This window comes from Lactonifactor sp. BIOML-A5 (assembly GCF_009677585.1).
GTDB lineage: Bacteria > Bacillota > Clostridia > Lachnospirales > Lachnospiraceae > Lactonifactor.
On record NZ_WKYV01000028.1, the window covers coordinates 1 to 56,639 of the forward strand.

At 45.0% G+C, this 56,639-nt stretch carries 40 protein-coding genes, 1 tRNA gene and 1 riboswitch; of the genes, 12 read left to right on the plus strand and 29 right to left on the minus strand.

Annotated features, from left to right (window positions below; all coding sequences use genetic code 11):
* Window positions 1–223 precede the first annotated feature (223 nt).
* The 7 genes from GKG41_RS23795 to GKG41_RS18495 all read right to left on the minus strand — a co-directional run bounded on the left by GKG41_RS23795 (window position 224) and on the right by GKG41_RS18495 (window position 12,339).
* On the minus strand, window positions 224–5,431 hold the full coding sequence (locus GKG41_RS23795) for a beta-L-arabinofuranosidase domain-containing protein (RefSeq protein ID WP_154261326.1): 5,208 nt from the start codon (window positions 5,429–5,431) through the stop codon (window positions 224–226).
* Entirely contained in the window at window positions 5,424–5,552 is a 129-nt protein-coding gene (locus tag GKG41_RS23800) for a hypothetical protein (protein WP_279233641.1), read from the minus strand. Before GKG41_RS23800 ends, GKG41_RS23795 begins: the two co-directional genes overlap by 8 nt.
* Window positions 5,553–5,681: 129 nt before the next feature.
* Window positions 5,682–6,881 carry a sugar ABC transporter substrate-binding protein gene (locus tag GKG41_RS18470; RefSeq protein ID WP_154261328.1) on the minus strand — a complete coding sequence of 400 codons (1,200 nt, stop codon included), beginning with the start codon at window positions 6,879–6,881 and terminating at the stop codon, window positions 5,682–5,684.
* 13 nt (window positions 6,882–6,894) lie between these two features.
* Window positions 6,895–8,406 (minus strand): response regulator, encoded by a 1,512-nt coding sequence (locus GKG41_RS18475; protein ID WP_154261329.1) that lies wholly within the window; start codon window positions 8,404–8,406, stop codon window positions 6,895–6,897.
* Complete coding sequence (locus tag GKG41_RS18480; RefSeq protein WP_154261330.1) at window positions 8,406–10,202, minus strand: histidine kinase; 1,797 nt, start codon at window positions 10,200–10,202, stop codon at window positions 8,406–8,408. The genes GKG41_RS18475 and GKG41_RS18480 overlap by 1 nt, the downstream gene beginning before the upstream one ends.
* A gap of 86 nt (window positions 10,203–10,288) precedes the next feature.
* Window positions 10,289–10,720 (minus strand): response regulator, encoded by a 432-nt coding sequence (locus tag GKG41_RS18485; protein WP_154261331.1) that lies wholly within the window; start codon window positions 10,718–10,720, stop codon window positions 10,289–10,291.
* A 716-nt stretch (window positions 10,721–11,436) separates the two neighbouring features.
* Window positions 11,437–12,339: a DUF1002 domain-containing protein gene (locus tag GKG41_RS18495; protein WP_154261332.1), complete on the minus strand. Its 903-nt coding sequence runs from the start codon at window positions 12,337–12,339 to the stop codon at window positions 11,437–11,439.
* A gap of 181 nt (window positions 12,340–12,520) precedes the next feature.
* Here GKG41_RS18495 and GKG41_RS18500 point away from each other — a divergent pair, with 181 nt between their 5' ends.
* A complete protein-coding gene (locus GKG41_RS18500) occupies window positions 12,521–13,684 on the plus strand; it encodes an ROK family transcriptional regulator (protein WP_154261333.1) in 1,164 nt (387 codons plus the stop codon).
* A gap of 219 nt (window positions 13,685–13,903) precedes the next feature.
* Here GKG41_RS18500 and rsmA read toward each other — a convergent pair whose 3' ends face one another.
* The 4 genes from rsmA to ileS form a co-directional block, all read right to left on the minus strand.
* Window positions 13,904–14,770: a 16S rRNA (adenine(1518)-N(6)/adenine(1519)-N(6))-dimethyltransferase RsmA gene (rsmA, locus tag GKG41_RS18505; protein WP_154261334.1), complete on the minus strand. Its 867-nt coding sequence runs from the start codon at window positions 14,768–14,770 to the stop codon at window positions 13,904–13,906.
* 12 nt (window positions 14,771–14,782) lie between these two features.
* On the minus strand, window positions 14,783–17,509 hold the full coding sequence (locus tag GKG41_RS18510; protein WP_154261335.1) for a hypothetical protein: 2,727 nt from the start codon (window positions 17,507–17,509) through the stop codon (window positions 14,783–14,785).
* Between the two features lie 298 nt (window positions 17,510–17,807).
* Window positions 17,808–20,267: a glycogen/starch/alpha-glucan phosphorylase gene (locus GKG41_RS18515; protein ID WP_347563349.1), complete on the minus strand. Its 2,460-nt coding sequence runs from the start codon at window positions 20,265–20,267 to the stop codon at window positions 17,808–17,810.
* Window positions 20,268–20,426: 159 nt separating this feature from the next.
* Window positions 20,427–23,537, minus strand: coding sequence for an isoleucine--tRNA ligase (gene ileS, locus GKG41_RS18520; protein ID WP_154261337.1), 3,111 nt, complete (start codon window positions 23,535–23,537; stop codon window positions 20,427–20,429).
* A 485-nt stretch (window positions 23,538–24,022) separates the two neighbouring features.
* On the opposite strand from ileS, the gene GKG41_RS18525 reads away from it, so the two are divergent.
* Window positions 24,023–25,465 carry a D-alanyl-D-alanine carboxypeptidase family protein gene (locus GKG41_RS18525; RefSeq protein WP_154261338.1) on the plus strand — a complete coding sequence of 481 codons (1,443 nt, stop codon included), beginning with the start codon at window positions 24,023–24,025 and terminating at the stop codon, window positions 25,463–25,465.
* 23 nt (window positions 25,466–25,488) lie between these two features.
* Here the strand turns inward: GKG41_RS18525 and GKG41_RS18530 are convergent, their stop codons facing one another.
* Window positions 25,489–26,442: a 3'-5' exonuclease gene (locus GKG41_RS18530; protein WP_154261339.1), complete on the minus strand. Its 954-nt coding sequence runs from the start codon at window positions 26,440–26,442 to the stop codon at window positions 25,489–25,491.
* A gap of 120 nt (window positions 26,443–26,562) precedes the next feature.
* The gene (locus tag GKG41_RS18535; RefSeq protein WP_154261340.1) at window positions 26,563–27,915 is read right to left on the minus strand and encodes a nucleobase:cation symporter-2 family protein; all 1,353 of its coding nucleotides are present in this window, start codon (window positions 27,913–27,915) and stop codon (window positions 26,563–26,565) included.
* A 334-nt stretch (window positions 27,916–28,249) separates the two neighbouring features.
* Here GKG41_RS18535 and GKG41_RS18540 point away from each other — a divergent pair, with 334 nt between their 5' ends.
* From GKG41_RS18540 to GKG41_RS18550, 3 genes are read left to right on the plus strand one after another with little or no spacing between them, the layout of a single operon-like run.
* Window positions 28,250–28,693, plus strand: a complete 444-nt coding sequence (locus GKG41_RS18540; RefSeq protein WP_154261341.1) for an Rrf2 family transcriptional regulator — start codon at window positions 28,250–28,252, stop codon at window positions 28,691–28,693.
* Window positions 28,694–28,709: 16 nt separating this feature from the next.
* A complete protein-coding gene (locus GKG41_RS18545) occupies window positions 28,710–30,077 on the plus strand; it encodes an FAD-dependent oxidoreductase (RefSeq protein ID WP_154261342.1) in 1,368 nt (455 codons plus the stop codon).
* A gap of 35 nt (window positions 30,078–30,112) precedes the next feature.
* The gene (locus GKG41_RS18550; RefSeq protein WP_154261343.1) at window positions 30,113–31,429 is read left to right on the plus strand and encodes a cytochrome c biogenesis protein/redoxin; all 1,317 of its coding nucleotides are present in this window, start codon (window positions 30,113–30,115) and stop codon (window positions 31,427–31,429) included.
* An 87-nt stretch (window positions 31,430–31,516) separates the two neighbouring features.
* Here the strand turns inward: GKG41_RS18550 and GKG41_RS18555 are convergent, their stop codons facing one another.
* The 7 genes from GKG41_RS18555 to GKG41_RS18585 all read right to left on the minus strand — a co-directional run bounded on the left by GKG41_RS18555 (window position 31,517) and on the right by GKG41_RS18585 (window position 37,864).
* On the minus strand, window positions 31,517–32,335 hold the full coding sequence (locus GKG41_RS18555) for an alpha/beta hydrolase (RefSeq protein ID WP_154261344.1): 819 nt from the start codon (window positions 32,333–32,335) through the stop codon (window positions 31,517–31,519).
* A gap of 24 nt (window positions 32,336–32,359) precedes the next feature.
* Window positions 32,360–32,956 carry an SOS response-associated peptidase family protein gene (locus tag GKG41_RS18560; RefSeq protein ID WP_154261345.1) on the minus strand — a complete coding sequence of 199 codons (597 nt, stop codon included), beginning with the start codon at window positions 32,954–32,956 and terminating at the stop codon, window positions 32,360–32,362.
* Between the two features lie 166 nt (window positions 32,957–33,122).
* Window positions 33,123–34,076: a hypothetical protein gene (locus GKG41_RS18565; protein WP_154261346.1), complete on the minus strand. Its 954-nt coding sequence runs from the start codon at window positions 34,074–34,076 to the stop codon at window positions 33,123–33,125.
* The gene (locus GKG41_RS18570; RefSeq protein ID WP_154261347.1) at window positions 34,061–34,906 is read right to left on the minus strand and encodes a nitrogenase iron protein NifH; all 846 of its coding nucleotides are present in this window, start codon (window positions 34,904–34,906) and stop codon (window positions 34,061–34,063) included. Before GKG41_RS18570 ends, GKG41_RS18565 begins: the two co-directional genes overlap by 16 nt.
* Window positions 34,903–35,703, minus strand: coding sequence for an ABC transporter ATP-binding protein (locus GKG41_RS18575; protein WP_154261348.1), 801 nt, complete (start codon window positions 35,701–35,703; stop codon window positions 34,903–34,905). Before GKG41_RS18575 ends, GKG41_RS18570 begins: the two co-directional genes overlap by 4 nt.
* Window positions 35,700–36,677, minus strand: a complete 978-nt coding sequence (locus GKG41_RS18580) for an iron ABC transporter permease (protein ID WP_226903136.1) — start codon at window positions 36,675–36,677, stop codon at window positions 35,700–35,702. The genes GKG41_RS18575 and GKG41_RS18580 overlap by 4 nt, the downstream gene beginning before the upstream one ends.
* A gap of 35 nt (window positions 36,678–36,712) precedes the next feature.
* Entirely contained in the window at window positions 36,713–37,864 is a 1,152-nt protein-coding gene (locus GKG41_RS18585; RefSeq protein ID WP_226903134.1) for an ABC transporter substrate-binding protein, read from the minus strand.
* A gap of 129 nt (window positions 37,865–37,993) precedes the next feature.
* Window positions 37,994–38,110, minus strand: a riboswitch (cobalamin riboswitch).
* 145 nt (window positions 38,111–38,255) lie between these two features.
* Between GKG41_RS18585 and GKG41_RS18590 the strand changes: the two genes are divergently transcribed.
* A complete protein-coding gene (locus GKG41_RS18590; RefSeq protein ID WP_226903132.1) occupies window positions 38,256–39,182 on the plus strand; it encodes a LysR family transcriptional regulator in 927 nt (308 codons plus the stop codon).
* 105 nt (window positions 39,183–39,287) lie between these two features.
* On the opposite strand, the gene GKG41_RS18595 is transcribed toward GKG41_RS18590, so the two are convergent.
* The 6 genes from GKG41_RS18595 to GKG41_RS18620 form a co-directional block, all read right to left on the minus strand.
* On the minus strand, window positions 39,288–40,109 hold the full coding sequence (locus GKG41_RS18595) for an N-acetylmuramoyl-L-alanine amidase family protein (RefSeq protein ID WP_173015652.1): 822 nt from the start codon (window positions 40,107–40,109) through the stop codon (window positions 39,288–39,290).
* 212 nt (window positions 40,110–40,321) lie between these two features.
* On the minus strand, window positions 40,322–41,707 hold the full coding sequence (locus GKG41_RS18600) for a sodium-dependent transporter (RefSeq protein ID WP_154261350.1): 1,386 nt from the start codon (window positions 41,705–41,707) through the stop codon (window positions 40,322–40,324).
* Between the two features lie 72 nt (window positions 41,708–41,779).
* A complete protein-coding gene (locus GKG41_RS18605) occupies window positions 41,780–42,913 on the minus strand; it encodes an MFS transporter (protein WP_173015653.1) in 1,134 nt (377 codons plus the stop codon).
* 17 nt (window positions 42,914–42,930) lie between these two features.
* Window positions 42,931–43,827 (minus strand): phosphate acyltransferase, encoded by an 897-nt coding sequence (locus GKG41_RS18610; RefSeq protein ID WP_154261352.1) that lies wholly within the window; start codon window positions 43,825–43,827, stop codon window positions 42,931–42,933.
* Window positions 43,828–43,848: 21 nt separating this feature from the next.
* On the minus strand, window positions 43,849–44,910 hold the full coding sequence (gene buk / locus GKG41_RS18615) for a butyrate kinase (RefSeq protein WP_154261353.1): 1,062 nt from the start codon (window positions 44,908–44,910) through the stop codon (window positions 43,849–43,851).
* 199 nt (window positions 44,911–45,109) lie between these two features.
* Complete coding sequence (locus tag GKG41_RS18620; RefSeq protein ID WP_154261354.1) at window positions 45,110–45,880, minus strand: IclR family transcriptional regulator; 771 nt, start codon at window positions 45,878–45,880, stop codon at window positions 45,110–45,112.
* Window positions 45,881–46,180: 300 nt separating this feature from the next.
* Here GKG41_RS18620 and GKG41_RS18625 point away from each other — a divergent pair, with 300 nt between their 5' ends.
* From GKG41_RS18625 to GKG41_RS18650, 6 genes are all read left to right on the plus strand, one after another.
* Complete coding sequence (locus GKG41_RS18625) at window positions 46,181–46,396, plus strand: 4Fe-4S binding protein (RefSeq protein WP_154261355.1); 216 nt, start codon at window positions 46,181–46,183, stop codon at window positions 46,394–46,396.
* Window positions 46,397–47,455 (plus strand): 3-methyl-2-oxobutanoate dehydrogenase subunit beta, encoded by a 1,059-nt coding sequence (locus GKG41_RS18630; RefSeq protein ID WP_154261356.1) that lies wholly within the window; start codon window positions 46,397–46,399, stop codon window positions 47,453–47,455.
* Window position 47,456: 1 nt separating this feature from the next.
* The gene (locus GKG41_RS18635) at window positions 47,457–48,203 is read left to right on the plus strand and encodes a thiamine pyrophosphate-dependent enzyme (protein WP_154261357.1); all 747 of its coding nucleotides are present in this window, start codon (window positions 47,457–47,459) and stop codon (window positions 48,201–48,203) included.
* Window positions 48,200–48,733 carry a 2-oxoacid:acceptor oxidoreductase family protein gene (locus GKG41_RS18640; RefSeq protein WP_154261358.1) on the plus strand — a complete coding sequence of 178 codons (534 nt, stop codon included), beginning with the start codon at window positions 48,200–48,202 and terminating at the stop codon, window positions 48,731–48,733. Before GKG41_RS18635 ends, GKG41_RS18640 begins: the two co-directional genes overlap by 4 nt.
* A gap of 372 nt (window positions 48,734–49,105) precedes the next feature.
* Window positions 49,106–50,458 (plus strand): Glu/Leu/Phe/Val dehydrogenase family protein, encoded by a 1,353-nt coding sequence (locus GKG41_RS18645; protein WP_154261359.1) that lies wholly within the window; start codon window positions 49,106–49,108, stop codon window positions 50,456–50,458.
* A gap of 189 nt (window positions 50,459–50,647) precedes the next feature.
* Window positions 50,648–51,529 carry a DMT family transporter gene (locus GKG41_RS18650; RefSeq protein WP_154261360.1) on the plus strand — a complete coding sequence of 294 codons (882 nt, stop codon included), beginning with the start codon at window positions 50,648–50,650 and terminating at the stop codon, window positions 51,527–51,529.
* 169 nt (window positions 51,530–51,698) lie between these two features.
* Here the strand turns inward: GKG41_RS18650 and GKG41_RS18655 are convergent.
* The 3 genes from GKG41_RS18655 to GKG41_RS18665 all read right to left on the minus strand — a co-directional run bounded on the left by GKG41_RS18655 (window position 51,699) and on the right by GKG41_RS18665 (window position 56,374).
* A tRNA-Arg gene (locus GKG41_RS18655) sits at window positions 51,699–51,772 on the minus strand.
* Window positions 51,773–51,910: 138 nt separating this feature from the next.
* On the minus strand, window positions 51,911–54,253 hold the full coding sequence (locus GKG41_RS18660; RefSeq protein ID WP_154261361.1) for a hypothetical protein: 2,343 nt from the start codon (window positions 54,251–54,253) through the stop codon (window positions 51,911–51,913).
* Window positions 54,254–54,268: 15 nt separating this feature from the next.
* Window positions 54,269–56,374 (minus strand): efflux RND transporter permease subunit, encoded by a 2,106-nt coding sequence (locus tag GKG41_RS18665; RefSeq protein WP_154261362.1) that lies wholly within the window; start codon window positions 56,372–56,374, stop codon window positions 54,269–54,271.
* Between the last annotated feature and the right edge of the window lie 265 nt (window positions 56,375–56,639).

A 56,639-nucleotide genomic window follows, 5' to 3' on the forward strand; every position in this document is an offset into this window, starting at 1 on the left:
CCGTCCCCCTGCCACCTACACCTGCCGTCCTGAATCACCTTGAGCCGAAGTCCAAGCGCTACACCCCTAAATCCCAAGTTACCATTACAAAAAGCCGCAGAAATGCCCTTCCTTTCTTCGGCATTCCCGCGGCTCTCTGCTTAAATCACCCCGATACTATATCAAGTTTAATCCATAACTCACTCTACTCCTGTCAACTCTCCCGGATGTATTCTATTTTGTATTACCTCCTTGTCTTCGTCCATACCCCAGATTTGTTTACATAATACTTACCAACCCACTGTTTTGCTGCCATAGCACCGCTGGCCTTCAGATAATACCACTTACCGCTGACCTTTACCCAACCGGTTGCCATGGAACCATTGCTCTTCAGGTAGTACCATGTTTTTCCGTCCAGCAGCCAGCCTGTGGCCATCGCTCCATTGCTCTTCAGATAATACCAGGTCTTTCCGTCCAGCAGCCAGCCAGTTGCCATCGCTCCGTTACTCTTCAGATAATACCAGGTCTTTCCGTCCAGCAGCCAGCCCGTTGCCATCGCTCCGTTACTCTTCAGATAATACCAGGTTCTTCCGTCCAGCAGCCAGCCTGTGGCCATCGCCCCATTGGCTTTCAGGTAGTACCAGGTATTTCCTAACTGCAGCCAGCCCGTTGCCATTGCTCCGCTGTTCCTCAGGTAGTACCAGGTATTTCCCAACTGCAGCCAGCCCGTCACCATTGCTCCGCTGGCTTTCAGATAGTACCAGGTATTTCCCAGCTGCAGCCAGCCCGTGGCCATCGCTCCGCTGTCCTTCAGATAATACCAAGTATTTCCTTCCTGCAGCCAGCCTGTCTGCATATAGCCATCCTTGTCAAAGTAGTACCACTTTCCTCCAATCTGCTGCCAGGTGTCCTTGGTGAATGTTCCGTCACTGTTCACATACTGCCAGCGGCCCTGTGCATCCTGATTCCATCCGTTCTTAACGATTTCCTTATAAAGAGCTTTGACCGTCATATCCCCTGTTACATTGGAAAAGTCCTTGTCCCAGCCGGTGAATTCCCAGCCCGGTACTTCCGGTACCTCCGGTGCTGTGGCTGCATCACCTTCTTTTACTTTATCTGTGAATATTGTTTTTCCGTCTTTGCCTACGAAGGTAACTGTATATTCCTTTATTTCCGGCTCTATCCTGTCGCCTTTTACCTTCCACTCAATGATGCCTACGCCTGCTGCCTTTTTCATCATAGTTACCCGGAAAGAAGTGGTCACTACCGGATCAAAGGTTGTTACATTAAACTTATCCATCTCTGTTGCCATACCATCAGGGTTGGATACCTCTGTCCACTCATTGTTGTCATTCAAGTATTCATATTTGTAAGAAGATGGCACCTGGACACCGCCGTCTCCCCCCACACTGTTGTCAAAAAAGTACATTTCTGCAGTGTGAATATTCACAGGCTTATCCCAGGTATAGCTTACCCACTCTTCTGCTGCATCGTGATTTCCCCAGGTTCCAAAGTGTTTTACTCCATTTCCCAGAGAGGTTTCTGAGACAACTCCGTCATTAACGGCATCCAATGTCTCCCAGGAAGAGCAATAGCTTGCCTCTGTGTTTGCTGTAGCTTCTAATTTATCAGGATCATTATCCGGCGGGTTAATCAGACGGAAGCTGACCTCAACCGTCATATCCTTTGTTACATTTTCTAAGGTATAGGTACTATTTTCTCCTACCTCCACTGCTTTGCCGTCAATCAGCAGCTGTTTTACCATATAACCCTCATTGGGAGTCATAGTCAGCACCACATTGCCGCCTTCCGGAATGTTAACCTTATCTGCGGTAATGCTTCCGAACTTAGGCGTTCTGTTGTTCAGTGTCAGTGTATACCAGTTCTCCACATCTCCGCCCTCGTCAGACATCACAGTCTTAAAGTACGTATGGTAAGCGAAATTATATGCGGAATACATTGGTACGAAGGTCATACCATTTGTTTTTAATGTAGGAAGTCCATCTTCCGTGTCTACTTTTTTAATTGACTGGGACAAATCCGGAGAAAGAATCAGGGAAAGCCACTGTGTCTTATTATTTTTTGCTACCATTACCAGCGGTCCGTACATAAGGCTGGATACTGTACTTCCCTCCAGCTTGTCGGGTGTTTTGTCAAGATGATAGTCAAAAGGCATCGTAATCTCTACCACGTCACCGTTTTTCCAGTTTCTGTCAAGTTCCAGGTATGAGGACAGAGCGGCTGTCTCCTTCACTTCCTCCCCATTTACTTTCACAGTAAATCCTTTGGTTGCCCAATAGGGCACACGAAGCTTCATCTTAAATGTTCCGTCACCGTTTACGGTAAGTTTTGTACTCTCCGACGGGAATTGGTTTTCCTGCGTAACAGATACTCCCTTTTCCTCCCATTGTACGGTAGATGGCATATATAAGTTTACATAAAGTGTGTCATTACTCTTATAATATGCTGCCTCCTGGTATTTCACATGGTTTTCCATACCTGTACCGTGACAGCAGGTAAAAGAGTCATAGTCACCTCCATATGATTTTCTGACGCCCGGTCCAATGGGAAGCATATAGGTGGTTCCGTTATGCATGCTGGAGGTCGTCTCCTGATACTGAGATGCAATTATCTGGTTGTACAGAGTCCTCTCATAATAATCCATATAAGATGCATCATCCGGGCTGTACTGATACAGCTGCTTTGTTAGTTTCAGCATATTGTATGCGGCACAGGTCTCACAGTTTCTGTCAGACTCTATGTCATTGGCCTGGTTATAAGGAGTCTTAAAGTTTTCTCCTCTGCCCACACCTCCGATGGAGTACGCATATCTGCTGGTAACCATATCCCAGAAGTTCTTGCCGATATTATAATAGTAGGGATCCTTGGTTGCTTTATATTCTTCCATAGCCCCAACAATCTGTGGTATGTGCTGGTTTGCATGGCGTCCCTGAATATCATCAACATTTGCCGCCAGATTGTCAAAGAACTGCTTATTGTCAAAGAATTTTGCACCCTCCAGGTATTTTTCATCTCCTGTAATGTTATACAGTTTTGCCATTGACTCATTAAATCCGCCGAATTCGCCGGCAATATACATGCCCCACATTTTCTCTCTCTGCTCCGGGGTGCACGCGTTCAGACGTTCGTAAACCCAGCTTCCCAGATCCATGGCTGCCTCAAGCGCCTCCTCATTTCCCGTGTACTGGTAGGTATCCAGGAAACCAGCCATTATCTTATGTAAGGTATAATACGGCGCCCAAATAGTTGCATACGGTGTATACTGCTCCAGAAGCGCAAACTGGTCCGGAGAGTATGCACTGATAAAGCCTTCCCCCCATTCCCCGGGATTTGTGCTCCAGATACTCTGGTCTGCATTCTGAGGAGTTCCCTTTGTTTTAAAGTCTGCGGCATTGCCCTTGGACATCAGCTGCAGGGTGCGCAGTTCATGAATCATTTCTTCGGATTTGGCCTTTAGCTCCTCATCCTTTGTGGATGCATATGCAAGAGCCAGAGCGGACATATAGTGTCCGGTAGAATGCCCGCGCAGGAGCCCCTTTGGTTCATCCCACCCGCCTAAAGGCTTGGCGCCTTTTGTATCTTGTCCGAAGGTTGCCCGGAAGTTGTAAAGCATTCTGTCATTATCCAAAAGTTTCAGGTACTCTACGGTTCTTTCCCTGTTCTGTGTCAGAATAGAATCCCCATCCAGAGTAATTTCACTGAGATCCATGGTCTCTGCCTGAATTTCCAGAGGCGTCTGGGCCTCATCTACAACATTTACCGTTGCCTCAATGGGCATAGCCTCATCCACAATCTTGCCGGATACCTTAAATGTTCCCTCTTTGCTGTAGTCTTCTTTCTCAATCTTTGCCGGCCATATAGTTTTTAGTTCTTTGGATGTTTTATCAGAATACTGAACCGTCACATAGGCGGGCAGAGAAGGAGAAACACCAACTCTGGTCTTTACGGTAATGGGGGAGTAGGACTCAATGGATGCTGTCTCAACCTTAGGAAGAACTGTAACCTCAAAGTCTCTGGTACTCTCCGCACCATCTTTTTTTGCCGTAGCTGTAAGTACCGCACCCCTGGCTTCCTCTCCTATCTCCGGTCTTGTAATTACACCCTCTTTGGTGATTACTTCAGGAGCAGATGTGTCCCAGGTAATAGCTGAGCCCCATTCTCCCTCTGACGGGAGTTTCAGGCTGCTGGTCAATGCGCTCAGATCCCCCAAATCCAGGACCTCCAGATCGTGGGCTACAATTTTATCTCCGTCAGGCACTGCGGGCACGGTAATGTCAAAGACTCTTTCTACATTCTGAGCCGTCCCGTAAGATCCCTGTACTGTTAATTTTACAGCAGCATCCGGCTGGCCTGCTTCAGGCCTGGTAACCTTACCTGTTGCCGGATCAATAACGTCCTCTTTGTCACAGCTCCATACAAACTGTGATCCATTGGCTCCTGTCTCGGGCAGCGTCAGATCTTCGGTTATCTGAGACAGATCCCCAAGATCAATTGCTGCCAGATCTGCAGAGACAATTCCCTCGTCGGTCACGTCGAATAAGCCGTTCACTTCATTCTCATCCATTGCATAGTTATAAATTGAAAAATCCGCAAACAGCCCCCTGGTTGCAGGATCTGAAAACTGTCCCCGGCCTATATAATTCTGGGTAGATTCTGCCAGATCCTCTAACCCTGCAGTCAGCCCCTCTCTCTGGGCTACCATCTGTCCGTTTTCATAGAGCGTCAGCGTATGATTGGCCCCGTCCAAAACTACTGTGGTGAGCACCCACTTATTTTTTTCAATGCCCTCTTCTTTCTGGGCAGCCTGTTCCTCACCCCATCCGTTTACTGTAATAGCTGTGGCATAGCCTTTTGCTCCATCATTGGCACCGTCAGACAGCAGATACAGATATTTGTTTGTGTCAGAACCAAAGTCCCAGATCCTCTGATATGCCTTATCCGTAGGAAGATTTACCCAGCAGTTAATGGTTGCGCTTTCCATATTATTAAAAATACCTGTGGGAAGTTCAAGGTATCCCCCTTCTTCTCCCCCTGGGAGTGATAATGCTCTCACATCAGTCCCATAAATATTGGCATCAACGATTTCCGTTCCTCCCTTATCCATATTGCGGATTACGCCGGCTCTTGTCCCGTCCTCGGACTCATCCTTTACTATGGTAGAGTTTACTTCCTGGAAATCATAATGTACTATTTGTTTTCTCGTTGTTTCCGCCTGTACACTAATGCCCTCTTCTTCCGAAAGCTCCAGTCCGTAAGCCGCAGCATCCCCCTGCTCTTCCTGTGCAGGTTCGTTTTCCGGGCCCTCTATGCCCTCTTCTGCAACAATGCCATTTTCCTCAGCAGCCAGTACAGAGGCCGGAGGAAGTACAGTAGTAGAAACCATCGTCCCTGCAAGAAGCAGTGACAGCATCTGCATTTTGTTTTTACGCATCTAAACTTCTCCTTTCAGCTATATTTTTTCCCATATAAGCTCCTCTTCTGCATCCCGGGAACAGGGATGTAAGAGCATATACAGCTCCTTCATTGTGTAAAGCATATAAATTTCTTTCCATAAACAAAACCTCCCTTATAAAAAGCGTACAAGTTACTGCTCGTTTTTGCCGCTTTATTATAAGAGAGGTTGTCTGTTTTGGTAATTCTAATTATTTAAGAATAGTGGACTATCTTCAACTTAAATCCTCTTACTTCTGTACATCTAACATGAATGCTGCCTCCTTTGGAGATTTCTGTTCAGCTACCATCTGATACACCGATTGAGAAAGCTGTTTTGACAAAACATTCCAGGAAGGAATAGAAGATCGTACTACTGCCCCTGCCATTTGCTCTTTAAATACCTTAAGATTGGTATCCTCCGGTATTTCTATATTCATTTTTGCAGGCAGAATCTGCGCTTCCTGACAGAATGCCTGCATCACCTGGTCCTGGTTATAATACTCCAGAAACTTCTTGGCCCCTTCTACATTTTTGCCCTTCAGAATCCCCAGATTTTCACCGCCTACAATCACACTGCTGATCTTATCCGCGGGCAGGGGACTGACGCCATACTCTATTCCCTCTTCATCTAACATGGGCAATACCCATGGACCATTCTCCATCATCGCAGCGCCCCCTTCCGCAAATACCCTGCCCACATCATTCTGGGACATATTAATACAGTCGCCCGCCATGTAGTTATTATCAATCATACGTTTCAGGAACGCCAATGCCTTTTCCGTTCCCTCCCCGCCTATCTCTGATGCATTCTCACCGGTTGATAATATCCATGGGAGAATCTGAAACGCCCCCTGTTCCCCTTCCACCGCGGACATAAGAAAGCCGCTGCAGGACTCTGTGGACAGAGCCGCCGCCGCCTGTTCCAGCTCCTCCCAGCTTTCGGGGGGATCTATATTCTTTTCTTCCAGCATCTTTTTATTATAGATCAATGCGGCATTGTTGCAGTTCATGGGAAGACCGTACATATGGCTCCCGTAGGAAACCGTCTCTACCAGAGACGGATAGTAGTCCTTTTTAACACCAAGTTTTTTCAGAAAGCCTGTAATATCCTCAAACAGCCCCATCTTTATAAAGGCAGACATATCCGGGTTGTCAATGATTGCCAGATCCGGCAGCGCTTTCTCGGTGTATGCCATAGATAGTTTTTTGGTAAACTCCGTCATCGGTACATATTTCCACGATGCTTCGTAGCTGTTTTGGGAGCGGTTAAACCCACGGATCACCTTATCCAGGGCACTGCACTGGGCATCTGTCTCAAAATAGGTCCATATTTCAATTTTTTCCCGTTTCTTTTCTTTCTCCGGCGAGGCATTCCCTCCCCGGCAGCCCGCCAGCATACCCGCTAAAAGAGTAACTGCCAGTCCTATCCATATATATAATCTTTTCATAACTCCTCTTTCCTCAGTGCAGCGCTCTGTAGTCCCCGGGCGAGATTCCTTCTACATCCTTAAAAACACGGTTAAAATACTTGGCATCCGCATATCCAACCTCTTTCGCAATCTTATAGATTTTCTTATCAGTATCCTTAAGCAGACGTTTCGCGTGACTGATGCGGAACTTTTTGAGAAAAACAGAAAAGTTCTGCTCCATCTCCCGGTTAAACAGAGTACTCAGATATTCGGGGGTGATATCCAGACTGGCAGCCACCTTTTCCAGAGAAATGCTCTCCTGATAATGGTTTCTGATGTAATCTAAGGCCCTTTTGATTGTATAGTTGCTGATATTTTCTCTCTGGCTTAAACCGGATGCAAGGATACGTATCTCCCGGTTAAGAGTATCCTCCAGCTCCTTCCGGGTAACTGCAGTTCCTATACTTTTCATAAGATTCAGGTTAAGCAGCTGTTCATAGAGTCTCCTGTTCCCTTCCTGGCTGAGGCTTAACATAAAGTGTGCCATTCTTATGTATCCTTCCCTGATCTGATCGGGTTTCACTCTCAATTCCGCCATATAGTGAATAAATCTCTGTCCCGCCTTATATACCTCTTCTTTCTTTTCTCCGTAAAATGCAGTCTGCAGCTGATGTTCCAGTTGCACCGGGTAAACATACTCCACAGGCCGATATTCCTGGATTCTCTCCTTGCTGATAAAACCAGTATCCCCCAGTATCATGCCATACGGGTACTGCTCCCTTACCTTCTGATAGGTTACTCCTATATTTTCCAGCCCCTCAAAGATGTTCTCTGTCCACACCCATCCATGGCTGTACAGTACGTTTTGAAGCAATTTGCGTTCCAGCTCTCCTTTTACGCTTTCCCAATTTTTATTCTCCGTCAGGCAGATAAATTCCCTGGTATTCTCTATGTAAAAGTAATAAAACCTTTGACCAGGAAACTTTCCCCGGAGCTTTCCGAATCTCTGCATACACTGTTTCCGTTCCTCCTGGGTAGCACAGCCTGTGTAGGCGCACAATAGCCGGAATGAGCCTGCGACCGGGAGAGATAAGGCTTCTCCAACCTCAAAAATCTTACTAGAATCATATTCGCTCTGAATCAGAATATCCCTCAGCTCCCTTTCCGGTGAATTCTGCAATCTGGCTGACCTTTCCCTCAGGATCTTTTTCTGAATGGAATCCAGCAGACAAATTACATCCTCCGGGGCCAGGGGTTTAATCAGATAGTCATCCACCCCGTACCGTATGGCCTGCTTTGCATATTCAAACTCAGAATATCCGCTTAAGATTACAAAATGCCGGGCCGAACCCTGTTCGTAAAGATTGCGGATCATTTCCAGTCCATTCATTTCCGGCATCCTAATGTCCGTAATAACAAGATCCGGTTCATACAATTCTGTCAGCTCCAGGCCTTCCCTTCCATTTCTTGCCTCGCCGACCACGGTATGTTCCGTATGATTTTCTATTAAATTGGCCATCCCCCTGCGAATTTTAACTTCATCTTCCACCACTAATATTCTCATCACTTACCCCCGTCTATAATTGGCACCCGCAAGGTTATTACGGTTCCCATGCCGGAAATGCTGTTTACATGCCACTCTGCCTGGTCTTTGTAATACATTCTCAGCCTGGAGAATGCATTTTGCAGGCCAATTCTGTCCGACTCATCCTCAACTGCTCTGATGGGATCATTGTAAAGCTCTACCAGGTTCTCAGGCATTCCTTTGCCGTTGTCCTCAATAATGAGAAGTATTCTGTCCTCCCCCGGGGACAGGCCGATGTCCACACGGAGAAGACCGTCTCCATCCATGTCCTTTAAACCGTGAAGAATGGCATTTTCAATAAAAGGCTGTAACAGCAGTTTATAAATCCATTTTTTTCTAGCTGCATCCTCCACATGCACCTCAAAGGTAAACACCCCCTCAAAGCGCATCTGCTGAAGGCTCATATATTTTTCAATCCAGTCCTCCAGGTCCTTGATGGTTACCATCCCATTGCTTTTATCTATACTGTACCGGAGTATCACCCCCAGATTCCGGAGCATCTTGCTTATCTCATACTCCCCCTGCTCAATGGCCATCCAGTTGATAGAGTCCAGGGTATTATACAGAAAATGGGGATTAATCTGTGCCTCTAAGGCCCTCAGTTCAGCATTTTTTTGCCTGTCCACCGCTTCTTTCACTTCCCGTATGAGCTGTTTTACCTTTGCTGTCATCTTGTTAAAATCTTCTGCTATATCGCCGATCTCATCGTGCTGGGTAATGGGAATCGTCACATCAAGATTCCCTTCCTGTACTTCCTTTATCCCATCTACCACCTGATGCACAGATCTGTTTATGTCTTTCACCAGACAGAAGATAGCGGCAGAGGCCCCCACAATTGCAAGCACCCCTATCATAATATAAATCAGCTGCGCCTTCACAACATCCCGCAGCATAAAATCCTTGTTATATGCGTTGTAAAAGGTCCATCCGGTTACCGGATCCTCATAGGAATTCACAGCTAAATTCTTATTTTTCATAAGCCCCGTTTCTTCCACAAAGTCTTCTATGGGCATCTTTGGATCTTTTCTAACTCCTGAAAATGCTGCATCCGGGTATGCAACTATAACATCCTCCTCCGTCATAGGAAAATTAATCCCCATCCCCTCCTCCTGCTCAGGGGTATTGCAGATGCTGTTGAGCACCTGCTCATCTATAGTCATCACAATGGTTGCTATACTTCCCTGTTCCAGCCGGTCTGCATCAAACACCTTTTTGGAGATATGAAAATAATGCTTCTTTTCCCCTCTCTCCTGAAAGGTCATGGTTGGTGTAATTGTGGATCCCGTGCCATGGATGGCGTCCTTATAGGGCTGTATCTTCCGCAGATCTTTGTAGTCCTTCCACAGATTGTTCATATAAGAATCCGTCTCAAAATCATATACCACCGCCTTTCCGTCACTGCAGATCACACTGATGCATCGGATCCCGGAATCGGCAGTATTATACTGCTTCAAACGATTATTAATTTGATTGTATGCCACAGCCTGAGAGCTGCTGTTGTCCATTAGTATCTTAATATTTTCCGTAATAAGCTCATCCTGATACATCTGATAGAGAGAATTGGTATAAATCTGTAAATTGAGATTTGTACGGTCTGCTATCCTGACAAGATTATTGATCATCAGCTGATCAACTTTATCTGTCATATTTTTCGCATTCAAAACAAAAGACACCGTCAGAATAAGGGCAATGGGCAACAGAGCTGTGAGAACGAATATTATCATAAGCTTTGACTGGAATTTGCTGTTTTTATATCTATTTTTTAATGTCTTCATAACGCTCTCCCTTTTGGGAAACTTTAGAACCACAGCTATCATACCATAGATTTAGAAAAATATTAAGCAGGTCGGGCAGGTTTCGTCTAACCATTTAGTCCGCCCTTTCTGCAAGCATACAGCCTATCTGATTCCCTTTTTTTTATCAGTTCTATCTGTCCGGACACACGAAGAACAGCTTCTAAAATCCCATTCGTATTTTCAGGTTTCTCCAGATAATCAGATACTCCGATAGATAATGCCTCTTTGGCATAGTTAAAGTCTCTGTATTCACTGATAAGCAGAATCTTAATTTCAGGAATCCTCTCCTTAATCCTGCGGCTTAATTCCAGTCCGTCAATAGACGGCAGATGCACATCTATTATTACAATCTGGGGGTTATCCCGGACAACCTCAGAAAGAGCCTCCTCCCCTCCGCCCGAAGCAGCGCGAAAGATAAACCCCTGTTTCTCCCATGGGATCTGATACATTATTTCATCCCTGACCATATGCTCAGCCTCTACTAAAAATACCTTCATACTTTACACCCCTGTGATTCCTTTGTCTTGTCTTATTATATAGCTGCTGCCCCCGCGGCTAAATTCTAAATATCTAAGAACAGTAGACAATTCTAATATAAATAAGGGAAAGAGCATTACAACGGATTCCATAGCTGAACTATGTGAGGCGTTAAACTGCCAGTGGGGGAACCTGATGGAATACGTACCTGATCACTCACAAGATGATATGGAGCAATATACCTTTTCTGATTCCATTAAAGCAGGTATTTACGATGATTTTTCCATAGATTTCTCACGACTCAATATTTAATGGATTTCCGCCCGATGTTTTACAGCATGGGCGGTTTTCTTTGCCCCCATCCTATTTTCTGGGCTTTTATGTATGATAAAGAACGGGGATGCAGCCCTGACTCTGGAGAAACAGAGACTTTCGTGTAAAAGAGCTTACCCCTAAAATGAGGAGTGCCCAGGTACCGGGTACCTGGGCAATTATTATGAAAAAATTTTATATGTGTAATGAAAACATTACCAATATACTTGTCAAAGTAGTTCTTTGAACTTTCTATATAATACCAACGTCATTTGAACATAATATGAACATTTTATGAATAAATTGTAAAATATAATAAATTTGCCTATATTTTTCTTTAGTACAAAAAGAAAAATGTTCTATTTGCACAACCCATTATTTTTCATATGCGCTTACCATGTACAGTACGCATTATTTTAACGCTTTAATTGAAAAAATTGTCGAAAAAGTTCACAATACCGTCCCAAAGTCTCTGGAAAAAGTTACCCACCTTCTCCTTATCCGCATCACTTAAGTTCAGATCCAGCTTACTCAGCTTATCATACAAATCTTTTGCCTGAGATTTCAGGTCGTCAATATTCAGATTCAATCCGTCAATCTTGGACATTAAGTCCACAATTTTCTGCCTGTCCGCTTCGGAAAGATTGACCTCCAGTTCCTCGGCTGCCTGGGTAACAATCTTTTCTACCTCCTTAGGATCCGCATTCTCTGCCTCTACAACTTTTTCTTTCACAGCACCGATAAGCTGCTCCGCCTTTTCTGAATCCCCGATATCCTCCCCCAGCTGGCTGGTGACCACCAGCTCATTTGTAGCGGTATCCACACTTTCCGCAGAGACGGTTTCTCCTGTCATATTCTCATAAGATTTAATCGCGCCTACCAGCGCCGCCGTACCGGAGATCTTGAACGGTCCCGCCACATTAATATCCGCGTCCTGGATACCAGCCGTTGCCAGCGCATTCTGGTACATCCCCACAGTACAATAGGAAATATTCTGGGTCTTTACCTTGATACCATAACCGCTTTCTTTTCCCACTACAAGTACAGAGGAAAGAGCTCTGGAGCCAATCACGCTGGCATCCAGATAGCCATCCAGATATTTATGCTCATCCTTATTGGTCACTTCCGCAACCGTATAGTTTTTTAATTCATCTTCCGTAACCCCCAGCAACTCAAGGACCTTTGCACGCTCGTCCTGCTTTAAATCTGATCCCAGGGAAATATATGGTGTTTCAAGCTTCGCATCCTCTCTGTCTGCCATAACAGCCATAGGTGTCATAACTGTCATGATACCTGCCAGAAGAACCGCCAATCCTCTTTTCTTCATTTTACTTGCTCCTCTCTTATTTCCTTAATTACTCCCCAATGGCATTGCCATTACTTCCCACCCATTATATCACAGAACATTTTTCATTACACTTAAATAAGAATTAAGATTTTCTAATTTATTTTGGCTTTTCCATACAATTATGCTAAAATAAAAGTAATATTTTACAGAGGTGATAACCATGATATCCGGCAGCCAGGAAATGATCCGTGACATTAACAGACGACTGGTTTTAGAAAAAATAGTGAATAACGGGCCCATCTCCAGGGCCGCCCTTGCAAAGGCCCTGCACTTAACCAAGGCTACTATATCAAATATTGTGCAGGAGCTTTTAGATCAGAAACTGGTCACTGAGATCGGCAGCGGGGATACTGCTATGGGGAGAAAACCAATTATGCTGGCCTTTCCACAGGACAGCGGGCATGCCCTGGCTGTAAATATCGGCGTAGATCAGATCACTCTGCTCACTTCTGATCTTAAGGGACAAAATTGTGCGGTCAGAGAATATCCCTTCCCACAAAGAGAACCGCTCCTGAAGTACCTGACCAGAGTTCTTCACAGTACTATTGACAGTCTCCCGGCCACAACTCATGGGGTAGTGGGAATCAGCATTGCAATTTACGGAGTGGTGTACGAGAATACATTACTTTTTACTCCTTATTATAAGATGCCCCAGCCCGATCTTTGCAGCCTGCTGGAAGAAGAATTTGGGATACCTGTAAAAGCGGAAAACGAAGCTAACCTTTCTGTTCTGGGTGAATCTGCCTTCCACTTTAACTATCAGGATATGATTATGATTAATGTTCACGATGGTATCGGCATGGGAATCTTAATCCAAGGTCATCTCTATACCGGTCACAACGGTTATGCAGGTGAATTCGGGCACACAATCCTTTATCCTAACGGAAAGCTCTGTCCCTGCGGCAACAGGGGGTGCATTGAACAGTACGCCTCTGAGACAGCCATTTTGAAGGAATATGCGCGCAGGAGATATCTGCCGTCTATTACACTGGACGATTTTCTTTATGCATATCGGTCCAATGAACCGGTAGCCCTGGATATGATGGACCTCTTTGTTCAGTATATGTCCATTGCTATCAACAATGTACAGAATACCTTTAATGCAGACCTGATTGTGCTCAACAGCGCTTTTACCAATTATATTCCGGATTTGATCCAGAGGATACAGAATTCCTTAGGCACCATGCAGAACAGGGACTGCCGGGTTATCTTATCCCAGCTCCAGGATATTTCAGGGCTGATAGGAGGGGTTCGGATCAGTGTGGAAAATTTCCTGGAAATTGAACATCTGAAGATCGATGCGGCAACTCTCGGCACCAGATAGATATTTTTTTAACATTCATAAATCTTTCGATCTTTATTCATGATTTCTTCACAAGTTTAACATGAATTCATCATATTTAACAGCTATACTATAAACATAAAAATAATACAGGAACAAGATTATTTTTATAATTTTCTTTTTCATATGTCGACAAATGTCGACTCTCCTTCCTTTAATATAAATGGAACGCTAGCGATAGCGTTCCATTTTTTGTTTCCCTTATTTACTTAATTCATTGCTTAACCTTCCGAATTCCTCCAGAGTCAGCGCCTCTCCCCGGATTCCCGCAGGATAACCGCAGTTTGCAATGGCCTGCTGAATCTCCTCCTTGGTAAAGGACAGCCCGGGATCATTATTGAGACCGTTGGCCAGTGTTTTCCGCCTTTGATTAAAAGAAGCGCGTATCAGACGGAATAGCAGCTTCTCATCCTTCACCACTATGGGAGGAATTTTATGGCGGGTGAGGCGTATGACTGCGCTTCCCACCTTAGGCCTGGGCATAAAACAGTTTGCAGGTACATTCGCCACAATGTACGGCTCTGCGTAATACTGTACTGCCAGAGACAGGGCCCCGTAATCTTTAGACCCGGGACCCACCTGCATCCTGTCTGCCACTTCTTTCTGCACCATAACTGTTATGGAATCTATAGGGACATGGTTCTCAAAAAGTCCCATAATAATTGGAGTTGTAATGTAATAAGGCAGATTGGCCACTACTTTAATGGGTCTACCCCCGTTTCGCTCTTCCGCAAGCTTCTGGATATCTACTTTTAATATATCATCATGAATCACTGATACATTTTCAAAATCCTGTAACGTGTCCTGCAGGATGGGGATGAGCGCTTTGTCTATCTCCACCGCTACTACTTCCCTGGCCGCTGCGGCCAGGTACTGAGTCATGGTACCGATTCCCGGCCCAATCTCAAGGACAAAATCATCCTTCGCAACCTGGGAAGCCTTAACTATCTTGTCCAGCACATGTGTGTCAATGAGGAAGTTTTGTCCAAACTTTTTCTGAAAGACAAAATCATATTTCTGCAGGACTTCTATAGTCCGTTTTGGCTCTCCCAGATAGGGTTCAATCATATGGCATGCTCCTTATATATCAAAATCTTTTTCATAGAGGATAATTCTGTTGTCCTCATCTACATGACGTTTGGAAATCTTCCTTCCCAGTCTTCGCGTTCCCCGCTCCGCATGGTAGATTGCCCCGTCAACCATATCTTTTACCTGAGATACAGTGATTGGCTCGTCTTCATCCTGATTGTCTCCAATCATGGTATAAAGTGCCAGCACACCCATCTCATCCATCTTATATCCCAGCTCCTTTGCATAGGTTCTGGCAAAAGAGACAAGTTCATCGTTAGTAAAAACAGGGATTGTAACAGTCGCTGCAAACTTCTCGGCAAAAACAGGGTACTGTTCCAAAAATTCTCTCATGGGTTTTTTCTGCCCCTCCAGAATCACAGTAAGTCCGTCCGTCCGGAAGTCCATAGCCTTTGACAGCTTAGTTACTGTATCCTGGTTCATCTCACTTGCATTTTCTATAATTAAGAACCCTCCGGACAGCTTGGATACAATGCTTACCGGATCTTTTTCATTTAACTTAGCACCTTCTATGTTCGCAGTTTTCGCCGCCTCCATCCTGCGCTCTTTACAGATGGCTTTGACAATACTCTGACATAATCTAGTCTTTCCAGCACCCGGTCTTCCAACAATAATAAGATTTCCTGTCTTGGAGGTTTTGTCCCACGCTGCCTCCTGTGCTGCGTCCAGGGCCTCTTTTATCTGTTCCTTAATTCCGGGAATCTGCTGAAAATACGTAAAAATCCGCTTTTCTTCTTCCTTTGTAAGGTGGTGGCGAAGCAGATCTCCCTCTTCGTCCCTATCCTTCTCAATATCCTCAGGAAATACAAAATCTTCTTTATCTACATCTGTAAAATCAAAGGATTCCGCTTCTTCCTGCCCGTGTTCCTCAGGCTCCGGCTCCTTCTGAAGCTCTTCCTCAAGGTTGATGGTGATTCCAAGGTCCTCTCCATTATCCTCTTCGGGCCCTGAGAATACAGGGACTGTATCTGACAGTAAGTCGTCAGGCAGCCGGAAAATCTCCTCCTCAGTACTTTCCCCGGCAGATGCCTCAAGGGGAACTATGACCTCTGGATTTGGAGTATCTATTGGCGTCCAGGTACCTGGCTGATCTGTGGGTACTTTCCGGATTTTTTCCTCCGGCTCTGCGGGCTCCTGTATATTCTCCTCGGTTTCCCCTGAGGCAACGGACGCCTCCGCCATCTCCGGAACTTCTATCGGCGCATCCTCCTGCACGGTTGCGGATTCTCCGCTTATCTCTTCCCACGTCTCCGCAGTCTCTTCAACCATGTCGCTTATTTCTGATGACTCTTCCCTGGAAGCTTCTTTCTCTGGACTATCCTCTTCCACTGTATCCTGGGATTCTGCTTCCTCCCCAGCTTCTTCCTTCTGCTCAGGTGCCTCGATACTCTCATCAGGTACTGGAATCGTATCAGGTGCTTCTTCCCCTTCAGGAATCACAACTGCCCTGGTTTCTCCGAAATCAATCTTTTCTTTTTCCTCTGCCGGACTCTCCTCCTCCAGAGAACCGGAGGATATCTCCTGAGCCAGATTATTGGCTGTCTCTGCAAGTATGGCATCAATATCCACGTCATAATTCTTGTAATCCAGCTCACCCCTGGTCTTTTCTTCCTCGGATAAGGATTCCGGCACATCAAAAGGCTTTGACGCTGCGGGTTTTACATGGGAAACTGTCTCGGCTGCTACTGCCGCTTTCTTAATGGCATTAGAAAGGTTGATTGCGCTCACAGGCCGTGACCCGCTGAAGTCTTCCGGCTCCAGCTCTTTGACCACATAGTCCTTTGTATCTTCAAAAGGCGTGTATTGCGTAATATCCGGCTCTGTCTCTCCTTCTTCCGGCGTATTCTCCTCAGCAATTTCCTGAATCTGGGGTTCCTCTTTTTGACCGCCCCCGAATACATCTCTGATCCCCTGTGCGATCTTTTCCTGAAAAATTCCCGCGTTTTCACGGACCGGAGCAAAAAGAGATGGTTCCTCCACGGGAGTCTCTTTCTTCTCTGGTTTCTCTTCCTCTGCCGCTTCCACTGCAGCCTCTTTCTTCTCTGGCTCTTTTCTTTTCTGAGCCTTAGCCTCCAGCGCCGCCTTTTCTTCCAGGTACGTTCTTGTCTTGAAACGGTTGTCATACTTTTGCTGCTGGTCTCTTGTAAGAGGTGCATAATTCATCTTCAGCTCCATGGCCTTTGTTACAAAACGTCCCTCGCTGAACCACAGGATCAGGTCGTCGCACTCCTCAATACATCTTTCCCTCATACCAGCCTTTGCATACAGTCTTGCAAGTTCGTACGCCCATCTCTCTGTATATTCCCGGCTTTTATATTCCTCCAGAATTGCGATCTGATCTTCAATGGGAGCGCGCCTTGCCTTGTAAATCTTATATTTTAATATATATTTTGTATTATCATTGGGCGCCCGCTTTACAAACTCATCGTAATAGCCTGCGGCTTCGTCAAAATCCTTCAGCTTCAGCGCCAGTTCTACCAAACGATACAGTACAGATTTCCCAATAGGTGCCCGTTCATATGCCAGAAGTAAAATCTCCCTGCTGTCATCATACTTGTGATTGGCTTCATAAATCTCCCCTACCATACACAAAGTACGAGCACTTTTCACCCGCCGCCAGTCTATCGTCTCGCAGATTTTCAGTGCCCCCTCATAATCCTGATTATCAACCAGGTCATTGATTTGATCTAATTTAACCCGATATTCATATTTATCCAATGTATTCACCTCTAACTCGTATTTACCGTCACTTACTGTAAAAGTACCTGATATCCCATAGTTGTCTCAAGTTTATCATAACGGAAATATGTTGTCAAAGTAAATGGGTGGAAAATTGAGTTTACATGGCGGAACTAAGGGCTTTTAAAAGGATCTAAAAGAATATTAAATTTCTATAAATTGGATTTTATATTCTATTACGCAAAATGAGAAGCCTTGTGCGGAAGGCTTCTCATTTTTATTCTTTACATTTGAGTTTCTTCTATAAATATGCAGGTTGAGAACATGCCGTTCCCTTTTAGTCTTCTACCACTACCTTATCCAGATGCCAAATCTCATCCACATATTCCTGGATGGTCCGGTCTGAAGAAAACTTTCCGCTTGAGGCTGTATTCAGAATTGCACTTTTAGCCCAGCCCCTCTGGTCTCTGTAAGCAGCCTCCACCTTTTCCTGGGCTCTGGCATAGGATTTGAAGTCAGCCAGTGTAAAATACGTATCCGGTTTATCGCTGCTCTTAGTATTGAGCAGTGAATTATATAAATCACGGAAACGCTCGGGATCCCTCGGGGAGAAGGTCCCATTAATGAGCTGCATCAGTACATTACGGATATCGGGATCTGTATTGAAATAGAAATTAGGGTCATAGCCTCCGTTTTGTTCGAAGTTGATTACCTCATCAGAGCTCAGGCCGAAGATAAATGCATTATCCTCCCCTACTTCCTCCACGATCTCTACGTTAGCCCCGTCCATAGTGCCAATGGTCAGGGCTCCGTTAAGCATAAACTTCATATTGCCAGTTCCGGAAGCCTCTTTGCTGGCCGTGGATATCTGTTCGGAGACGTCGGCCGCCGCAAAAATGATTTCCGCATTGGATACCCGATAGTTTTCTATGAATACTACCTTTAATTTCCCTTTGATGGAAGCATCATTGTTTACCACATCCGCTACAGAATTAATGAGTTTGATGATTAGCTTCGCACGGTGATAACCGGCGCTTGCCTTTGCCCCAAATATAAATGTCCTCGGATAGAAATCCAGCTCCGGATGCTCCTTCATCTTATTATACAGATACATCACATGCAGGATATTCAGCAGCTGGCGTTTATACTCGTGCAGCCTCTTGACCTGAACGTCAAAGATTGACCTGGGATCCACTTCAATTCCGTTGTGCTCCATAATATATTTTGCCAGACGCAGCTTATTCTGGTACTTAATATTCATAAATTCCTGCTGGGCCTTTTCATCGTCTGCATAGATTTTTAGCTTGGAGATCTGACTGAGATCTGTGATCCAGTCTCTGCCGATATGCTTTGTCACCCAGTCTGACAGCAGGGGATTGCCGTGAAGCAGAAAGCGCCTCTGTGTAATCCCATTTGTCTTATTGTTGAATTTCTGGGGCATCATTTCATAGAAATCCTTTAGTTCCTTATTCTTTAAGATTTCTGTATGCAGTCTTGCCACACCGTTTACGGAATAGCTTCCGGCTATGGCAAGATGAGCCATTTTTACCTGGCCGTCGTAAATTATAGCCATTTTCTTTATCTTTTCCTGGTTGCCCGGATACATCTGCTGTATCTGGATCAGAAAACGGCGGTTGATCTCCTCCACAATCTGGTAGATCCTGGGGAGAAGCCGTGAAAACAGTTCAATGGGCCATTTTTCCAGTGCTTCCGCCATAATTGTATGGTTTGTGTAGGCACAGGTCCTTGTGGTGATATCCCAGGCATCTTCCCAGGACAATTTTTCCTCGTCCACAAGAATACGCATCAGTTCCGCTACAGTTACTGTGGGGTGTGTGTCGTTTAACTGGAAGGTTACCTTACTGGGAAGCTCGTGAATATCTCCGTGTTTTTTCTTAAACTTCTCCACTGCCGCCTGAATGCTTGCCGAGATAAAGAAGTACTGCTGTTTCAGTCTCAGCTCTTTTCCTGCGTAATGGTTGTCGTTGGGGTAGAGAACCTCCACAATGTTGCGCGCCAGATTCTCCTGCTCTACTGCTTTCCTGTAGTCTCCCTTATCAAAGGAATCCAGCTGGAAATCATTGATTGCCTCTGAATCCCAGATGCGGAGGGTATTTACAATCTGATTATTATAGCCTACAATTGGGAGATCGTAAGGAATTGCCCGAACAGACTGGTAATCTTCCTGTACAAACTCATTGCGTCCTGTTGAAGGATCATACACAACTCTCACATGGCCGCCGAACTTTACTTCCTTTGCATATTCGGGACGGCGCAGTTCAAAGGGATAGCCGTCTTTCAGCCAGGCATCCGGAACTTCAATCTGATATCCATCTTTAATTTCCTGTTTGAACATGCCGTAGTGGTAGCGGATCCCGCACCCGTAGGCACAATAACCCAGAGTAGCCAGGGAATCCAGGAAGCAGGCGGCCAGGCGGCCCAGTCCTCCATTTCCCAAAGCAGGATCCGGTTCCTCATCCTCTATGGCATTCAAATCAAATCCCAGCTCCTCCAGGGCTTCCTTCACCTCGTCATACGCGGTAAGGTTTAACAGATTATTGCCCAATGCCCTTCCCATCAAAAATTCCATGGACAGGTAATAGACAATCTTGGGATCTTCTTTGTCAAACTGTTTCTGGGATTTCAGCCAGTTGTCAATAATGACATCTTTCACTGCGTAGGATACTGCCTGGAAAATCTGCTGGGGCGTTGCCTCATCCATGGTCTTTCTGTACAGAGATCTTATATTGCTCTTTACGCTTTCTTTAAAGGTTTCTTTGTCAAACTGTTTGCTAATCATTATTTCGCCTCCTCTTTCTATCAGATGCTTCTGATACGGGACAGATGATACTCTGTCCTGTGTGGTTCCATTATCAAGAATGACATGAGTATGATACCCATGTCATCTTCGGTAATCTATTCCCCGAGGGGGAACCCTCCGGGGTCATTTCATTCATTACACTCTTTCAACGCCCATTCTAACATCTTCTGTATTGATTTTCCACTCTTTTTCGTAACCTTTGATTTCATTTAACACAATCCGATCAGCCAGAACCTCATCTTTAATCTCACTTTCATGACAGCGGATGATTCCTTCTAACACAAGATTGTCGGAAATATAAACATTGATTCTGTCCATTACTTCGAATCCGGCTTCTTTTCTCATGGTCTGGATCTTGCTGATTATCTCCCGTACAAAGCCTTCCTCGATAAGTTCCGGTGTCAAGTTTGTATCCAGAACTACTGTTACTTCATTATCGGACTCCGATACATAACCTTCAGTCTGGGCTGTATCGATTAACAGATCTTCCTCTGAAAGCTCCACCTTATTTCCATCAATATCCAGCACCAGGACACCTGCCGCCTTTAATTCATCCATTGCTTTATTTCCGTCCAGCTCCGTGAGGGCTTTGCGGATTCCGTTCAGTAATTTACCGTATTTTGGTCCCACTGTTTTCAGCTGGGGCTTAAAGGTATAGGAGGTAAAGTCTCTCACATCTTGAGTAAACGCAATCTCCTTTACATTCAGCTCATCGGTTATAATGTTCTGATAAAATTCCGGCAGGGTGAATCCTGCTTTTACAAACATCTTTCCAATGGGCTGTCTGTTCTTGATATTAGCTGTATTGCGGCACGCTCTTCCCAGCACTACAACGTCAAGAAGATTTTCCATATTATTTTCTAATTCTTTATCAATCCAGTCTACGTTAGCCACAGGGAAGTCGCACAGGTGGATGCTCTCGGGCGCGGCGCTGTCAATGCTGCAGACTAAGTTCCGATAAATTTCTTCTGTCATAAACGGAATCATAGGGGCCGCTACTTTGGAAACCGTTACAAGAGCCGTGTACAGGGTCATATACGCATTGATCTTATCCTGCTCCATTCCCTTTGCCCAGAAGCGCTCTCTGCTGCGGCGAACATACCAGTTACTCATATCATCCACAAAATCCTGCAGCGCCCTGGCACTTTCCGGGATTCTGTAGTTAGCAAGATTGTCATCTACTGTCTGGATCAGTGTGTTTAGCTTGGAGAGAAGCCATTTATCCATTACTGAGAGCTTGTCGTATTCCAGGCTGTATTTTGTGGCATCAAATTCATCAATATTTGCATACAGGACAAAGAATGCATAGGTATTCCAGAGAGTACCCATAAATTTACGCTGTCCCTCCTGCACAGCCTTTCCATGGAAACGGTTCGGCAGCCATGGAGCACTGTTAACATAAAAATACCAGCGGATAGCGTCTGCTCCATACAGCTCCAGAGCTTTAAAGGGATCCACTGCGTTTCCCTTGGATTTGCTCATTTTCTGTCCTTTTTCGTCCTGGACATGCCCCAGTACGATTACATTTTTATACGGCGCCTTATTAAAGATCAGCGTGGAGATGGCAAGCAGTGAGTAGAACCATCCTCTTGTCTGATCCACAGCCTCTGAGATGAAATCTGCAGGGAACTGTGCTTCAAAAAGCTCTTTATTTTCAAAGGGATAGTGATGCTGTGCAAACGGCATGGCCCCTGAGTCAAACCAACAGTCAATAACCTCCGGAACCCTGTGCATCTCTTTGCCGCACTTCGGGCAGCGGATCGTCACTGCGTCAATATAAGGGCGGTGCAGTTCAATCTCGTCCGGACAATTGTCTGACATGGATTTCAGTTCTTCCACACTGCCGATGGAATGCATATGGCCGCACTCACACTCCCAGATATTCAGAGGGGTACCCCAATAGCGGTTACGGCTGATTCCCCAATCCTGCACATTCTCCAGCCAGTCCCCGAAACGCCCCTTTCCTATGCTCTCCGGAATCCAGTTGATTGTGTTATTGTTGCGGATCAGGTCCTCTTTTACTGCTGTCATTTTTATGAACCAGGACTCTCTGGCATAATAGATCAGCGGAGTATCACAGCGCCAGCAGTGGGGGTAGCTGTGCTCAAAAAGAGGAGCTTCAAAAAGAAGACCTCTGTCCTCCAGGTCCTTTAACACCATAGGATCTGCCTGTTTGCAGAAAGTTCCTTCCCAGGGGGTCTCTTTCGTCATCTCGCCCTTCTCGTCCACCAGCTGTACAAAGGGAAGATCATATTTCCTGCCCACATTGGCGTCATCCTCACCAAATGCAGGGGCAATGTGTACCACGCCCGTACCGTCAGTAAGGGTTACATACGTATCGCATGTAATATAATATGCCTTTTTCTCCAGATTAACAAACGGGAAGAGAGGCTCATACTCTTTATATTCCAGATCCCTGCCTTTATATGTCTCTATGATTTTTGCATCTTCCCCCAGTACCTTTCCCACCAGGGCTTCCGCCATATAATACGTACGGTGATCCGCTTGCACCTTCACATAGGTCTCTTCAGGGTTCACACAGAGCGCCACATTAGAGGGGAGCGTCCACGGAGTCGTGGTCCATGCCAAAAAGTAGGCATCCTCCCCCTTCACCTGAAAACGTACAATAGCCGAACGCTCTTTTACATCCTTATACCCCTGTGCCACCTCATGGCTGGACAGAGGCGTACCGCAGCGCGGACAATAAGGCACAATCTTATATCCTTTGTATAACAGCCCCTTTTCCCAGATCTGCTTCAGGGCCCACCACTCAGATTCAATAAAAGAGTCATGATAGGTCACATATGGATTGTCCATATCAGCCCAGAAACCCACAGTAGAGGAAAAGTCCTCCCACATTCCTTTGTATTTCCACACACTCTCTTTGCAATGCTTGATAAATGGCTCCAGACCGTATTCCTCAATCTGTTCCTTGCCATCCAGCCCCAGCATCTTCTCCACTTCCAGCTCCACCGGAAGACCGTGAGTATCCCACCCTGCCTTTCTGGGAACCATATATCCCTTCATAGTGCGGTATCTTGGGATCATATCCTTAATTACGCGTGTCAGCACATGGCCAATGTGCGGTTTTCCATTCGCTGTAGGAGGGCCGTCGTAAAAAGTATACGTAGGGCCATCCTTCTTAGTTTTCATACTCTTTTCAAAAATATGGTTCTCTTCCCAAAACTTTTCCGTCTGCTTCTCTCTGTCTACAAAATTCAAATCCGTAGAAACCTTTTGATACATGATATATATTCCTCCTTTTCTTAAAAGGGGACGTGTTCTTTCTAGAAAGAACACGTCCCAAAATCAGATTGGGGTGTCCCCATTTCACTCTGCCCTGTCCCTAATTAACAAAAAAAGCTCCCGTCCCGTAATAGGACGAAAGCCACTGGTTTCGTTAACCACCTGTTACACATACTAACATACGCGTTCCGGATAACGGGGGAAAGCCGTCTTCGCATACTCTGCCAGTTCTTACTTCTGTCATTTCCGCTGGAAACTCTGGAGTGATATTCAGTGACTGTTACTATGCATCAGGCTCTCACCGTCCCCGACTCGCTTTGGCTTTTTGCAACCACCTACTGTCTCCGTCATTGTTTTTTCTATATTCTCCGATATATTATACTTACTTGAGGAATGAGTTGTCAAGGTATGAAAGAAATAAATTTGCTATATAATACAAAATCATCTATAATGGGTTTAGATTTTTACAAAAGCGAGGATATACCATGAAGAAAAAGATACGGCCGTTACTATGCTGTGCCCTGATTATTACTGCCCTGACCGCAGGCTTCCCGGCATCCCATGTGCTGGCAACACCGACTGATACCCAGGCAGACGCTGCGGTGAATCAAGAGGACGGAACCGCAGAGAATACACCTACTCAGCCGGCCCTTCCTGAGTGCTATAACTGGCCCATACAGTCCAATGAGACGGAGGGATGGCCCCAGGGCCCGCAGGTACAGGCAGAAACCGCAATTGTTATGGAAGCAGATTCAGGCTGCATACTGTATGCCAAAGGGATCGATGAAAAGCGGGAACCAGCCAGCATCACTAAAATCATGACCGCTCTTGTAGCCCTGGAACACAGCCGGATGGATGAACAGGTGACCTTTTCCCACAATGCAGTCTTTAGTATAGAACAGGGAAGCACACACATAGGGATCAAAGAAGGGGAAGTTCTTACCATGGAACAGTGCCTCTATGGAGTCCTACTTGCATCCGCCAATGAAGTTTCTAACGGCGTTGCTGAGCATGTGAGGGGCAGCATAGAAGGGTTTGTGGAGATGATGAATGAAAAGGCCCGGGAAATCGGATGCAAAAACACACACTTTTCCAATGCCAACGGACTCCATAATGAAGAGCATTATACAACCGCCTATGATATGGCTCTGATAACCCAGGCCGCACTGAAAAATCCAACGTTTCGGTCTATTATGAGCACAGACCACTTTATTATCCCTACCACTAATATCACTGACGAGGAAAGATGGCTGAACAATCATCACAAAATGCTCCGTGAGACAAAGTTTCACTATGAGGGATGCATCGGAGGAAAGACAGGATATACAACAGATGCAGGCAACACCCTGGTAACCGTTGCGGACAGAAATGATATGGAACTTATCTGCGTTACTCTAAAAACGAACGCCAATGCAGTTTACACCGACACGGCTCTGCTCCTGGACTATGGTTTTAATAATTTCCAGAAGATTGCCCTGTGTCAGAAAAAACAGCAGATCTCTGTGCGCCTCCTGCCTTTCGACCGCCAGTTTTATTCGGAACATGCCTCCGGTACCATTGGCGAATATCAAAATGACGCTTATGCTGTTATTCCCAGCGATATTCAGGTAGAAAACCTCACCAAACAGGTTTCCATAAAAAAGAATCTGGAAGAGACAGAGTACTATTTTAATTCTAAACTAATCACCAGGCGCCTTCTGTCCCTGTCCTCAGTCCTTACGTCCCAAAGCCCTGAGAATGCTGTGAATCTCCTGACAGACACCCTTACAGATCATACTGACGGCAATATCATCACCAAGTTCAAAGCACTCCCCTCCTGGAAATATCCGGTACTGGGAATCCTGGGTTTTATACTTATCTTTTATATTATCTTGCTGATTCTTAGAATAAAAAGAAGAAAAAAGAGACGAAGGAAAAGAAAAAAATAAAGAGCAGCATCTGCATCAGGGGATTATTTCCCCTGATGCCTTTTTACCTTCCTCTTTCTGCGAAGCAGCTCCCTTTTTTCCCGAATCATCTTCGCCTCATCCTCGTCGGTGAGCTTTAGCGTCTTTACTACATAAGTCATCCCGTCATCCGTCTTCTTCATCCGTATCTTCCCTTTCAGATATCCATGTTCCGGGCATATAGCCAGACAAAAATGATTCTTCGTGTTCATGGAGAACCACCGGATTTTTTTCTTCGCTGATTTTCCGCACACAAAGCATCTGGTACTCACTACTTCACGGTCCTTCATGGCATCTTCTTTGGTTCGAAATTCTCTGGACACATACTTCTCATATTTTTCATAGACAATATGAATCTCCTCCGACTTCTTCTTAGGATTCTGGTACGTATCCAATGAGAAATTAGCCCACATACAGTCCGCTGAGATGCGCTTTAATATCTCCGACGTATAAAAAGCATCTGCCAGGGCTCTGTGAAAGTCCTCTCCCTTTGGGATCTCAAGGTAATCCGTGGCATACTCCAGGGATTTCCGGCTTTTCCCGTCCTCGTAAGAGATACTGAACAGCTTCTGCACATCAAAAAAACGCACTGGCCCCTCCAGCAGCTCCAGCTGTCCGTAAAATTTCATATTCCGCTGAAGCTCTGTGAGATCCATTGCCCCCCAGGTACAGAAACAGGCGTCCGGACCGCACCACTCCAAAAAATCTCTGAGTGCCGAGGGAAAGGTCACCCCCTGGTTCAGACTTTCCTTATCTATTCTGATAATCTCCTGCGTTCTGAAGTGCATCTGTTCATATACCACAGGCTTGATAATCCGGTGAAATCTTTGGGATGTCTCCCGGTTTTCATTTAATTTGACTGCCCCTATTTCAATAATCTCAAAAGGAAGGTGCTTATTTTCCTTATCCTTTCCATTGGGGCACTGATTCCATTCCAAATCGAAAACAATATAATCCATATGCTACCTGCTATTTTCTGATATACCCATTGGGGACGGGGGAAAACCGGTTTCCCCCGTCCCCAATGGAACACTGTTATCGTGAACTGCTTTCGATTTTATCAGAATACATGGCTAAAGTCAATTTGCTGCTTGCTGCTCCTCTTTATCTTTTGGCAGAATAATGTTCAAAAGGACTGCAACCAGAGTAGCTATGACTACCGGAGACTTGCCAAATATAGTTGTCACCCATGCCGGAAAAGAGGATAAAGCGGCAGAGGCCTGTGCGATCCCCATACCGAGGGCAGCAGCCAAACCTACAATTGAAGTATTCCGGTAAGTCATCTTCTCAGAGGTCACAAGCTTCATACCCGTCATAGCGATAGATGCAAATACGGATACAGTGGCCCCACCCAGAACACACTGGGGAATCGTTGTAAGGAGAGCAGAAAACTTTGGTATCAGCCCTGCCACCCCAAGGATTACAGCAGCAAGCCCAAGCACACAGCGGTTAATTACCTTTGTAGTTGTAACGATACCAACGTTCTGACTATATGTAGCTGTGGGAAGTCCTCCGAATACTGCTCCTATAATATTCATAACACCATACCCCACAATCCCGTTCTGCAGTTCATTGTCATGAGGCTCCCTGTCCATACCGCCGATGGTGGTGGCAGAAAAATCTCCGATGGCCTGGATGGAGTTAATCCCAAAAAGAAGTCCGATGGCTACACAGGAAGATATCTCAAAGTTTATTCCGAAGTGCATCAGCTTAGGCATCTGGACAATCCCCGCTTCCGCTACGCTGGCAAAGCTTACCATACCAAAAAACGCAGATACAATATAACCTACAATAATTCCGATAAGTATAGATGACAGCTTAAAAATCCCCTTGCCAAAATGGTTTAGTACGGTTACCACTATAAGGGTGATGATGGCAACCAGCCAGTTCTGCCAGGAACCATAATTTTCACTGTTTGCTCCACCTGCCATGTAATTAATGGCTGTGGGATACAGAGAAAGCCCAATGGTAAATACCACCGTACCAGTGATAAGCGGAGGAAAAAACCTTCGGATTTTCTTTACCAGCACTCCTACCACAATAGCTACCACACCGCCTACAATCTGCGCCCCCAGGATGGTGGCCACCCCAAATCCCTCGGCAATGGCCTGCATACTCGGCACATATGCAAAGCTCACCCCCATAATCACTGGCAGCCCCGCACCAATGGCAAACTTCTGCCTCTTCCCGATGGGAAAGAGCTGCAGCAGAGTAGAGATAGCTGACACAAACAGAGCTGCCTGAACCAATATTACCTTATCCGCACTGTTCAGCCCGCCCCCGCTTACCGCTCCCGAAACAATAAGAGCCGGGGTCACACACCCCACGATCATTGCTACAACATGCTGCAGCGCCAGCGGCACTGCCTGTTTTAAACTGGGCACACCATCCAGTTCAAAAATGCTTCCTTGTCCTATCCTTGCTTTTTCCATGATAGAAATCCCCCAATACATTTTTCAATTACCCTTAACAACCCATTAGCAGTTACGTTTATTAACATTGTATCACATTTTATACAATACTACAAATATTTTTGTATTTTTTCTTATAAAATACAAAAATTTTTAGGTTTTCTTTACTTCCTCTTCGTCAGCCTGCATAAAATCCTTTTATTTTCCATTATATAATAGTGAAATGATACGGATTCCTCCATTAATGGCCGGCGCTCAAAATAAATGCCATATTCTATGTTGACATCTATAATTGTATATGATATAGTTACAGTATTAAATGTAATTAATTTTATTACAGTTAGGAGAGCGAAAAATGAATAGTGATTTTTGTGTTGCCGTACACGGGATGGTCTATCTGAACCATAAGAAGTGTCAGCTGTCCAGTGATGAGCTGGCAGACAATATCTGCACCAACCCCGCACGGGTAAGAAAGGTAATGGCAAAGCTAAAGAAGAAGAACCTGGTACTAACTAAAGAAGGAACTGTGGGTGGGTATTCCTTTCAGGGGGATCCATCCTGCGTCTCATTGGCAGATATTGCGGAAGCCCTTGACCTAAAATTTGTGGAAACTTCATGGAGAAGCGGCAGTATAGATATGGACTGCCTGGTAGCTTCCGGGATGGGTGACCTTATGGATGAGATTTTCCAGGATCTGAACCAGGATTGTCTGGAGAAGCTCAGCAGAATAACGATTCAGGATCTGGATTCCAGAATCTTTAATTGCCGGAAAAACTCTCAGCAAACGGATAAAGAATAAGAAAAGGGGTGTATTTATGAAACAATATGACAATATTATGATAGGCTTTGGAAAAGGCGGGAAAACTTTGGCAGGAGCGCTGACCGCCGGCGGACAGTCCGCTGCAATCATCGAACAGTCAGACAAAATGTACGGAGGAACCTGTATTAATGTAGCATGCATTCCCACAAAATCCTTGGAGCACAGCGCCAGATTGTCAGCGGTTCAGGGTGGATCCTTTGAGGAAAAAGCAGAGCGTTATGCCAGGGCTGTGGAAGAAAAGCGGAGATTAACCTCTATGCTCCGGGAAAAGAATTATCAGAAAGCAGTGGGGGCTGGTGTGGATGTAATTCTGGGAAAGGCCAGCTTTCAGGATAAAGAACATATTGCTGTGACAAAACCAGATGGTACGACTGAACTAATCAAGGGAAGAAGGTTCTTCATTAATACAGGCGCACGTCCGTTTATTCCCCCGCTTCCCGGCATAGAGGGAAACCCTTATGTATATACAAGCCAAACTTTAATGGAGCTTGATACCCTTCCCAGTCATCTTGTCATTATTGGGGCTGGATATATTGGATTGGAATTTGCTTCCTACTACACGAATTTCGGTGCCAAAGTAACTGTCATCCAGGATAAAGATCGTTTTATGCCAAGAGAAGATGAAGAAGTGGCGGAAGCTGTTTTGAAAAGCTTCGAAGAGCGGGGAATCCTTCTGCTGCCCAATGCCTCTGTAGCCTCTGTGGATGCCGGTAAGGATCATGCTGTTGTATCTGTTAAGACAAAAGAAGGCACTCAGACTCTCACCGCCCAGGCCGTCCTGGTTGCCACTGGACGCCGTCCTAATATCCAGGAACTTCAGCCAGAAAACGCAGGGGTTTCACTTACTCCCAGAGGCGCTGTCCTCACCGATGACAGGCTGAGAACCTCCAACCCCAATATCTGGGCCATGGGAGATGTTGCCGGAGGGCTTCAGTTTACTTATATCTCTTTGGATGACTCCCGCATTGTAAAGTCACAGATATTAGGCAATGGGGAAAGAACCACAAAAAACCGGGGTGAGATACCCTATTCTGTCTTCCTGGATCCACCATTTTCCAGAGTAGGACTTACGGAACAGGAGGCTAGAGAACAGGGCCATGAAATCATGATTGCCAAATTGCCGGCAGCCGCTGTACCGAAGGCGCAGATTCTGAATAAACAGACAGGGCTTTTGAAAGTAATTGTGGATGCCCAATCCGGACTTATTCTGGGTGCTCATTTATTCTGCACAGAGTCCCATGAGATGATTCAGATTTTCAAACTAGCCATAGATGCACATCTCCCCTACACAGTGCTGAGGGACAGTATCTATACTCATCCAACTATGAGTGAGGCTATCAATGACTTATTGGCAGGCATTTGAGATACCTGCATACAAATATGAATTAGGAGGTAACTATGGGCTTTTCAGTTGAAACCAGTATTCCTGTACTGACCGTATTTTTACAGGGTCTTTTAAGCTTTTTCTCGCCCTGTGTTCTTCCGCTGGTTCCGCTGTATATCAGCTACCTGGCCGGAGGAGCAAAGAGAGTAGATGATCAGGGACGTATTTTTTATCCCAGGAAAAAGGTAATGTTAAACACTCTCTTCTTTGTAATCGGCATCAGCTTTACTTTCTTCCTGCTGGGTATGGGGGTTACCTCCCTGGGCAGATTCTTCAGTGATAACCGCATCTGGTTTGCCAGAATCAGCGGAATTGTTATGATATTCTTTGGTCTTTACCAACTGGGTCTCTTCGGAAGATCTAAAAAGCTGGACCGTGAACACAGACTTCCCTTCCAGCTGAACCGCTGGAGTATGAATCCTGTAACAGCTTTAATTCTGGGATTTACCTTCAGCTTCGCATGGACACCATGCGTAGGCCCTACTCTGGGCAGTGTCCTCTTAATGGCTTCCTCTTCAGGATCTTCACAGGCAGGTATGCTTCTTATCGGTGTTTATACCCTGGGGTTTGTCATCCCATTCTTAGCAGTGGGTCTGTTCACCGGTGCAGTCCTGGGATTCTTCCGCAAATATCAGAAAGTAGTTCAGTATACGGTTAAAGTAGGCGGAATTCTGCTGGTATTTATGGGTATTATGACTCTCACGGGAATGATGAACGGCATTACCAGTTACCTGTCCTCTCAGGGAACATCTGCCCAGACACAAACAGAGCAGCCGGCTGCGGAGAAAAAAGATTCCGACGGAGAAGATAAAGATAATCATTCTGTCTCTGACTCAGATACTTCTGACACTGCAGAAGCAGAGGAAAATAAAGAAGAAAAAACACCTGCACCTGACTTTACCCTGGTGGATCAGAACGGAGAAACCCACAAGCTCTCCGATTATAAAGGAAAAACTGTATTTCTGAACTTTTGGGCGACCTGGTGTCCGCCCTGCCGCCAGGAGATGCCGGATATTCAGGCCCTCTACGAAACATACGGGGAAAATAAAGAAGATCTTATTGTACTTGGAGTAGCCAATCCCAAGACCAACGATCATCCCAACAACCAGGATGAGACCCAGGAGAAAGTGGCCGGGTTTTTGAGTGAAAACGGATATACTTATCCCGTTGCTATGGATACTACGGGGGATGTTTTCAGCGCTTACGGGATCAGCTCCTTCCCAACCACTTTTATGATAGACAAGGAGGGAAACGTATACGGATATGTGAGCGGCGCCATCACTGCGGATATTATGGAAAGTATCGTAAAGCAGACAATGGACGGCGAATAGAAGTTCTTCTATAATAAATAATAACCTGCGTGATGCAGAAATTACAGACCCTGGGCACATTGATAATGCATTAGTCTTTGCATGTGTCTAGGGTATCATTGTATCCACCCAAGCCCCGGCCAGCTGCATCCAAATTTCGCATTCTTTTTGGATCCCTCTCCCGTCCATGCTCATTGACAACCTTCCTGCAGTACCCAGTCCATGAATCCCCCTGGGGAAGAGGTGAAACTCGGTTGGTATTCCATTTCTTCTTAATGCCTCTACAAAAAGCAGAGAGTTCTCTACCGGTACCGTCTGATCTTCAAAGGTGTGCCAGATAAAAGTTTTCGGAGTATCCCGGTCTACCTGCAGTTCCAGTGACATCTCCCGTTCCAGTTCATTACCGGAGCCTCCCAAAAGATTGCGGAAACTCTCCCTGTGCCCGTAAACGCCGGAGGTTATAACAGGATAGCTGAGAATCAGCCCATTAGGTTTCGTCAACCAGGCATCCGTGCCCAGCAATTTCCATAACTCTTTCTTTTTCCAGAATACTCCGAGACTGGCCGCCAGATGCCCCCCGGCGGAAGAACCCTGAACAATAATTTTATCGGGATCAATATACCATTCTTTTGCCCTCTCTCTGAGGATCTGTACTGCAGCGGCCGCCTGCAGAAGTGCTGTGGGATATACTGCCGGCGCCACAGAATAACGGAGGACAGCGGCATGGTATCCCATGGCCATAAACTTTAAGGCGATCCCCTCCGCTTCCCGGTCTGAAGTCATAGCGTAGGCGCCGCCGGGACATATAAGTATCACCGGGCGTGTCAGCCCATTATACAATTCTTCAGAGTTGCTCCACAGATAAGTATAAAGTACAGCCGTATCCGATGCATCCGGCACTTTAATTTCCATGCGTTCGTGTATCATATAAATCTCCCTTTCCCTACAATCTTATCTCATATCCAGAGGGAGCCGCTCCTGGTAATACCCGCTCACCCTCTGCAAATCCAGTGATTTTCTTTTCTGTATTACAGCGGCCTTCTCCCTGGAAAATATCCAGTCCCTAATTTCTTCCCGCTCCAGAACCAGAGGCATTCTGTCATGTACGGGCTTCATACATGCATTGGCCTCATCTGTCAGAATTACAAATCTTTCCTCTCCCTGGTACGAGTTATAACACCCCGCCAGGTACATGACTCTGTCCCCATCTCTTGTAAAAGTGAATTTATTCTTGTGCCTGTCCCACTCATAGAAGCTGCTGACCGGAATTACACAGCGCCGCTGTTCCATACTTCCCCGGAACATCTTCTTTTCATACGCAGACTCCTGGCGTGCATTAAAAATCACTCCTTTTCCCTGATATCCCGGAAATCCCCAGACAAATATCTCCCCTGACAGTTCCTCTTCCCTCCCTGTCACTACGGGAGCCGCCTGATTGGGATACACATCCCTGGCTCCCCTCCACTCTCTGAGCCTGCGGTCTGCATACCTGACCACTTTAAGAATCTCTTCAACCATATCTTCATCAATATAATATCTGCCGCACATGAAAGGTTCCTCCATTTTTTAATTCTGCCGGGTACCTTTACTTATTATAAGCAATTTTCATACTCTGATGCAACGGCAATCCTTCTGAACCCGGAAAGTTCCTTCTGGCAGACCTCCGCCTTCTCCCGCAATCCAGATATACTCCTCCCCCGGCAGATTTTTTTCTCTAATTCCTTTCCCGTAAAGCAGAATCATGCTCCAGAAGGTTAACTCTCTCGGATTTTAAGTTTCCCAAACCCCGTGAATATTTTTCCGCAAACATCTGTCCCAGCTTCAGCATAGCCTTGGACGCACCCTCAACAGCAGGCGCAAATCCTGTATTGCCCAGATATATCCCTTGTATTCCCATATCCCCCAGCAAAGAAACTATTTCCTCAAAGTCAACACCTGCCATATACAAAGGGGGAGTTCCCAGGATACAGCACAATTTATTGTTTTGGGCAGTCTCTCCTATGGCTCTGCTTATATCATATTCCAAATGTCCATTTAGCTGTACATCGCAGATACGGGTGTAAAGTACGCTGTCTGTACAGGAAGCACATCCCCCGGGGGTCAGCAGATATGCCTGGCAGTCGTAGTAAGAAAGTATGTCCAGAATACCGCTGTAGTCTGGCCTCTGCGGCACAAACTCCATGCGGCCGGAGCATAATTTCTGTCCTACCCATTCGGAAGGAATCTGTTTAAGTATCTTCTCCAATTCCTCCATAACGGAGATCCGCCGTTTCACCATAGGTCCCCGGAAAAGAGTATACACAGGGATCCCCTGGGGGTTCTCCAGTTCCCCTTCCAGCCCATCCTGTGTCCACCCGGTCAATACCTCCATACAGGAGGGATAGAGAATAACCGCCCGAATCCCCTCCGTAAGAAGTGCTTTCTGGACACACGCTCTAATCTTACTGTCCTGCTGCCCTCCTCCATATTCCCATGGAGTGATATAACAAAAAAAGAACTGTTCCAGCCGGTTCAGTTCCCTGGCAATTGTATAAAGGCTCCTGATGCATCCGTAAGTCCCTGATGCGACTAGTGCCACTCCGTCTGTCTGGAGAATACGCCTGGCTGCAGAACATCTGCCCTCCGCATTTTCCCCTTCCATTTTAAGTATTTCTATAATCTCTCCCATAATTCTACTCCTATTTTGCTGATTTCCTGCCGGAATTCATCCATTTCCAGCTCGCTCAGGGGCCTGACAGCATCCATGCTTCTCCCTGCTATGATATCTGCCGCCAGATCTTCCAGAACCCGGCACACAGGTGTCTTAGGGTACCGTTCCTGCAATAGCTCCTGCCGGTAATCCGCCGCCTTGATCTGAACAGATTCCTCCAGGCGGGCACAGATTTCAGCCCCTGTGAGTTCTGAAAACCTTCTTACAGGTTCTTCCTCTGAGACACCTTTCAAGTGATTCAGAACCAGACCGCCCATTCTGACACCCCCGTATGCAAAGGAAGCAACTCCTCTCATGATATTGTTTGCCGCATATAGTGACATAAAGTCAGGCGAAGTAACGATATATACCTTATCCACAAAGTGCTTGCGCATAGGCATTGCGAATCCCCCGCAAACCACGTCACCAAGCACATCATACAGAATCACATCCCAATCCTCCTTTAGAATTCCCAGACAGTCCAGGGTATCCGCCATTGTAGTAATTCCGATACCGGCGCATCCGCGCCCTGCTCTGGGTCCCCCGGCCTCTATACACCATACCCCGCATGATGATTGAAACAAAATATCCTCCCGCCTTATAGTCCCCTGATGCTCCAGCTGCTGTTCCAGAACTGTTGGAATTCTCCGCCCCATCAGCAGACGTGTTGAGTCAGCCTTCGGGTCGCACCCAATATGAAGAACCTTTCTGCCCTCCGACGCCAGAACAGCTGAAAGATTAGATGCTATTGTAGATTTTCCGATGCCTCCCTTTCCATAGAAAGCAATTCTTTTTGTTTTCTCACTCATACTGTCTCCCTGTAATCATCACAGACATCCTTACAAATACAAATTTTTCTGTTTAACTCTTCCATAAAGACCAAGTCCAGTTTGGCCCTGTACAACCGGCTCAGATTGTCCTCTGTCATTATATCGGCTGCCTTTCCTGTTATAAACTCTCCCTCATCGTTAAGGATCCCAACCTCTCCCTCAAGAAGCAGGACATGATCAGGCATATGGCTTGTCATCAAAATGCCGAACCCTTTCCCGGCAAGCTTCATAATCATCTTCATCATACGCATTTGATTCCCATAATCCAGATGGTTGGTAGGTTCATCCATAAGAATAATATCCGGCTGCTGGACGATAGTTCTTGCAATCATTACCTTCTGGGCCTCACCGCCGCTCAGCTCCGTGTAAGGCCGATCTGCCAGATGGATGATCTCCATTTCCTCCAACACTTCCTCCGCCATGCGATATTCTTCTCCTGAAGGTTTTTCAAATGCTCTCAGATAAGGAGCCCGGCCCATAACTACAAAGTCACGGACCAGATAACCGTATGCAGCTGTGTGTGTCTGAGGTACATATCCGATTTTTCTGGCAACCTCTCTCTGTTCCATCCTGTGCAGAGAAACACCGTCAAGACAAATTTCTCCTCTGCAGGGTCTGAGCAGATTGGCAATACATTTTAAAAGTGTTGATTTTCCCGCTCCATTAGCCCCCAGGACAGAAAAAATCCTTCCCTTGTCCAGAGTAAAAGATACATTTTTAAAAAGAATTCTGTCTTTTCCATAAGAAAAGGATACGTCCTTAATTTCTAACTTCATGATAACTCCATCCTTTGTTTCATCAGCAGGTAAAAATAAAAGGGTGCCCCAATGAGTCCGGTTAATATACTTAATGGAAGCTCCGCACTTGTCAGAATTCTGGCCAGTGTATCAACCAGCAGCAAAAAAGCAGCCCCCAGCACCCCTGATACCGGGATTACCCTGCAGTTATCTGCTCCGGATATTATCCGGCTGAAATGGGGGATAACAAGCCCAATCCACCCGATAGTTCCGCTGATACATACTGCACTTGCAGTAAGCACCGTCGCACATATGATAATCAGCCCTCTGGTTCTTCCAATAGAAACCCCAAGGGTCTTTGCTTCCTGTTCGCCCAGGGACAGAAGATTTACCCTCCATCTCAAAATAATCAGTATGCCTGCTGCCGCTGCAACCGGGGGACCCACCCACACAATATCCCTCCACACCGAATCAGCCAGACTTCCCAGCTGCCAGTGGGTGATGGATGCCAGCTGTGTCTCCGGATCTGCAAGATACTTCAAAAGTCCCAGAATAGAATTCATAAACCCACTGATAATAACGCCGGCCAGCACCAGCGTCATCATAGAAGAATTCTTCACTACCTTCGGAATCAGTGTAGCAATCCCTACTGCCAGAATCCCCCCGGCAAAGGCAGCCACTTGAACAATTATAGAATTTCCGCCGAATAATATAGCCAAAGAGGCCCCTGCACACGCACCGGAGGAGACACCCAGCATATCCGGAGCTACCAGGGGATTTTTAAATACTCCCTGATAAGCAGCTCCCGAAAGAGAGAGCGCCCCTCCCACCATAAGGGCAGTAAGTATTCTGGGCAGCCGAAGTGTCCACACCACACTTTCAGCCTGCGCATCCCAGGATACCGGCAGGGATACCGCCTTTGACAACAGTATTTTGACAACGGTAACCGGATCAATATGGTATCTTCCCATCCCAGCGGCAGTCACTGCAAGAAGTGCTGTTCCTGCCGCCATTGCTGTCAGTACCATCCTAAATGATTTTTTGCTTTTCATGGCTTTTTACTGGAGGCATTAGCTTCACTCTGCATTATCTGCCCCAAATCTTCCTCTGTGAGTTCATAATTAAAGTAGGTTTTAAAGTATTCCTTTAGTTCTGTTTCCATATGAATATCCCCGAAAATCTCCGGCTGTATCAGCACAGCAAGCCACTCCATCATCAGAGGTGTTTCAACCCCAGGAGCATCCCAGCGGTAAAGTCCCATAGGTGCTTTGTATACCCGGCGGTTTACCACTGCATTAACGCTGCTCCAGTCCTGGCCGTCTATCTTATTCTCATACAGATCAGAAGGGAGGAAGGTATCAAAGTTGCTCAGTAAGATAATATCCGGATTAATCTCCAGGATTTCTTCCATTGTTATCTGTGTGCTGTCCCCGGCCACATTATCCGCTCCTGCCAGCTCCAGAGCCTCTTTTATAAAATTGTCATTCCCCTGGAGATCCAGCTGGGCATTCCGCAGATAGAGAACCTTGGGCTTGTCTGCCTGCTCTACCTTATCGCTGTACGATTTTATTTTCTCATATGTATCCGTATAGGCATCCATAAACTGCTGGGCACGGTCGTCCTTTCCCAACAACTGACCCATAGCCTTAAGGCTTGCCTGCAGTTCCTCAACCGTCTCGTTTTTTACCATAATGGGCGCAATGCCTAATTCCTTCAGCTGCCTGGCCTCATCAGTCTCATAATCCCAGATAACCGCAGCTTGAATCCCCAGATTTACCCATTCTTCCATATTAATAGAAAAATCTTTGCCGATACTGCTGGTATCTGCGGTACCATAATGGGGATCCAGCTTTTCCAGAAAACACCCTGTATAGGCGCTCATAGCGGTGGGATGTATGGCGGTCAGCCGTTCAGAACTTCCGTCTATGGCATAGATAACCGAGGCCCAGGGAATAGGCACCACTGCAATCTTGGAGAGATCCTCCGGAACCTCCACCACATTCCCCGCTGCATCTGTTACTGTGCGCGTTCCCTGTGATACTTCTTTTTCTTTCCCATTCTCCTTACCCTGTGTCTCCTGCCCCTCTGTACTGTCCTTCTGTGTCTTGCCCTCAGAACCACATCCGCCCAGTACGGCAGCTCCCATAAGAATGCACATCATTGCAGCTGCCAGTTTTGTCTTCCACTTCTTGTTTTTCATGTCTTCATTCCCTTCCTTTGTCAATAAAAAAACCTCTCCACGGGAACATGGAAAGGTTACAACGACAACTACATCGTCAAACCCTTATCCAATGACCCGTTGGATAGAGTTTACCAACAAAATATTTAAGTATCCTGGCTTGACTTCAACATCTGGATATGACTTCCCGGACGTAATGTCCAGTGTCCTGCTATATCCGACTCCGTCTTACAGTGGCGGCACCGCATCGGTTTTTCACCGATTTCCATAAAATATTTTGCTTATAATTTCTTGTATTGTATCACACAAAGGATAGGGAATCAAGAATTGTTCCTATCTGCATTTTTCATTGCCAGCTATCAATTTTTTTGATAGTATAGACTCAAAATAACAAAGGGGGAACCATATCATAATGAAAATGACCTTGCAGAACTTAAAATATATTATAGAAATAGCAGACAGCAATTCCTTCTCCAGAGCGGCAAAAAACCTTTATGTATCTCAGTCAACCTTGTCAACCGCTGTGCAGGATGTAGAACAGAGTCTGGGCATACGCCTTTTTCACCGGAGCAACAGAGGAGTAACTCTTACCTTTGACGGAGAAGATTTTATCAGGTATGCACGAGAGATAGTAGAAAAATCTGAGTATTTGGAAAATCGATATCAGACGAAAAATCTTCTGCTCATGCATTTTTCCGTCTCCTGTCAGCACTTGCCCTTTGCGGTAAGAGCTTTTAATAAAATGCTGAATGAATTAGAACTATCCAATTTTGATTTCGCCATACGGGAATGCAATACAGCTTCCGTTATACACGACGTAGCATCGGCAAGAAGCGAGATTGGTATTCTTTCCTCCACAGAAGATCACCTGGAAGCGCTGAGAAAGAATCTTTCTTCCTATGATCTGGACTATACCCAGCTTGCAGTACTTCCCTGTTACATATTTATTCGGTCAAAACATCCTCTGGCTCACAAAAAACATCTCTCCTTAAAAGATATGGAAACCTTCCCCTTTGTCACCTATGACCAGGAAAACAGCCACTCTCATTTAACAGAAGAAATACTATTCTACAATATACTCAGTAGAAATATTCATGTAAGCGATCGCTGTACAAAGATAGCCTTAATCCGGAATACCGACTGCTTCAGCATAGGATCCGATTTAACAAACAGCAATGCAGATGCATTTCACAAAGGTCTGGGGGAAATCATCCCAATCCCTTTGGAAGAACCACTTGGGTTCCTTCATGCAGGATATATCACAAAAAAGCAATATCCCTTAAGCCAGACCGGCATCTCCTATCTGGAGCACCTGAGACATGAAATTGCAGCCTTATAGTATAATTTGGGACGTAATTTGGGACGTGTTCCTTTTAGAAAGAACACGTCCCAAATTAGGATCAGGGTGTCCCTTTTTCGGACTGACCTGTCCCCTTTTTATAACCTATCTCGTCTTTGTCCACACCCCAGACTGATTAACGTAATATTTGCCTATCCAGGCCTCTTCCAGCATTGCCCCATCTGATTGGAGATAGTACCATTTATTCCGATCTTCAATCCATCCGGTTGCCATTGCTCCACTGCCTTTCAGATAATACCAGGTTCTTCCTTCCTGAAACCAGCCTGTTACCATTACTCCATTGTCCTTTAAATAGTACCAGGTATTCCCGTTGTATAACCATCCAGTTGCCATCGCTCCGCTGCTTTTCAGGTAGTACCAGATACTGCCTTCCTGCAGCCATCCGGTTGCCATGGCACCACTGTTTTTTAGGTAATACCAGGTTCTTCCATCCTGATACCACCCGGTTACCATTTTTCCATTGTCTTTTAGATAATACCAGGTATTCCCATCCAGCAGCCAGCCAGTGGCCATCGCTCCACTAGATTTCATGTAATACCATGTATTCTCTTCTAATAACCAGCCAGTAGCCATTACCCCATTTTCATTCAGATAATACCAGCTTCTTCCCTGCTGCAACCAGCCAGTGGCTCTGTATCCATCCTGTTTTAAGTAATACCATTCATTGTCGATAAATTTCCATTGAGATACGTAGTAGCCCCCATCTGCTGTATAATATCTCCATCCCCAGGGATCCTGCCTCCAACCACCCAGTTCCTCTTGTTCTGACAAAGTCTCTGTCTTACCCCCAAAGTCTTCAGCTGCATTCATATCCTGCGCTAAAGCAGTCCTTGAATACATTGCCATCCACAGAGCTGCTAAAAGTACAAAAAGGACCGGTTGGATTTTTTTAACATTCTTTCTCATTTTATCCTCTCCTTGTAGATTAATAATATCTAACGTCACAAAAGTTATCCTCAATCTGTGCAATGGAAAGTCCGATATCAGCGAAGACATATCGAATCAATCAGGATTGCGGAAGAATATGACTTAAATATCTTATAATTATATCATTTTACTTACTTATGCTCAATCTAAAAGGATTTTCAAAAATGCACCCTGTTCAAATAGAATCTTTGCTACTTTATAAACCCAAACACATTCAGCAGCACAATCACTAATATCACCGGACAGATTACACAGGCAGAAAATTTATCATACCAGGTTATTTTTCCATCCCTTCCATCTTGCAGAAGCTCTTTCCCGTACCGCTCCATCCCCCAAACTTTAACCGTGAAAAAGCAGATAAGCAGGCAGCCCAAAGGCATTAAAAAATATCCGGTAAAGCAGTCCAGCCAGTCATAAAAATCATACATCTGAATCCCCGTGGCAAACGGCCAGGGCAGCTTTGCATTTTTTAATACCCCGAAACCAAGAGAGACAAAAATACTTAAAAAATATACTACACTGGAAGTTATGACAAGCGCTTTTTTATGGGTTGTCTTCAAAACCTCCTGTACATATACCGTAGGTATTTCTATTACCGTGACATATGTAGAAATCACCGCAAAAAACAGCGCTGCAAAAAACAATGTTCCCACGGCCCTTCCCCCCGGAAGATTGCCGAATATCATAGTCATCGCCTCAAACACTAAGGCTTTGCCTGAAGTCATCTCCATACCGCTGCCAACCACTGATGGTATTACCAAAAGCCCTGCCACAAAAGCAACCAAGGTATCACAAAAGATCACCATGAGAGAATCCTTCTTTATATTATGAGATTCTGGTATACTGGCCCCCAGCGTGGAATAAATCCCGCACCCTATCCCCACCGAAAACATTACCTGAGAGCAGACATCGGCAAATACTTTCCAGGTAAAGTTATGAAAATCCGGTACCAGGTAATACCTCAGTCCCTTAGCCGCCCCTGGTATCTTAATCAATGCCCACACGGCACAGGCGAGCAGAATAAAAAGCAAAGCCGGCATGATAACCTTAGAAACCTTTTCCACCAGCTGAGTAATTCCGCTGAATAACAGAAACACTACCAGAACCATAACAATCCCGGCATAAATATTAGGTGAGACGGATTTTTCAATATGTCGGTCAAAAAATGCACTGGGATCCGTCCCAAAATCAACTCCGGTTGCAAATGCCACAAGATACTTAAGCACCCATCCGCTGACAACAATATAAAATACACCCACAAAGAACTCACAGAATATATTGACAGCACCTACAAAACGGAATTTTTTATTAACACTTCCGTAGTCCGCGGCCGCGTTAGACTTGCCATAGCGGCCCACAGTACTCTCCATCTTTACTATAGGATATCCAAACACCACCGACAGGATAATATACGCCACCAGAAAAGCGCCCCCTCCTCCTGCATAGGCGAGATAAGGAAATCTCCATATATTTCCAAGTCCTATGGCTGCGCCAGCCGCAACCATAATATAGCCAAAACTATTGCCCCACTGAGCCTTCGTATGCTCCGGATTACTCTCCAATTTAGTTTCTCTCATAGATCCTTCTCCTTTTTTCGGATTAAAAGATGCTGGCCGGCTTTCTATATTAAGCGCTTTCTATATCAAGTTTTACATCTTCTGCGTAAACTGAAACAAATCCGGGGAGAATCCTAAAGCTGCTGCAATTCCAATAGTAGATGCGGTATACTCCCTGGCAACTCCAGCTTCAGTAATCGTAGCATAATAGGCACCTCTCCCTACATATACAATTCCTGAAAGCACGATGGTTAGAGTGATAAGAACCACTGCATTTACCCCAGTTTTTGCATTCAGCAGATAGACGAACCCTAAGATACCTACAATATACACGCCTATCAGTACCTTAGAAGGGGACTTAATTTTGTCTGTAAGCCATCCTCCCACCGGTGCTCCAATAAGAGTCATACCATGCTGTCTCAAAATCGCTACCCATCCGGTGAACACTACGGTAACCCCCAGTACATCTGTAAAATAAGGGGTAAAGTATGACATAGTAGTTAAAAATGAGTACACTGCAAAGATACTGATCCCAACCAGCCATGTAGCAGGATTCTTAATAATCACAAGAAAATCTTTTCCCAGATTCCCTTTCGGTGCCTCAGCCGGGGATACTTCTGCCTGAGGCACCTTCTTCTTTTTCGGGTTATCCAGAACAAAGGCCACAATAGCAGTGAGAACAAAGGAAAGAATTCCGATTCCAATAATAGCTGCCTTCATGCCTGCCACGCCTTCCAAAAATTTAACATAGATAGCCATCATAATAGCATTAAAGATAATATTAAACAGTCCGATCATAGATTCATTGATACCGAAAACCTTCCCCTGGTTCTCGTCCGTAGCCAGCTCCCGCACAATCTTTATGTGAGTGGGGTAATTCATAAACAGACTGGACACTGCGAATCCGATCCAGCAGATAACTGCCATTACATAGTTCGGGCTGATTACAAAAATTAAAGACAGCACACCATTTAAAAACACAGATGCAACATACACATATTTATAATTGAATCGGTCGGCAACCCATCCGCCGATAGGTGCGCCAAATATATTACCGAAACCATAGATGGTCAGAAGCAGTCCCATCTGTACATTCGTTGCCCCAAGAAAATCCTGGAACGGATTATACCAAATATACTGAATAAACGGCACAATATAAACAATTGACCAGCAGGCCCCCAGAACTACCAGGGTGAAAAGTACTTTAACAGATAACTTTTTTTCCAATTTTCGCTCCTCCTCTTCTACTTGGCAGCTGCCAGACAGGCCAAGGCAATAGAATTGATTTTAATTTCCGGTGTGTCTGAACGGGATCCAAGAATCACAGGGGCTGCCGCACCTAATACAATTCCGGCCCATTTTGCCTGATTAAAATGCAGCCAGGATTTCCCCATAATATTTCCCGCCTCTATATTAGGGAAGATCAGCAAATCTACATCCCCCGCTATTTTACTCTGAATGCCCTTGTGTTCTGCCGCAGCTTTGTCAAAAGCGATGTCAAAAGAAATAGGGCCCTCCGGAATACAGGGAGGAATTTCTCCCTTTGCAGCCATCTCTGTTAAAGCTGCAGCCTCTACTGTGGAAATCACTTTTGGATCCAGCATCTCATTGGCTGTTAGAATGGCTGTCTTAGGCCGTTCCAGTCCAAACTTCTTCATTGCCTCCAGGGCATTGGTCATAATCACTTTTTTTTGTTCCAGATCCGGCGCCACATTAATCCCGCTGTCTGATGCATAGATAAGCTTGTGATACTGCGGCAGCTGATAAACTGCTAGAAGGCTTAAAAGCCGCCCGGTCCGCAGCCCATATTCTTTGTTCAGAATTCCTCTCATATAAACCGCGGTATTTACAAGCCCTTTCATAAGAACATCTGCCTCCCGGTTATGTACCATAGTTACGGCCTTCACCAGAGATTCTTCCTCGCTGCTGCATCCTACAATCTCATAATTCTTAAAACCTATTTCTTCTCCCACTGCCGCTATCTTTTTTTCATCTCCCACGAGAATAGGATTGATAAATCCCATCTCTGCCGCATCCCTGACGGCTGTCATAACCGCCCGGTCCTCTGCAACTGCTACACATACCTTTCTGGGATCTGTCCGCTTCACCTGATCCAGCAGGTCATCAAAATTCTTAAGCATATTCTCCTCCATTCCTGATCCTTACAGATACTCTTTCGCCTCTTCTTCATGATTCAGTACTCTTAGAGCTCCCAGCGCCAGCGCTTCCATCTCCATCTCCCCGGGAACCACTTCAATGGGCGCCAGGTAAGAGATTCTATCAGAAACCTCTGACACGACTTTCTGAGAATATGCAATTCCTCCGGTAAAAATAATTCTGTCTACCTTTCCTTTCAGGCTTGCTCCATAGAGGGCAATCTCCTTTGCTACCTGATAGGTAAATGCCCGGAAAATAAGGCTGGCTTTTTCATCCCCGCTCTCTGCCATTTTCTCTACCTCTTCCATATCCTTGGTTCCCAGGTAGTCATACATTCCTCCGCATGAGCTAACCTTCCGGACCATCTCTTCCCGCGTATATCTGCCGGAATAGCATAGTTCGATCAGCTGATAGGTCAGGAGGCCGCCGCTGCGCTCCGGTGAGAAAGGTCCGTCTGTACGCCCACCGCTGCCATCTATCATTCTGCCTTTTTCGTGGGCAACAATAGAGATTCCTGACCCCAGATGGGCCACGATAAAGTTAAAGTCCTCATATCTCCCGCCCATTTTCTCCGCTGTCTTTCTTGCCACTGCTTTGTGGTTCAGGGCGTGGAACCAGCTTTTCTTCTCAAGATCTGACATTCCTGTTATCCTTGCAACATCCTGCATCTCATCCACAGCAACGGGATCTACCACAAAGGAAGGTGCTCCTATGGCATCCCCGATATTCCGTGCAATTACTGCTCCCAGATTCGAGGCGTGCTCTCCGTTTACAGCGTTCTTTAAGTCCTCTACCATACGGTCATTCACCCGGTAGGTGCCTCCCGGAACGGGACGCATAAGACCTCCTCTGCCTACCACACAGGCAAAGGAATCTAAGGGATGACCCGCTTCTTCCAGTATTCTAGTGATGATACCTGTCCGGTATTCATATTCATCAAAAACCGTAGGAAATGGCTGTAAATCCTCTCCCGTATGCTTTATGTTTCTCTTCAGAATTTCCTGCCTGCCTTCAAAGACAGAAAATTTAGTAGAGGAACCTCCGGGATTAATTACTAAAATCTTCATGTTCCATCCTCACTTCTCAGTACATACTTTTGATTATGGATGTTCTAGTGAATGGAACATAGTTCTATTATTGTTCAGTGTAGCACCTCTTCTTTCCCGGTGTCAATTCTTTTCTGTCTCCTTTGCTGACTTTCATGATTTTGCACAAAAATAAAGCATGCTCTCTGGTAATTAAACCAAAGGCATGCTATATTCTTCCTTACCTCAAACTGTTGGAAATTTCCCGGGTAACCTGGCAGAGTCTGTCTATTTTTCTCTGGAAGGTCTCATCCTTAATTCTGCTGGTTGGACCAGATAGACTTATGGCAGCTACTGCATACTGTCCGTTTTTGAAAATAGGAGCTCCTATACAGGTAAGTCCCATTTCCCGCTCTTCATCGTCAACTGCAAACCCCTGGAGTCTTACCTTCTCCAGTTCCTTTTCCAGTTCCTTTCTTGTCACTATGGTGTGTTCCGTATACTTTATCATAGGCCGCTGATCATAGATTGAGAGATCAATGTTCTCACTGAATGCCAAAAGGCATTTGCCTACTGCCGCACAGTGACAGTCATTGCGGGATCCCACCTCGGAGTTGAACCTGAGAATCTGATTGTTTTCCTCCTTGTATATCATGACGCTCCGATAAATATCCTTCTCATTTCTTTCAAGAATTGAAACATTTACCGCTTCATTAAACTCATCATGAAGTGCTTTGGCATACGGCTTAACCAGCTTTTGAATTCCTATTTTTTCTCCAATGCTGGTACCCATAATGTACAGACGGATTCCAAGAGAATACTTTTCTGTCTCCGGATTTTTTGTCACAAATCCCTTTGCCTCTAATGTTGCCAGAGTTCTGAATACAGTACTTTTATAGACTCCCATGTCTTCACTAATTTTAGTTATGGACACCTCAGTGCCCGCATTATACATATAAATCAGCATGTCCAGCGCCCGATCCACCGCATTTATGATATTCATATCTGTCATAAAATCACCTCCCTCCATCCTGCAGCTTTTTCGTCACTTATCTTTGACACTACCACAAAGCATATTAAATTTCAATTATTTTTTCTGTATCTAAATTTTTATGCTCAATGGCTATCCCTGTATTTTTGTGCACTTTATACATAAAAACAATTTATTATTAACCACATTTCATAATTTTAACAAAATGATATTGACAAAATAAAGATTGAGTGGGTATAATGCAGTTGATTATGGAACACAGTTCTAGTGTTTGGAACAAAGCTATGAAACTAACAAAGGAAACTTTTAGGAGGTATTTCAATGAAAGTTACAGTGAAATCGGCCAGATGCAAGGAATGCGGACTCTGCTATTCCTTCTGTCCGAAAGAAGCCATCAGCTTTTCCCAGGATACCAATGCTTCAGGCTACCATCCTGTCATGGTAGATGATGAAAAATGCATTGGCTGCGGAACCTGTTATATAACATGTCCGGATGGCGTCTTTCACGTTTTGCAGAGCGGAAGGGGGAGTTTATAAATGGCAGAAATGATGAAGGGAAATGTGGCTATAGCTGAAGCTGCCGTCCGGGCAGGTGTCCGGTTCTATGCAGGTTATCCCATTACCCCATCCAGTGAAATTATGGAATATTTGTCCTGGCGTCTCTCTGAAGTCGGAGGATCGTTTGTCCAGGCAGAGAGTGAACTTGCAGGAATTAATATGGTGTTTGGAGCTTCCAGCTGCGGAGTCAGGGCCATGACTGCCTCTTCTGGGCCTGGTATCAGCCTGAAACAAGAAGGCATCTCTGCTCTCTCTGATGAGGAGCTTCCCGCACTTGTGATCAACATGGTACGTTACGGAAACGGCCTGGGAACTCTGTTTTCCTCCCAGTGCGATTACCACCGGGAAACTCACGGGGGCGGACATGGAGATTACCGGTGCATCGTACTTTCTCCGTCCAGTATTCAGGAGGCAGTGGATCTGATCCCCACAGCATATGAACTGGGAGAGAAATACCGGGTAGTCGTAGTACTGATGTCCGAAGGAGCTCTCGGGCAGATGATGGAACCAGTTGAACTTCCCGAATTTTTGGAACCAAAAAAGAATTACTGGGGTTTTGATGGAAAGCATTCTTATAAAAAAATTGGAATTTTTGACAGAGACTCTATGAAAGAGGCTGTGGAGCTAAACAAAAAATACGCAGAGATAAAAGAAAATGAACAGCGTTGGGAATCCGAGGGGTTGGAAGATGCCGACTATGTATTCGTGGCGTATGGTCTGCCCGGCAGAAGTACGCTGGGAGCCGTCCGGAGTCTGAGAGAGCAGGGGTATAAAGTGGGTCTTATCCGGCCAATTACCACATGGCCTTTCCCTGAGAATGCATTCCGGGAGGTGAATCCAAAGGTAAAAGCAATGATCACTGTGGAGGCAAATGCAACCGGACAGCTGGTGGACGATGTTGCTCTCTACACAAAAAAAATAATAAAGAGCGATGTACCTGTATATGCGCTTCCATTTGTCTACGGTGTGCCCCCCATGAAGGAGATCCAGAATAAATTCCGGCAGATTCTTGCCGGTGAGATAAAGGAGGTATACTGATATGCCAGCAGAAAGAAAAGTGCCGGAGATGATAGACCGGCCCATGAGCTTTTGTCCAGGCTGCGGACATGGTATCATTATCCGCCTGATTTGTGAGTGTCTGGAAGAACTGGGGCAGGACCAGAATGTAATTTTCCCCATAGGGGTAGGATGTTCCTCCAATCTGGGAGGAGGACTAGTGGCAGATCGGCTTCACTGTCTGCACGGGAGAGCAGGAGCAGTCGCCACAGGTATCAAAAGAGTGAATCCCGATAACCTTGTAATCACGTATCAGGGAGACGGAGATGCCTACAGTATAGGTATTGCCGAGACCACCAATGCGGCTTACCGCAACGAAAATATAACAGTAATAACAGTAAACAATACCAATTTTGGTATGACCGGAGGGCAGATGAGCCTGACTACCATGGAAGGGCAAAAGACTTCAACCACTGTTCATGGACGTGATTGTTCTGTCACTGGCTTTCCCATCCGTTTTCCTGAACTGGTTGCTTCCCAGTTTCACCTTGCCTATGTGGCCAGAGGTTCTGTCAGCAGCCCCGCCAACATTAAAAAGACAAAAGGGTACATAAAGAAAGCACTCCAGGCTCAGATGAACGGGGAAGGATATTCCATGGTGGAAATCATGTCTCCATGTCCTGTAAACTGGGGAATGAAGCCTATTCAGGCTATGGAACGGATTAATAATGATCTGATCTCTTACTATCCTCTGGGAGAATTTACGGAAAAAGGAGGAGAAACCAAATGAAAGAAGTAGTATGTGCCGGGTCCGGAGGACAGGGCGTCCTTACCTGCGGGCTTATTCTGTCAGATATTGCCGTAAGAGAAGGACAGAATGCCACATGGTGTCCATCCTATGGATCTGCCATGCGGGGGGGAACCGCCAATTGCACAGTAAAATTCGGCAAAGATATTATTTATAATCCTCAGCAGGAAGAACCAGACGTCCTTATTGTTATGAACAACCCTTCCTTTGAGATGTTTATTAAAATTGTTGCGCCAAATGGGCTGGCAGTGGTTGGGGATATGGTTACCTGCGATACCACAGTGCGCCCTGATGTAACCATTGTTAAGGTTCCCTGCTCTGCCATAGCGGATGAACTCGGAAATGCAAGAAGTGCCAACATTGTCATGACCGGCGCTGCTGTTAAAGCTATGGGCGATTTCTCAAAAGAGGAAGCCATTGCTGCCATGAACGCAATGTTTGCTAAAAAGGGAAAAAGTAAATTTGAGGAAGCTAACAAGAAGGCTTTCGAGGCTGGATATGCCGCCGTGTAACTAACCCTGCAGAAGGCATATTAGTAAAAATGACGAAAATTAAAAATAGAACATTGTTCCATTTTTAATTATAAAACATCCTTTTTCTTCAATAAATTTTATAAGTTTTGCACTAATATTAGATATTACTTCTAATATTTTGCACAATACAGTCTTGATTTTAAAATTGTATAATAAAAATTTTTGTGAAAAATGCAAGCAAAAATTTCTTTGACATTTTAAAAGGGCTGTGGTACTTTAAAGAAAAGGATGTTGTCTGTTCCGTAAAAAGAGCAGGACATACATCCTTTTTTTAACAAAATGAGAAATCATGCGCATGATTCCATAAAAGTATAAGGGTGTGTAGGAAAACAAATTAAGGAGGATTTTTGAATGGAAAAAAGAAGTTTATTCTATCCATTGGACCAGGAAGATTTGACAACATTACGTCTTCAGTATGACTGGAAAACCGGTAATGTATTTCTTCAGGCATCTAAAGACTGGGATCCTGATTTAGACTGGTCAAAGTACAACCACGATTTCTACGTAGAAAGCATTAAAACACACAATGCAAAATTTTTAAATGACGTAGAGACAAGAGCTATGTTTGAGAAATACGGTTTAACCGATTATCTGGAAGAGGTTATCGACCTTTTAAGACAGGGAAAACATTTCGGTATTGACTGTTTCTATCACAAAGGATTTGACATTAAGTATCTGGGCAACATGCATAACAGAAAACGCGGTATCAATAATACCCGTCACGGTGTGATGAAAGGCGGTATCCGCCGCCACGAAAAAGATGAGAACGAGTTAGATATCATCATCGACGGCCTGAACCTCGGAAGAGCAATGTCCTTTAAAAATATTGCAGGTGAGCTTCCCGTAGGCGGATGCAAATCTTGCGTTATTATGGATGAACTGGATCTCACAGATATGAACGTATGCGGTTTCCTGGGCTTCTGTCTGGATGAAATCCGCTGCTCTACAGGACCTGATATGGGATTCCCTCCTGCCATGACCGATGTTATGAAAGAAAATGGCTTCAGCGTTCAGTATACCTGCGGACCACGGGGTCCTCTGGGATCCTCAGGACCGCCGACAGCTTACGGAGTATTCATTTCTCTGGAACAGGCAGTACGCTTCCTCAACGGCAGCGAAGATATGACAGGAATGTCCTTCGCCGTTCAGGGTCTTGGAGAAGTAGGCGCCGCTATGGTAGGATGCATTGCCAAGTTTGTCAAAAATCCTAAAATCTATGTTGCAGATATCAACCAGCAGCGTGTAGATGAGATTGTTGCTAAATACAAAGAACAGGGAATCGATATCTCTCCTGCATCCACAGATGAGATCCTTTACCTGGATGTTGACGTAGTTTCTCCATGTGCTATGGGTGCTGTGCTCAACGAAGAAAGCATTCCTAAACTTAACTGCAAAATCATCTGGGGTTCTGCCAATAACCAGATCAAAGCAAGCAGCGTAGAAGAAGAATGCCGTCTGGCAAAAGTAATTGCTGACAGAGGAATCCTCTTCCAGACAGACTGGTGGCACAATACCGCCGGCGTAATGTTTGGCTATGAAGAATACAAATATCAGAAGGATGCCAGCCTCGAGCGTACTTATGCAGACATCAAACGAGTACTTCCCAAAAACACCTGGGAGAACTTAAACAAAGCCAAAGAACTTGGTATTACTCCTACCGAATCCGCTTACAAAACATGTAATGATGAATTATACGGTGCATAAAAGCATTCGGTCATAATATCTGCCGCAGGGCGGCCGGCAGAAAACTCTCCAAAATAATTACCAGCCGCCCGCCAGTTATCTTCTTTTTTAATAGTCAAATGCTACAGGAAAAGCAGAGTTCACAGGTAACAAAAATTTCTCCTATTGTGTTAATTAGAAAAAGTTCTGTATATGAAAAGAGTGATTACTATGAATGCTAAATCGAAAGTCAATATATTAGCAATTGCCACCGTTATCCTCTGGGCCTCTGCTTTTCCATTTTCAAAAGTTGCCATGGAGCACTTTTCACCTAATTCCTTAGGATGCCTGCGTATCACCGCAGCTTCCATATTTCTTATCCTGCTGGGAATATTCAGCCGGCTGCATCTGCCCAGGAAAAAAGACATCTACAAATTCTTCCTCTCAGGTGCACTTGGTTTTACTTTATATATGCTGACCTTCAACGTAGGGATACGGACCTTAACGTCAGCAACCTCAAGCATCATTATGGCCATGACCCCGGTAATGACCGCCGTAGGCGCACTCTTTATCTACCGGGAAAAAATACCTGCCATAGGCTGGATCTCCATTGGAATTGAATTCATCGGTATTCTGGTTCTTACTTTGTGGGACGGAGTACTTTCCATAAATGTCGGAATTCTCTGGACCCTGAGTACTGCCATACTCTTCTGTGGGTATAATCTATACCAGAGAAAACTGCTCTCCCAGGGATATACCCCTTTAGAGATAACCATATTCAGTATCACCGCAGGAGCAATCTTATTCCTTCCGTTCTTGCCAAACGGAATCCATGAAATGTCCAAAGCTCCGCTTTCCCATATTCTGGTGGTCATATACCTGGGAGTCTTTCCCAATGCCATAGCTGCATTCACTTGGGGAAAAGCCTTACTAATTGCCAAAAAAACAAGCGATGTAACCTATTTTATGTTTGTAACCCCATTACTGGCAACCATAATGGGATTTGTAGTTTTGAAAGAATCACCATCTGCCGGGACCATTGCAGGGGGGATCATCATACTGGTAGGACTCCGGCTATTTCAAAAAAAGCAAAAGGGGACGTGTTCTTCCTAGAAGGTACACGTCCCAAAATCGATCAGGGGTGTCCCATTTCCAAACTGCCCTGTCCCTTTTTCTATTTAATCAAAGCGGAAGCTTATAATATCATCATCAGATATGCATCCTGCTTCATTACTGCAAACCCCAAAAAGAGCCAAAAACATAATGTTTTTGGCTCTCTAAGCGTTCCCGAGAGGATTTGAACCTCCGACCCCTCGCTTAGGAGGCGAGTGCTCTATCCAGCTGAGCTACGAGAACATAAAAATCTCACTAAATAATTTTACCAAAATAAAAGGAAAAAGTCAAATCTTACTTACAAAGAAATACAAAGAAAAAATTCAAAGAGACTCTTGCGGCCGCCGCATTTTCCAGTACTTAATGCAGCGGCCACAGGATTTATTTAATCTCTGCTGTCTCTATAATAAATTTAACATTACCATCCATTTGATCCGAGATGCCTGAGAATGATTGATACCTCTCTCCTTCATCCATAACTGCATCGATACGATCTTTTAATGTCTGAATATCTCCATCAAACACTTCTGATAGTTTCTGAATACCAGTCTCATCAAACTCTTTCATTCCATCCGCCAAATCTCTGGATCCATCCGCCAGCTGTTTGACACCAGAGGTCAGCTGTTCACTTCCATCCATCAGTCGGCTGCCTCCATTCTGCAGTGTATTTGTGCCCGAGGACAGAGCTTGCGCACCGTTGTTTAAGGCACTGTTATTTCCTGTCAGTTCTTTTACACCGCTGATTAAATCGCCTGATCCCGCAAGCAAATCCGATGCTCCTTTATTAAGCTCCCCATTATAGGAAGAAAGCTCATCTGCCCCGGATTTCAGACTGTTGATGCCCGTTCTCAATGATCCTGCCGATGCATTCAGAGTATTGCTTCCCTCTGCAACCTTATCCATTATATTCTTCATAGCCTTACTGCCTTCAACAACTGATTCTATGCCGGAATGCACGCTTGCCGCACCCTGATAAAGATCGCTGTTTTCCCCGGTAGCCTCAACCAACTGATGAATATAGCCCTTCAGGGTATCCAGATCCGAAGTTCCCGAAGTACCTCCTGCTGCACTCTGAAGTTGTGTTAACAGGATTGTTTCAGTATCTACATTCTCCTGCAGCCTGTGAATACAGTCTTCTAACTGTCCATAATAAGCCTGGAAGGTATCACCTAAACCAGCCCTGTCTGCCAATCCTTTATAATCACCGGCCACATCCTGTACGCCCTTAAGTATTTCTAAAACAGCACTGTCGTTTGTTAGAGAGGTCTTAACACCAGACACAACAGAACGCAGCAGTGTCTGCACATCTGCAGCCGAAGCGCCGGAATCCAAAACGGATTCAATAGCTTTTAGCGTACTGTTAACCGTTCCAATCCCCTCTGCAACAGAAGAGCTTCCCTGCAGTAAAGCCTGGGTTTTCTGTTCATCTGTAAGAGAGTCCAGACCAGACTTTACCCCCTGGATCCCTTGATTCAGATTACTTACAGCTCCAGGCAGTTCCTTTGTCCCAGCGGCCAGTTCTTCTACCCCCGATGCAAGACTTTCCTCTCCTGCAGTATAAGTCCGGATTCCCTCTGCAAGCTGGGATGCCCCTGCAGTATAGGCGGTGACCCCGCCTGCAAGTGCTGCTGCCCCTGCAGTATAATCTCCAACTCCGGAAGCAAGCGCTTCTGCTCCATCATGAAGTTCCCCAATTCCGCTGTTTAAAGTATGGATCCCATCTCCGAACTCTCCAGTCTTATCCTGCAGAGCGGAAATACCATCCTTAAGCGTCCCGGAACCATCTACCAGCCGGTTAGAAGCGTCTGACAGCTCTTTCATAGAATCCTGTAAATCTTCAAAGCTGTTAATATCATCAAACCCCAGTTCTCCAAGCATATCAGAGGATGCTAAGGTAAGAGTAGGGCCCATAGTAAAATCAGTAACATCTGCTGTTATTGTCAGGGATTCCGGAATCTTAAAATCTGTATCCTCTGTGTCCGGTTCCTTTAGATCTAAACTTTGCTTTAAACCTGGAAAGGCAACTCCAATAACAATATCTCTGCTTGCATCAGAGATTACTTTTCCATGATCTATCTGAACGTTCGTAAAATTATCTGTGGGAAGAAACATCCCCGTGACCATCACAAAAGGCGTATAGACCTCCGTATCCTTATCCTGTATTTTTACAGTATTCCTGGAATGGTTGGTATACTGAATATTCATTTCCAGACTGCCTGACTTTCCGGCAAGCTCCTTTACGTCTACTTCTTTTCCATTTAATTTATAAGTTATATTTACACTTACAGGAAGAGATTTCTTTGTTTTACCCTGATAATAGATATCCGTTCCCTTAGTCTTCCAGGTTAATTTCTGCCCTTCTTTTTGGAACTTCTCATCGCCCTTCACATTTTTAATATCTGTCAGCTCTGACTGATCCTCCAGCTCATGTACCGTTCCTGCATTTTTCATCCAGTCAGACACAATAATCTCTTCAACATTTCCCTCAGCATCAGCAGTAACATATACAGACTCATCTTTTGACAGTGTCCCGCATGGAGCTGGGGCACTCTTATTCGCTACCTGCTCCGTTATACTTCTCAGCTCCTCTGCCTCCTGGGATGCTTCTTCCTTCTTAGCTGCATCTGCTTTCTGGCTGTCTGCAAACAGATACGTGCATCCAACTACTGCTATCATACCCACCGCAGTTACTGCGGCTGCCTTTTTTCTCCATCCTTTTTTCATAACAATCCCTCCCACTTATTGAACGAAACTTTCATTTGTTTTTACCTTATGTTTTTTCGGAACAAATCCAATAGAAGTCCTGCAGATTACAGGATCCAAGATCATAAACATAGCAGGTAGCACAAAAAGTACCACAACTGTACTTATAATAGCTCCCCTGGACAGCAGTGTACAGATGGAACTTATCATATCAATCTTTGAATACAGTCCGACTCCAAAAGTAGCTGCAAAAAAGCTGCATCCACTGATTAAGATAGATTTCATGGAAGTCTTATGAGCTATAGAAATAGCCTCTTTCTTAGACCTGCCAAGCCCACGTTCCTTCTGGTAACGGCTGGTCATCAAAATAGCATAATCCACGGTAGCTCCCAACTGAATCGTTCCAATTACAATACTGGCTACAAAAGGAAGCGTAATCCCACTGTAATAGGGAATAGCCATATTTACACAAATAGCAAATTCAATAACTGCAACCAGGATTACCGGCAGAGAAATTGATTTGAATACCAGCAGAATAATCAGAAAAATAGCTGCAACCGAAGCAATATTAACATTTTTCAAATCCACATCCGTAACATCTGCTAGATCCTTTGTAAGGGGCGCCTCACCGATAACCATAGATTGAGGACTGTAAGTCTTAACGATCTTATCAATCTGAGCAATCTGGTTATTCACCTCATCTGTTGCCGCCTTATAGTCAGAGCAAACAAACGCCACTTCGTAATCATCACTCTGAAGCATCTTCCTAACATCCTCGGGAATAATAGAAGAAGGAATTCCGGGCCCTATGAGAGAATCCATCCCGATTTCCCATTTCACACCGTCAACTTTATCGATGGCTTCCAGCATCTCCGTTTTTTCTTTGGCCTCCATGCCATTTTTCATAAGTACCATATGGACCGTATTCATATGGAAATCATCTTCCAGCTTGGTGTTCGCAACTGCACTGGGGAGTGTAGCCGGGAGACATTTGTCTATGTTATAGTAAACCTCTGTATGGCTGTTGCCGTAAACAGCAGGAAACAGCAGAAGAATAAATATTGCCAGCCAGGCTTTATAATGTCTGGTAATAAATCCGGATATCTTATCAAGATTCGGAATAATTGCTTTATGCTTTGTCTTTTCTATGGCCTTGTCAAAGGTAAGAATCATAGCAGGGAGCAGAGTAACACAGCAGATTACACCGATTACTACCCCCTTAGCCATTACAATACCGATATCCCTTCCCAATGTAAATGTCATAAAGCACAGAGCTGCAAAACCGGCAATAGTTGTTACAGAACTTCCGACGACAGATTTAAAAGTATTTGAGATGGCATGAGCCATGGCCCTCTGTTTATCATTTTCAAATCGTATCTTATTATCCTCATAGCTGTTCAGAAGAAAGATGGAATAGTCCATAGTAACACCCAACTGGAGAATAGCAGTCAGTGCCTTTGTCAGATAAGATATCTCTCCAAGAAATATATTGCTTCCCAGATTGTATAAAATAGCAACCCCAATTCCGGTAAGAAATAATACCGGAACAACCAGGGAGTCCATGGTAAGACACAAAACCAGGAGCGAAAGAACTGCCGCGATCACTACATAGATAGGCATTTCCTGAAGAGACAGATTTTTTATATCCGTCACAACACCGGTCATACCGCTGATAAAGCACTGTTTTCCTACTGTATTTCTCATAGCACTTACTGCATCCATAGCTTCATCAGAAGACGTTGTATTATCAAACAGAGCAACCATCATGGTAGCATCCCCATTAAAAAAGCTTTCCTTAAGTTCAGAGGGAAGCATTTCAACCGGAACACTAATATCCACTGCACTGTCATACCAGAGTACATCCTTTACGTGATCAATTTCCTTAATCTCCTCTTTTAGTCTCCGGACATCCTTCATCTCCATATCTTCCACTACAACCATGGAAAAAGCACCCATTCCAAATTCATCCACCAGTATATCCTGACCGGAAACTGTCTCCAGTGAATCAGGAAGATAACTCAGAATATCGTAGTTAATTCGTGTTTTAGATATCCCTATGAGAGAAGGAATAATCAGCAGAATCCCGATTACCATAATCAATCTTCTGTGTCTTGCAATCCACTTGCCAATTTTGATTGTCATAATAATTGCTCACTCCTCTTTTTCAATGTCTGCATCCCCTTTAATCATTTTATTAATGACCAGTAGTCATTTATTTATCAATACTCGTTATACATCAAAAATGACCAGTAGTCAATATATTAAAATTATTTTATATAATTTTAATATATTGACTCAGACTGTAGACAAAGTCCGAGGACAAGTGCCTAGGATTTTCTTCGCCATTGAGCCAGAAAAGTCAGCACTTACAAGACTTTGAGGCTCTTTTTTGGTATAATAGATGTAT

What these genes read in the sequence shown, in the direction of transcription:
- GKG41_RS18610 (WP_154261352.1), bottom strand. Translation starts at nt 43,827, where the DNA reads ATGCTTAAGAATTTTGATGACCTGCTGGATCAGGTGAAGCGGACAGAT.
- GKG41_RS18555 (WP_154261344.1), bottom strand. Translation starts at nt 32,335, where the DNA reads ATGATACACGAACGCATGGAAATTAAAGTGCCGGATGCATCGGATACG.
- GKG41_RS18470 (WP_154261328.1), bottom strand. Translation starts at nt 6,881, where the DNA reads ATGAAAAGATTATATATATGGATAGGACTGGCAGTTACTCTTTTAGCG.
- GKG41_RS18580 (WP_226903136.1), bottom strand. Translation starts at nt 36,677, where the DNA reads ATGGCGGCAGGAACAGCACTTCTTGCAGTGACTGCCGCTGGGATGGGA.
- GKG41_RS18485 (WP_154261331.1), bottom strand. Translation starts at nt 10,720, where the DNA reads ATGAAGGTATTTTTAGTAGAGGCTGAGCATATGGTCAGGGATGAAATA.
- GKG41_RS18570 (WP_154261347.1), bottom strand. Translation starts at nt 34,906, where the DNA reads ATGAGTGAGAAAACAAAAAGAATTGCTTTCTATGGAAAGGGAGGCATC.
- GKG41_RS18475 (WP_154261329.1), bottom strand. Translation starts at nt 8,406, where the DNA reads ATGAGAATATTAGTGGTGGAAGATGAAGTTAAAATTCGCAGGGGGATG.
- GKG41_RS18495 (WP_154261332.1), bottom strand. Translation starts at nt 12,339, where the DNA reads ATGAAGAAAAGAGGATTGGCGGTTCTTCTGGCAGGTATCATGACAGTT.
- GKG41_RS18635 (WP_154261357.1), top strand. Translation starts at nt 47,457, where the DNA reads ATGCCAGCAGAAAGAAAAGTGCCGGAGATGATAGACCGGCCCATGAGC.
- GKG41_RS18540 (WP_154261341.1), top strand. Translation starts at nt 28,250, where the DNA reads ATGAATAGTGATTTTTGTGTTGCCGTACACGGGATGGTCTATCTGAAC.
- GKG41_RS23795 (WP_154261326.1), bottom strand. Translation starts at nt 5,431, where the DNA reads ATGCGTAAAAACAAAATGCAGATGCTGTCACTGCTTCTTGCAGGGACG.
- GKG41_RS18530 (WP_154261339.1), bottom strand. Translation starts at nt 26,442, where the DNA reads ATGGATTATATTGTTTTCGATTTGGAATGGAATCAGTGCCCCAATGGA.
- GKG41_RS18550 (WP_154261343.1), top strand. Translation starts at nt 30,113, where the DNA reads ATGGGCTTTTCAGTTGAAACCAGTATTCCTGTACTGACCGTATTTTTA.
- GKG41_RS18630 (WP_154261356.1), top strand. Translation starts at nt 46,397, where the DNA reads ATGGCAGAAATGATGAAGGGAAATGTGGCTATAGCTGAAGCTGCCGTC.
- buk (WP_154261353.1), bottom strand. Translation starts at nt 44,910, where the DNA reads ATGAAGATTTTAGTAATTAATCCCGGAGGTTCCTCTACTAAATTTTCT.
- GKG41_RS23800 (WP_279233641.1), bottom strand. Translation starts at nt 5,552, where the DNA reads ATGGAAAGAAATTTATATGCTTTACACAATGAAGGAGCTGTATATGCT.
- GKG41_RS18640 (WP_154261358.1), top strand. Translation starts at nt 48,200, where the DNA reads ATGAAAGAAGTAGTATGTGCCGGGTCCGGAGGACAGGGCGTCCTTACC.
- GKG41_RS18600 (WP_154261350.1), bottom strand. Translation starts at nt 41,707, where the DNA reads ATGAGAGAAACTAAATTGGAGAGTAATCCGGAGCATACGAAGGCTCAG.
- GKG41_RS18560 (WP_154261345.1), bottom strand. Translation starts at nt 32,956, where the DNA reads ATGTGCGGCAGATATTATATTGATGAAGATATGGTTGAAGAGATTCTT.
- GKG41_RS18565 (WP_154261346.1), bottom strand. Translation starts at nt 34,076, where the DNA reads ATGGGAGAGATTATAGAAATACTTAAAATGGAAGGGGAAAATGCGGAG.
- GKG41_RS18575 (WP_154261348.1), bottom strand. Translation starts at nt 35,703, where the DNA reads ATGAAGTTAGAAATTAAGGACGTATCCTTTTCTTATGGAAAAGACAGA.
- GKG41_RS18620 (WP_154261354.1), bottom strand. Translation starts at nt 45,880, where the DNA reads ATGACAGATATGAATATCATAAATGCGGTGGATCGGGCGCTGGACATG.
- GKG41_RS18535 (WP_154261340.1), bottom strand. Translation starts at nt 27,915, where the DNA reads ATGGAAAAAGCAAGGATAGGACAAGGAAGCATTTTTGAACTGGATGGT.
- GKG41_RS18665 (WP_154261362.1), bottom strand. Translation starts at nt 56,374, where the DNA reads ATGACAATCAAAATTGGCAAGTGGATTGCAAGACACAGAAGATTGATT.
- GKG41_RS18645 (WP_154261359.1), top strand. Translation starts at nt 49,106, where the DNA reads ATGGAAAAAAGAAGTTTATTCTATCCATTGGACCAGGAAGATTTGACA.
- GKG41_RS18590 (WP_226903132.1), top strand. Translation starts at nt 38,256, where the DNA reads ATGAAAATGACCTTGCAGAACTTAAAATATATTATAGAAATAGCAGAC.
- GKG41_RS18525 (WP_154261338.1), top strand. Translation starts at nt 24,023, where the DNA reads ATGAAGAAAAAGATACGGCCGTTACTATGCTGTGCCCTGATTATTACT.
- GKG41_RS18650 (WP_154261360.1), top strand. Translation starts at nt 50,648, where the DNA reads ATGAATGCTAAATCGAAAGTCAATATATTAGCAATTGCCACCGTTATC.
- GKG41_RS18660 (WP_154261361.1), bottom strand. Translation starts at nt 54,253, where the DNA reads ATGAAAAAAGGATGGAGAAAAAAGGCAGCCGCAGTAACTGCGGTGGGT.
- ileS (WP_154261337.1), bottom strand. Translation starts at nt 23,537, where the DNA reads ATGTATCAAAAGGTTTCTACGGATTTGAATTTTGTAGACAGAGAGAAG.
- GKG41_RS18585 (WP_226903134.1), bottom strand. Translation starts at nt 37,864, where the DNA reads ATGAAAAACAAGAAGTGGAAGACAAAACTGGCAGCTGCAATGATGTGC.
- GKG41_RS18480 (WP_154261330.1), bottom strand. Translation starts at nt 10,202, where the DNA reads ATGAAGACATTAAAAAATAGATATAAAAACAGCAAATTCCAGTCAAAG.
- GKG41_RS18545 (WP_154261342.1), top strand. Translation starts at nt 28,710, where the DNA reads ATGAAACAATATGACAATATTATGATAGGCTTTGGAAAAGGCGGGAAA.
- GKG41_RS18625 (WP_154261355.1), top strand. Translation starts at nt 46,181, where the DNA reads ATGAAAGTTACAGTGAAATCGGCCAGATGCAAGGAATGCGGACTCTGC.
- GKG41_RS18500 (WP_154261333.1), top strand. Translation starts at nt 12,521, where the DNA reads ATGATATCCGGCAGCCAGGAAATGATCCGTGACATTAACAGACGACTG.
- GKG41_RS18595 (WP_173015652.1), bottom strand. Translation starts at nt 40,109, where the DNA reads ATGAGAAAGAATGTTAAAAAAATCCAACCGGTCCTTTTTGTACTTTTA.
- rsmA (WP_154261334.1), bottom strand. Translation starts at nt 14,770, where the DNA reads ATGATTGAACCCTATCTGGGAGAGCCAAAACGGACTATAGAAGTCCTG.